The following is a 44,503-nucleotide window of genomic DNA, read 5'->3' as shown; positions in this document are numbered from 1 at the left end:
CCTTCATGCCGCTGGTGACGAATTCGACCGCGCGGGCGGCCGCCTGATGCTTCAGATGATCGATATCGCTGGTGCTCATGATGGCGGAATGAAACCGATCCGGAGCCGTTCGTCCAGAGCGATGATTCCTCACCCCTGCGGCAGTCTGCGCCGTTCAATTGTGTTGTTTTTGAATTATTCTAAACTATCGAATTGAGCTGTCAGAACGCTCCGAACGGGGGCATGTTGGCAGCGCCGCAGCACAGAAGGATTAAACGACTATGGCAAAGAAAGACGGGCCGGCTATCGACATCGGGATCGAGGAAAAGCAGCGCAAGGCGATCGCAGAGGGCCTGGCGGCCCTGCTCGCCGATTCCTACACGCTCTACCTCAAGACCCATAACTACCACTGGAACGTCACCGGCCCGATGTTCAACACCCTGCATCTGATGTTCGAGACGCAGTACAACGAGCTGGCGCTGGCCGTCGACCTGATCGCCGAACGCATTCGGGCCCTCGGCGTCTACGCGCCGGGCAGCTACAAGGCCTTCGCCAAGCTCTCCTCGATCGAGGAAAGCGAGAAGGTGCCGAGTGCCACCGCCATGATCGCCGACCTCGTCAAGGGCCAGGAGACCGTGGTGCGCACCGCCCGCAAAATCTTCCCGATGGCCGACAAGGCAAGCGACGAAGCCACCGCGGATCTGCTGACGCAGCGCATCCAGCTCCATGAAAAGACCGCATGGATGCTGCGCAGCATGCTCGAATAGCTTTTTTGCAGGGCGCTGCGTCGCGTAGAGCCCTGCATCCGTGACCATCAGGCCATCACGGGAACCAGCACGTCAAGGCCGCCGCCGGCGACATTGGGATCGAACGACCAGTCGTAGCGTTCGAGGAATTCCGGCACGCCGGGCGCGTCCGGCAAAGGCTTGAAGCCGGCCGCGCCCAGTTCGCGGCCGAACACAGAATGGATGAAGACCGGAAACGCGGTGATGCGGCCCCAGAACGGAAACACGGCGCAGGTCAGTTCGGGGATCACCAGACGCGTGAATCCGGGCGGGGTCTCCGGCGGCTCTGACGGCGCCGCACCGCAGAAATAGGTCAGCGTCATGTCGCCGTCGGACATCCGCTCGGTGACGCCGAACCGCCAGGCATGCGGGCTCCACGGCGGCGGCACGCGGCGCTGCATGTACTCGTCCCACTGCCGGCTGATCGACTGCACAATGCCATAATCATCAAGATTGCGGCTGTGCGCGCACGCCAACCCGATTAGCGCCAGCGGTCCGAACCGTTCCAGTCGCGGTAAGTCCGTCATCGGCTGGCCCCAAGAGGTAACATACGTGTTACCTACTCCCGATCCTTGCGATCCGCCACGCCTAAATCTTCACCGGTACCAGGACTTCGACGCCACCGCGCCCGACGGCGGGATCGAACTCCTCCGTGTACCGCTGAATAAACTCGATCGGCTCGTCGTAGTCGGGCTCGATCCCGGCCATCGGCAGAACGGTCGCGAAAATCAGCTCCATCGTGTAGCGCAACAACGACAGGTGCTCGCGATGCTCGAACACCGCCACCGTCAGGGGATCGATCGTCAGGGCCATGAAGGCGGGCGGGACCTGGTTGGCGCCGGCAACGACCAAACCGCAGTAATAATCGAGCGCGGTCTTGTTCTCTTCCATGCGGAAATTGATGCCATAGCCGCGTCGCGGCGGCAGCGCCGGAATCGATCCGGCCATGGCGACGAAATCGCGCCACTGCGCGGCGACATCGCGATAAACCTCCATCTGGTCGCGGCGCACGGAATGGCTCCGGCGCAGTCCGGCCAGATTGACCGGCCCGAACTTCTCGAGCCGGGGCGGCGCAAAACTCATGCTCACCCGCGAATCCCCCAATCCACCGGATACAATGGTGTGACCAACACGAACTGCGTCCAACGCGGCACGGGCCCGCGGCGCGAGCTATGCGAGTGATACGCACGCTCAGGGGCCGGATTACGCGGCGGCGCGGGTGATAAGGCGGCGTAAGCGGCGCAGCAGCGGTTTTTCGATCGCGTAGTAGAAGCCGAGCGCCACGAGCACGGTCGCCACCACCAGGATCGCGAAGATCTTGGCGCGGGCGTCGAACGGACCCGGCTTGAGGCCGAGCACGAAAAAGAACACCGGCGGGTGCAACAGGTAGATCGCATAGGAGGCGGCCCCGAGCGCCAGCACAAAGCGGTTCTTGATGCCCCAGCCGGCCTTGTCCATCACCACGAGGCCGAACACGACCAGCGTCGCCGGCAGGCCGAGCGCAAACACCCGCTGCCATTGTTGCGCCAGCCCATGGAGATCGCGCACCGTGTGATCGAAGGCATAGATCAGCGCGAGGCCAATCACGGCAAGGATCAGCCCGACCCAGCGCAACCGATGGCTCCGCATCGCGATCGGCTTGGTGACGAGGAAAATCGCGATGCCATAGGCGAACTCGAGCAACAGCGGCCACGGGCGCAGCACCGTTGCGGCGGAAAGCGGGATCAGCGGCAACGCCAGGCCGAGCAGCACAAGCAGCACGATCGCGGCCACCGGCGCCGCCTTGCGCGCCACCCCCAGTGCCAGCGCGAAGATGAGATAGAAGGCGAGTTCGTACACCAGCGTCCAGCCGACGAAGATGATCGGCGGGCGGCCTTGCGCATTGGTGAGGAAGGCTGCCGATTGCCCCCACCAGCCGAGCACGTCGAGCGCAGGCATCCCGAGCAGGCAGATGGCGGCGCCGAGGCTGGTGACGATCCAATAGGTCGGCAGTACGCGGATCAAACGATGGGCGAGGAAATGGCGGCTGTCGCGATCGGCGCTATAAGCGATGATGAAGCCCGACAGCACGAAAAACAGATCGACGCCGAAACTGCCGAAATGCCACGGCATCGCCGACGCCGGCACCAGCGAGAAATGAAACAACGCCACACTGATCGCCGCATAGGCGCGCAACGCCTGCAGATTGCCAATCATGCGCCGTTCTCCGCAAGACGGCTCATGTCACCCGGTAATTGTGGCGGAAGTCCGTCGCTTGGCCAGCGGGCCGCACGGCCTCACTGACCCAGACGAGGCCAGCGGCGCCAAGAGGATTCCGATCCCGAAAACGGCATGACGCCGTAGACCATGCCGGTGCCGCCGCCAGTATATTTGACGATCAAAGAACCGTCGGCCGCCGGCATCAGGGTATCGGCATTGTGCTCGCGACCGATCAAGGGATTGCCGGCGCCGTGGGCCCAGCCGCTGTAGCCAGCAATGACGGCGCCCTCACGCGTGCATGTCAGCGTTTTGGCTTTTTCCGAAAAGCGCGCGGTTGCCACCGGGGCCGCTCCATCCTGCACATCGACGGTCAAGACGCCGTCGTTGTAGGTCAGGACAACGCGATCGGCGCGCTCCAGCGCTCTGACACGATCGGCATCGCCCGGTTCGCCTGGGAAAAACCGCAGTGCCAGACGCGGGCGAAGGTCGGTACCCGGCGGCGCCACGACGTGCAGCTCGCCGAATTCTCCGAAATTGGAATAGGTCCCGGACAGGGCCGCGCAGCCGCCGGGCACGGGCGACGACCATTTTGCGGGGAAGTCTTCGTTGAATGCACAGCCGCCAGCAAACACAGCCGCGACCACGACGACGATCTGGTGCGCGCGCATTTCCCCCGCTCCCCGGCCATTCCGCGGGAGCGAGAGTAGCACGTTTTGGACTATTCCACCGTCACCGATTTGGCCAGATTGCGCGGCTGGTCGACGTCGGTGCCTTTGGCGACGGCGGCGTAATAGGCCAGCGTCTGCACCGGCACGGCGTAGAGCAGCGGGGCGATGAAGGGGTCGGTGGTCGGCACTTCCACCGTTTGCCACGCCTGGGCGCCCGCCGCGGCGATGCCAGCCTTGTCGGAGATAAGAAGCACCTTGCCGCCGCGCGCCATCACTTCCTGCATGTTGGAGACGGTCTTTTCGTAGAGGGCGTCGTGCGGAGCGATGACGATCACCGGCACCTTCTCGTCGATCAGCGCGATGGGGCCGTGCTTCATCTCGCCGGCGGCATAGCCCTCGGCATGGATGTAGGAGATTTCCTTGAGCTTCAGCGCACCTTCGAGCGCGAGCGGATAATTCACGCCGCGGCCGAGATAGAGCACGTCGCGCGCCTTGGCGACGACCTGACCGAGATGTTCGATGCGGGGTTCCTGCTTCAGGAACTCGACAATGGCGCGCGGGGCGCCGAGCAGCGCGGCGCACAGCTTGTTCTCGGTTTCGAGATCCATGTGGCCGCGGGCGCGTGCGGCGGCGATGGCGAGCGGCGCCAGCGCCGACAGCTGACAGGTGAAGGCTTTCGTCGACGCAACGCCGATCTCGGGACCGGCGAAGGTCGGCAGCACGATGTCGGCTTCGCGCGCGATGGTCGATTCCGGCACGTTGACGACGGCGATGGTGGTCTGGCCGTGCGCCTTGGCATCGCGCAGCGCCGCCAGCGTATCCGCCGTCTCGCCCGACTGGCTGATGTAAAGCGCGACGCCGTTCTCGGGATAGACCGGACCCCGATAGCGCAGTTCCGACGCGACATCGATTTCCACCGGCAGCCGCGCCAGCTGCTCGAACCAGTACTTGCCGACCAGGCCGGCGTAATAGGCGGTACCGCAGGCCGAGATGGTGAGCCGGCTCGCTTCCGCCAACGCTTTGGCCAGACGCGGTTCCTGCACCCGCACGATGCGGGCGTCGGGATCGAGGTAATGCGCCAGCGTATGGCCGATCACTTCCGGCTGCTCGTGAATCTCCTTCGCCATGTAATGACGATGGCCGCCCTTATCGACCAGACCGGCCGACGCGGTGGTGATCTTGATCTCGCGGGTTGCGGGACGATCCTGGACGTCGAAAATCTGCACTTCGGGACCGCGGATCACGACCACGTCGCCGTCGTCGAGATACGACACGCGATTGGTGAACGGCGCCAGCGCGAACGCATCAGAGCCGAGATAGGCTTCGCCGACGCCGTAACCGACCGCCAGCGGCGAGCCCATGCGGGCGCCCACGAGCAGACCCTCTTCGCCCTGGAAAATCACCGCCAAAGCATAGGCGCCGTGCAGGCGCTTGATCGCCTGCTTGGCCGCATCGACCGCCGCAAGTCCCTCGTCGAGGTTCTGGCTGATGAGATGGGCGCAGACTTCGCTGTCGGTCTCGGATTCGAACTTGTGACCCTTGGCGATCAGTTCGGCGCGCAGCTCGCGGAAATTCTCGATGATGCCGTTGTGGACGATCGCGACCTTGTCGGTGGCGTGGGGATGGGCGTTCAACTCCGACGGCTTGCCGTGGGTGGCCCAGCGGGTATGGCCGATGCCGGTGACGCCTGGCAACGGCCGCTCGTGCAGCACCGCATCCAGCGCCGACAGTTTGCCCAGCGCCCGACGACGGTCGATCTTGCCGCCGACCAGGGTGGCGATGCCGGCCGAGTCATAGCCGCGGTATTCGAGCCTTCGCAGCGCATCGACAATGGCGCCGGCGCAATCCTTCGTTCCCGCGATGCCAACGATGCCGCACATAGCTGTCTCCTTCGGCTCAAATCCGACTGTATGAATGCAAAACTCGCACCCTTAAGGCTTCTTCGCAGCCTTTTCCGCCTTCTTGCGTGTGCGGAACGCTTCGGCCCAGCCGGGTTTCTCCACCTGCGCGGCGCGCGTCACGACCAGCGCGTTGGCGGGCACGTCCTTGGTGATCACCGAACCGGCCCCGGTCATGGCGCCGTCGCCGATCTTGACCGGCGCCACCAGCGCCGTATCGGAACCGATCAGAACACCGGCGCCGATGTCGGTCTTGTGCTTGAAGAAGCCGTCGTAATTGCAGGTGATGGTGCCGCAGCCGATGTTCGAGCCGGCGCCGACCCGCGCATCGCCGAGGTAGGTGAGATGGTTCGCCTTGGCGCCCTTCTCGATACGGGTGTTCTTCAGCTCGACGAAATTGCCGATGTGGACGCCTTCTTCCACCACCGTGCCGGGCCTGAGCCGCGCATAGGGACCGATGATCGCGTCGGAGCCGACTACGACGCCTTCGAGGTGCGAAAAGGCACGGATGCGGGCGCCGGAACGCACCGTCACGCCGGGCGCAAACACGACATAGGGCTCGACCGTGCAATCGGGCTCGAGCACGGTGTCGTGGCTGAAATGGACGGTTTCCGGCGCCACCAGCCCGACGAAATTCATCAGCGCGTTGTCGCGCAAGCGGGCCTGCATGGCGGCCTCGGCCTTGGCGAGTTCGGCGCGGGAATTGACCCCCATCATTTCGACTTCGTCGGCTTCGAGAACGGCGCAGCGCACGCTGTCGACCCGAGCCAGTGTCGGAACGTCGGTGAGGTAATATTCTTTTTGGGCGTTGGCGTTGTCGAGCTTGCCGGCCCAGAAGAAAAATTCCTTGGTCGCCGCCGCCAGGATGCCGGCGTTGCACAGCGTGACGGCGCGCTCTTCGGCGTTGGCGTCCTTGAACTCGACGATGCGGTCGAGCAGCCGGGCGCGATCGAGGATCATGCGGCCGTAAGCGCCCGGGTCGGCGGGGCGGAAGCCGATCATCGCCATTCCGGTCTCGGCCTGCGCGGCAAACGAGGCTTCGAAGGTGGCGGCCGTCACCAGCGGCATGTCGCCGTAAGAGACGATCACCGTGCCGGGATAGTCCTTGAGCAGCGGCGCGGCGCAGGCTGCGGCATGGCCGGTGCCCAGTTGCGGGTCCTGGATGACGCTCTCGGCGCCCATTTTTGCGGCAAAAGCCCGGACGATATCGCCGGCCGAGTGGGTCACCACCACGATCCGCTCGACGCCGGCCCCTCGCATCGCTGCGATCACATGCCCCAACATCGGAAGGCCTGCGACCTCGTGCATCACCTTGGGCGTCGCGGACTTCAACCGCGTACCCATCCCTGCCGCCAAAATTACCCCAGCGCGTGCCATGCTTGCTGGATAGCCCACGGGCTCGTATGGGTAAAGTGACGAATTACATCATGATATTGCCGCTTGATCGCATGACCCAAACCCGTGTCCTCCTGTTCGATCTCGACGGTACGCTGGTCGATACCGCGCCCGATCTGCTGACCACCATGAACACCCTGCTGGCGCGCGACGGACGCAGCGCCCTGGCGCCCGAGCTGCTGCGCAAACTGGTCGGCCGCGGCGCCAAGAACCTGATCAGCGATGCCTTCCTGGCGACCGGCGCTCCTCTCGATCCGGCGCGGATGGAGGGGCTGTACCGGGATTTCCTCGACGATTACGGAAGCCATATCGCCGCCGCCAGCCGGCCGTTTCCCGGTGTGGTCGAGACCCTGGCCGGACTTAAGGCGGCAGGCGTGCGGATGGCGATCCTCACCAACAAGCCGCATCCGAGCGCCGTCCAACTGGTGGGCGAACTCGGGCTGGCCGGCTTCTTTGGCGCGGTGGTGGGCGGCAGCAAATACCCCTGGCTGAAGCCCGATCCGCGCCTGACCGGGCAGGTGCTGGCCGAGCTGGACGTCGAGGCGGGAAGCGGTCCGGCGCTGATGGTCGGCGACAGTGTGACCGACGTGGAAACCGCCCGCGGCGCCGGCCTCAAGGTGATCCTGATGAGCTATGGCTACACCACCGCGCCGGCCGCCAGCCTGGGCGCCGACCTCGTGCTCGACGATTTCCGCGAGGTCCCGGCCGCGGCAAAGCGGCTCCTGGGGATATAGCTTTTCCCAGGTGCAGTCCGGCTTGCACCGGGCGGCCGGGGCCTGTATAGCCCACCTCCCCGAGGCGGACGGCTCTGCCGTAGCCGCCTAAACCGGACCCGGGCGATTAGCTCAGCGGGAGAGCACACCCTTCACACGGGTGGGGTCGTAGGTTCAATCCCTACATCGCCCACCATTTTCTTCGGAAAATGGCTTACCCCCCAACAGTTTTGCGTTGGCGTGCGAACGGGACGGCGATCAGGACCACCACGGTCAGAACCGCGACCACCGCCCAGGCGTCGTTCACCGCTTCGACAAACGCGGCCCGGTTGACCATCGGTTCCAGCAGGCTGCGGGTGATCTCGTCGATCGGGCCCGGCGGGCGGTCCTGGAACAGCTTCATCGGAATGCCGACGAATTTCGCTGTCGCGATGTCGCCGTTCATCAGGCGCTGCACGATGGCCTCGGCGTGATGGGGCGCGCGGCCGTAAATGATGCTGTCGATCAGCGCGATCCCGACGGCGCCGCCGAGGTTGCGCATCAGGTTGAACAACCCGCTGGCGTCGGCAACAGCCGCACTGTCGAGGTGGCCAAGCGCCAATCGCGTCGGCGGCAACAGGCAGAACATGATCGCGACGCCGCGGATCACCTGCGGCCAGAACATGCCGTCGAAATCGGTTTGCGGGGTTTGAAACGCACTGAGGCCGAGGCCGGTGGCGAACAGCAGATATCCGGCCGTGGTCAGCAGCCGCGCTCCCGTGCGCCGCTCCAACGCCACCGCCAGCGGCGCCGTTGCCAACTGCGCGACTCCGGTCACCAGCATGATGGTGCCGATCTCGAGCGCCTCATGCCCGCGCACGAACGCCAGGAATACCGGCATCAAATAGACCGAGCCGAACAATCCGACGCCCAGCACGAAACTCAACAGGCAGCCGACGGCAAAGCGCGGGTCCTTCAGCGTGCGCAGCTCGACCACCGGCTTGCTGCGGCCGAGGGTGCGGCGCACGAAGGCGAAGGCGCTCGCCAGCGACACCGCCAGCAAGCTGCAAACCAGCGGCGACAGCCAGCCGCGCGTCGGCGACTCTTTCAAGGCGATTTCCAGCGTCGCCAACGCCAGCGCCATGGCGGCAACCGAGAGGACGTCGAACGCGCGTGCCTCTTTCAACGACGGCGACTCGACCGGCAGCAGCCATACCGTCGCCACCGCGCACACCACACCCGGCGCGACGTTGATGAGAAACAGCCAATGCCAGCTATAGGTTTCGGTGATCCAGCCGCCGACGACCGGCCCGACGGTGGGCGCCAGCACCGCGAGGACACCGCCGATGGTGGTGGCGACGCCCTGCAGCCGCGACGGAAACAGCAAAAACACCGCCGCGAACACGGCCGGAATCAGGGTGCCGCCCGAGAAGCCCTGCAGCATCCGCCAACCCAGCAGCGCCGCAAAACTGCTGCTGGAGGCGCAGCCGAGCGATGCGACGGTGAAGACCGCAATGGTGACGACGAACAACCAGCGCATGGTGAGGAGGCGCGTCAGGAAGCCGGTCAGCGGAATCGCGATCACCTCGGCAATGAGATACGCGGTCTGAATCCAGCTCATCTGGTCGCGGGCGATGCCGAGGGCACCTTGAATGGTCGGCAGCGACGTCGCCACCACCTGGATGTCGAGGATCGCCATGAACATGCCGATGCACATCATGGCGAATCCGGCCCAGGTCTTCAGCGGTACGCTATCGGTGTTGCTCAGCGTCGGCTCCTTTGAGGGCGGCGTTTTCGGCGCTGATGCGGACGAACAGGATCATGGCGTTGAGGATCGAGAACGCGGCCGCATACCAGACCAGCCCGAACGCCAGCGGCAGCACCGCGATCTCGCCGACCACGACGGCGTAATTGGGGTGGCTGAAGAAGCGATAGGGACCGGTTTTCACCAATGCCAGTCCGGGCACGACGATGATGCGGGTCGTCCAACGCTCGGCCAAAGTCGCCAGCACCCAGATCCGCAACACCTGCAGGACGGCGAACACCGCCAGCCAGGCCGGCACGACCGGACGGTTCCAGGCCAGCAGCCACAGCCCGCCGAGCCATGCCGCATGTAGCGCGACGATCACCGGATAATGGCCGGGCGCAAACTCGGTGCCGCCGCGCGCCAGCAACCGCGCCGTGTTACGCCGGCCGAGGGGAAGCTCGACCAGACGCTGCACGGTGACGGCGCCGAGCACGGTGATGGCGGCAATCACGCCGCTCTCGTCAGCGAAACGCAGCTCGCGCTGAAGCCGGGGCCCATCGCCGTCATCACCGCGCGCGACGGCAGGCCCGCCCGCAGCGTCCGATCGAGCACGAACAGCGCCGTCGGAGCCGACATGTTGCCGTAGTCGCGCAGCACCTCGCGTTCATGGTCGAGACCGCCCTGGGGGACGCCCAGTGCCCGCTCCAAGGCCGCGACGACCTTGGTGCCGCCGGGATGGCAAACGAAGCGATCGACATCGCCGATCTTGATGTTCGAGCGTTCCAGAATCCGCGCCACGGCCGGCCCCATGTTGGCTTCCGCAAACGACGGGATGGCTTGCGCGAAAATCACCTCGAAGCCCTGGCCATCGAGATCCCAGCCCATGATGTCGAGCGTGTTGGGCCAGGTATGCTCGCCGGCCGCCTCGACCTGCGCCAGACCGCCAGGCCCGGTGCGAAAAACGCAGGCGGCAGCGCCGTCGCCGAACAGGGCGCAGGCGACGATGTTCGCCTTGGTGAGTTGATCCATGCGAAACGCCAGACTGCACAGCTCGACGACGACCAAGAGCACATTGGCGCCCGGCTGCGCCTTGGCCAGCCGCGCCGCGATCGCGACGCCGGAGACGCCGCCGGCACAGCCGAGCCCGAACACCGGCACCCGCTGGATGTCGTCGCGAAAGCCCATCGCCCGGGCCGCGCGCGCCTCCAGGCTCGGAGTTGCGATGCCGGTCGATGAAACCGTCACCACGACGTCGATGTCGGAAGCCGCCAGCTTCGCCGACGCCAGCGCCTTGTTGGCGGCCTCGATGAACAGCGCTTCGGCCGCTTCGAGATAAACCGCGGTGCGCTCTTTCCAGCCGCGCGGCTCCGAATACCACGCCAGCGGCCGGGCAATGTGGCGCTTGTGAATTCCAGCAGTGAGAAATACCGACGCCATCCGGTCGAAGGCCGCATAGCGCGCACCGAACAGGTCGTGTGCAACTTGCGCGGCGTCGCTTTGAGAGACCATCGTTTCCGGCACAGCGGTCGCAAGCGAAATCAACTTTGTCAATTGGTCCAAGTGGCTAGCCTCTATGCGAAGGAAATCTATGCGCCCGTGGCGCTGCATTTCAGTATTACCAATGCGAAAATGCTTAAGTCACCCGAAACGACGATCGGCTTCACGATAACGCTGTAGTCTTAACCGGGTTTCCCAATATTCGGCAAAACCGCGATGATCCGTACGCGACGTTTGGGCAATTGCGACGTAACCGTCCCAGCGAGATATCCGATCACCGGACAGGCCGCAAGGGACGCGCAACGCCGTGGAATGGCCGCCCGCTCACGCAACGGTGATGGATTGGACGTGCAAAGGCGCCGTTTCGGGGCGATAATCGCGGAGCTGTGAAGACCTGTCCGGCCCAGCCGTGCGATGATTGCGGTGCTCGTCAGGGAGTGATCCATGCGAACGACAGCCAAATGCTTCGCGTCCGTCCTGATGCTCACCGGCGTCATGGCACCCGCCGCCGCCGGACACATGACGGATTTCGATCTCAACAAGCTCGACAACTGGTCCGATGCCATCGCGGTGTGCGATGTCACCCGCTTCCTGCTCACCAATCCCGACGTCAATGCCGACGCCATCCTGGTGGCGGGGCGCGACAACACCCGCGTTGCCCTTTTCAAGCCCCTCTACGCGCCGCCGACCAATTTCTTCTCCGATATCATGCGCCAGACCTTCGAGCGCGTGCAGAAGGCCGGCCTGGCGACGCAGGATTCCTACAGCCGCGCGCGCATCCATTATGCCAGCCAGATGATCGGGGCCTATTCCGGTGCGTCGCTGGCCGACAAGACCTACATGGCCGACCAGATGGAGATTTGCTATCACCTTGCCGCCCGCGCCGGCGTCAAGATCACGCCGGTGATGCGCGCCAAGCCCTGAACGAAGCCACGAAAACCGTTCAGTAATTCGCGACTCCCGTTTGTCGTCAACGGCTTCCGCAACGCTTTCGAATTCGCCGCAGCGAACACCCTTGTTAACCCCTCGGCCGTAACAATAATCGACATGTTTTCAGGCTGCGGGCCGTGGCGCCCGTCCGGCAAGGGGTTCGACATCATGCGTGCGCGAGTGGTTGGCGTTGCTCTGTTTGTCTTCAGCACCATGGCGGCGGTGGCGCAGCCAAATCCGCCGTGGATGAACACCGCGCTCCCGCCCGATGCCCGCGCCGAACTCGTCGTCGCCGAAATGAGCCGCGAGGAACAGCTGATCCTGGTCGACGGCTATCTCGGTGTCGCCTATCAGCCCGGCTTTCACGAACCGATTCCGGCGTGGCTGAAACCCTTGCTTCCCGGCAGCGCCGGCTACGTGCCTGGCATCGCCCGCCTCGGCATTCCGGCGCTGACCGAATCCGACGCCAGCCTCGGCGTCGCCAATGGCGGCAACATGCGGCCCGGCGATACCGCCGTGGCACTGCCCTCCTCGTTGCTGACCGCCGCCACCTTCAACCGCGCCCTTGCCTTCGACGGCGGCGCCATGGTCGGACGCGAAGCCCGCGCCAAGGGCTTCAATGTGATGCTGGCGGGCGGAGCCAATCTGGCGCGCGAACCGCGCGGCGGGCGCACCTTCGAATATTCCGGCGAAGACCCGCTGCTGGCCGGCCAGATGGTCGGCGAATCCATCAAGGGCATCCAGGCGCAGGGCATCATCTCCACTGCCAAGCATTTTGCCTTCAACGACCAGGAAACCGCGCGCACCGTGATGAGCGTGGCGATCGAGGAAGGCGAAGGGCGCGAAAGCGACCTGCTCGCCTTTGAGATTGCGCTCGAAACCGGCGATCCGGGCGCCATCATGTGCTCCTATAACCGCTACAACCGGGTCTATGCCTGCGAGAACCCGTATCTCCTCAACGACGTGCTGCGCAGCGACTGGCACTATCAGGGCTTCGTGCTGTCGGATTGGGGTGCGGTGCACTCGACGGTGGCCGCAGCGACCTCCGGTCTCGAGCAGGAATCCGCCAACGGCTCCGACGTGCGCGACTTTTTCGGCGATGACCTGCGCGCCGCCGTCGCCAAGGGCGACGTTTCGGAGGCGCGGCTCAAGCAGATGGTCCGCCGCATCCTGCGCACCATGTTCGCCAAGGGCCTGTTCGACCGGCCGCTGGTGAAGGGCCCGATCGATGTCTATGGCGATCTCGCCGTGGCCCAGCGCGACGCCGAAGAAGGCATCGTGCTCTTGAAGAATGAGCGGGCGCTGTTGCCGCTCGATCCCAAGAAACGCCAGAAGATCGCGGTGATCGGCGGCTTCGCCGACAAGGGCGTGCTGTCGGGTGGCGGCTCCTCACAGGTGCACGGCATTGGCCATTCCAACGATTTGGTCGTCAACGTCGGCGGCGGCACTAAGGTGATCGACCGCCAGAGCTGGCAGATGCCGCGCGAGACCGCCGTGCTGCACACGACCGCCCCGCTCGCCGAAATCAAGAAGCTGGCGCCCAAGGCGCGGGTGAATTTCGTCAGCGGCCAGGATATCGCGGCGGCGGTCGCGGCGGCGAAAAAGGCCGATGTCGCCATCGTGTTCGCCTATCAGTACATGCACGAGGGCAGCGATGTCATCGACCTCGCCCTGCCCGGCAACCAGAACGAGTTGATCGCGGCGGTCGCGGCGGCCAATCCCAACATCATCGTGATCCTCGAAACCGGCGGACCGGTTACGATGCCGTGGCTCGATGCCGTCGCCGGCGTGATGGAAGCCTGGTATCCCGGCAACGGCGGCGGCGCCGCGATCGCGCGCATCCTGTTCGGCGAGGTCAATCCGTCGGGCAAGCTGCCGCTCACCTTCCCGATCGCCGAAAGCCAGCTCGCGCATCCGATCATCACTGGGGCGCGCCCCGACAACCGGATCGTCGCCACCATCGGATCGCCGACGGCCTATGACGTGATCTATCAGGAAGGCGCGCGCGTCGGCTATCGCTGGTTCGAGGACCAGAAACTGACGCCGCTGTTTCCGTTCGGCTATGGGCTGTCGTACACGACGTTCGCCTATGAGAACCTGAAGCTCACCGGCGCAACCACGATCAAAGCCGAGTTCGATGTGCGCAACACCGGCACCCGCCCCGGCAAGACGGTCGCCGAGGTCTACGTCAAGCCGCCGTTCGACACCGTCCGGCTGATCGGCTTCGAGAAGATCGAACTGGCGCCCGGCGAAACCAAGCATGTCGTGGTCTACGCCGATCGCCGCCTGCTGGCGCTGTTCGATGCCGATGCCAACGAATGGCACGTTGCCGAAGGCGATTACGTGGTGCGGCTGGGTGCCTCGGCCACCGACAAAGCCGCCGTCGGCACGGTGCATGTCAGCGCGGGAACGGTGAAGCCGTAACGGTCGCGCGAGGGGCCGTTCGCTCGTCCACCCACGCCACCACATCCTTCCAATACTGCGGCCCGGCGATGTCGCGCAGCAGCATGTGGTAGCCTTTGGGATAGACGCGCTCGCTGAAGCCGGCGTTGCGCGCCAGCGCTTTGGCGGCAGCGGCAGCGGAGGCCGGCGGGATCACCTGATCTTTTTCGCCGCGCAGCATCAGCAGCGGCGGTGGCTTCTTCAATGCACCGGCGGCGTCGCGCGCATCGTCCATCAGATTGACGAGACCCCACACCGCATCGGGGCGCGTTTGTTTGATCACCAGCGGATCGCGCGAGAATTGGCGCAGCATGTCGATGTTGTCGGACGGCCAGATATTGACGACGCCGCGGCCCGTGACCGTCAGGCCCGGCATGACATGCGCGGTGAACCACAGCGCAACGCGATAGTAGAACGGCATGTCGGAGCGCGACCACACCGCCGGCGACACCAGGATGATGCCGTCGACCTCGGGCGGATGCTCAGTCGCGAAGGTCGTCAGCACCACAGCGCCGCCCATGCTCTCGCCGAGCACGAACAGCGGCACACCGGGATGGCGCAGACGTATCGCCGCGATACAATCGGCGAGATCGCGATCCAGCGCAGCCTCGCCGGCCCACAATCCAGGATGGGGCGCCCGCCCGAACCCGCGCTGGTCGTAAGCATAAGTGGTGATGCCGTGTTCCGCCCAATAGGGTGCCGGCATCGCGAACGCGTTGGAATAGTCATTCATTCCGTGCAGGGCAATGATCACGGCGCGGGGCGTTACGGCGTCCCAATGGCGTAGCGGCAAGGCCAGACCGTCGCGCGTCGTGAATGAATCATCCGTAACGCGCGGCGCGACATTTTCGAGTCCCTGCGGCGCCGTCACCGGCGCACAGGCAGCCAGTATGACGCAGACAAGAAGGACGGCCAATCTGGCCATCGGAAGGTCTCCGGTATTTAATCCGCCCGCCGCTTCAGGCGCATACAATAAGAAGAGGAAACGGGAATGCACAAGACCGCCGCCGTCACGGCTGCCGCATTCGTGCTCGGTGCCTGCTCCAGCCTGCCATACCTGACCCCGCCGCCGCCGGTTGTCGCCGTGGTTAAGGCCGAGCAGAAAAACCCGCCCAAGCCCCTCACGCTTCTCTATACCACGTTCCAAGACCATGCCGTGATCCAACGCGACCGCACCATTCCGGTGTGGGGCCGCACCATTGCGGGCGCCAGCGTGACCGTTTCATTCGCCGGCCAGACCGCCACCGCCACCGCCGATGCCAACGGCCAATGGAAAGCGGAGTTCGCGCCGATGAAAGCGGGCGGCCCCTATGTGCTCGCCGCGCAGTCCTCAAGCGGCGAAACCCAGGCGGTGAAGGACGTGCTGATCGGCGACGTCTATCTCTGCTCCGGCCAGTCGAACATGGAGCTGCCGCTGCGCCTCGCCACCAATTACGACAGCGAAGTCTACAGCGCGACCAATCCCAATATCCGGCTCTTTCACGTCCAGCGCTTCACCAGCCCCAACCCGCGTGACGTGTTCGGTTCCGATGCCAGTTGGGCGGTGCTGAACAAAGACACCGTCAAGGACTTCTCGGCCACCTGCTATTATTTCGGCCGCCATCTGCAGCCGGTCGCCGGCGTCCCGGTCGGCCTGATCGAAGACGCCTGGGGCGGATCGGCGATCCAGGCCTGGATCAGCAACGACAAGCTCGCCAGCCTCGGCGGTTATGGCGAGGCGCTCGATATCGTCAAAACCTATGCCGCCTCGCATACCGACGGCGACCTGAAATACCGCGCCGTGATGCGCTCCTGGTTCGATGCCCACGATCCCGGCATGGCGGCGCACTGGTTCGATCCGGCGTTCGATGATTCCGGTTGGGACGAACTCGTTGCCATCGGCGGCTGGCGGCCGTGGCCGAAGCTGGCGAATTTCAATGGCGTCGTCTGGGTACGCAAGACCATCGAACTGACCGCCGCCGAAGCGCAAGGCCCGGCGACGCTGACGCTCGGACAGGTCAGCGATTTCGATCTCGCTTTCGTCAACGGCCAGAATGTCGGCGCCGGCGAAGGCTATGATGTCGTGCGCGCCTATTCCGTTCCGGCCGGCGTGCTGCACGAAGGCAAGAACCTCATCGCCATCGCCATCAAGATGGGCAGCGCCTTTCTCGATACCGCCGACAAAATGAATCTGAAACCGGCCAATGGTCCGGCCAAGCCGATCGAGGGCGCCTGGAAATTCAAGACCTCGGCGCCCGACGGTCTGCCGCTCATCCCACATCAGCCCTGGCTCAACCAGTTCGGCGTTTCGACGCTGTACAACGGCATGATCCTGCCGCTGGGGCCGACAGCGGTGCGCGGCGTCGTGTGGTATCAGGGCGAAACCGATACTGCTCAGCCTACGGAATATCGCCGCCTTCTCACCGCGCTGATCGAGGACTGGCGGATGCATTTCGGTGCCGATACGCCGTTCTTCCTGGTGCAGCTGCCGGGCTATGGCGCCCAGCGCATCGCGCCCGGACAATCGGGCTGGGCCGAGACGCGTGAAAGCCAGCGCCTTGCGGCGGCGGCATTGCCCAACACCGGTGTGGCGGTGACGACCGATCTCGGCGTGCCCGACAACATCCACCCGCAGATGAAGCAGGAAGTCGGCCGCCGCCTCGCGCTGCTGGCCGAGAAGATGGTGTATGCATCGCCGGTGGAAGGCTTCAGCCCGTCGCCGCTCTCCGCCACGCGCCTGCGTAACTCGGTGACGGTGCACTTCGAGCATGTCGGCGCCGGGCTTGTCACGCGCGAATGGAGCAAGGCGATCGGCTTCAGCCTGTGCACGGCCGATCTGGCGTGCCAATGGGTCGACGGCATCGTCAGCTACGATACCGTAACGCTGGAGGTGCCGAAGTCGGCGGCGAAAGCGACGGCGGTGCGTTTCTGCTGGGCCGACAGCCCGCTCTGCAATCTCACCAGCGCCGAAGGCCTGCCGGCGGTGCCGTTCCAACTGCCGATCACGCCGGAGCCGCGGGCGGCAAAGAAGAAATAGCACTCAGCCATTCTTCACCGCCGCCTTCACGCGCCGGCGCAGGTACGGCAGCAGTTCGTCGGCGAACCACGGGTTCTTCTGGAGCCAGGCATTGTTGCGCCACGACGGATGCGGCAGCGGGATGAGCGCCGGGGTGTAGTCGCGCCACGCCTTCACCGTCTCCGACACCGTCTTCTTGGCGCGGCCTTTCAGGTGCCAGGAAAACGCATAGGTGCCTATCAGCAGCGTCAGATCGAACGGCGGCAAGGCGGCGAACAATTTATCCTGCCAGGTTTCGGCGCACACCTTGCGCGGCGGCAAATCTCCTCCGCGGGCGTCGTAACCGGGAAAGCAATGCGCCATGCCGATGATGGCAACCTTGTCGCCGTCGTAAAACACGTCACGGCCGATGCCCATCCACTCGCGCAAGCGATCGCCGGAAGGATCGTTGAACGAGATGCCGGTCTCGTGCACCCGGATGCCGGGCGCCTGGGCGACGATGCAAAGTCGCGCCTTGGGACCAGCATGGATCACCGGCCGGGCACCGTGAGCCAGCTCATGATCGCAGATCCGGCAGGCGCGGATCTCCGCCAGAAGCCGGGAAAGTCGCTGTTCGGAGAACGTTTTGGACTCGGGCATGAGAGACAGTGTCGCACGCTTTAAAATGGTATTGTTGATACCTCTTTTTAGACCCTACACTCCGCGCCAGACAACGCCCTGCAAAAATGTCCAGGAGGAGCCCCATGCCCGCGACCCAGACCCTCAGCCATCTCGCCACCACCATTCCCGGCGCCACGGGCGTGTTCCGCAAATACAAGCTCGATTTCTGCTGCGGCGGCGCCGTCAGCCTGTCGGAAGCGGCGGCCGCCAAGGGACTTGACGCCGCCACCATCGCCGCCGAACTCGCGGCCCTCGCCCCCACCCAGGCCGAAGCGCCGGATGAGCCGGTCGCGCTGATCGCCCACATCCTGGTGCGCTATCACGAAGTCCACCGCCGCGAACTGCCGGAGCTGATCCGCCTCGCCAAGCGCGTCGAAGCCGTCCACGGCGAACGCCCCGATGCGCCCAAGGGACTGGCGCAACTGCTGGTGCCGTTCGCGCGCGAACTCGACGATCACATGCGCAAGGAAGAGATGGTGCTGTTTCCGATGATGGAAGACTTCATTGGGAACAAGGGGGGCAACGATTTCATCCGCCACCCCATCGCCGCCATGCGCGCCGAGCACATCGAAGCGGGCGACACGCTGAAGCAGATCGAAACGTTTGCGGTCGAGCCTCCCGCCGATGCCTGCCCGACCTGGCGCGCGCTCAACGCCGGCCTCGCCAAGTTCTGCGACGATCTGATGAGCCACATCCATCTCGAGAACAACATCCTGTTCCCGGCGTTCGAAGCGGCCGGCCATCACGAAGGCTGCGGCTGCGGCCATTGATGCGCGGCTGGATTGTCCCGGATTGCACCCAGGTGACGGCGGGCGCGTCCGGGACGATGCCTGTTTACAGCGCTTACCTTAAATCGTGAACGAGCTCTGCGTGGCATGGTCGAGGCCGTCGCGGCGCAAATAGACCGCCACCGCCAGAATGTGGTCGACCTCAGCCCCTCCCAACGGCATATAAAGGTATTCGCTGAAAACGTGGCCGGTCGACGTGCCGCCGCGTTCGATCCAGCCGCGCAGTGCCAGCGGATCGCCTTCGCGTACGACGCGATCATAGATCGGCTTTATGTATTTCTGGAACCCGGGCGAGAGCGTGCCGATCTCGCTCCAGCGCATGCCCTGGAAGGAATGGCCGTGTGCCATCACGTAGGCATCGCCGACGATGCGGAATTCGTAATCGGTGCCGCCGTCGATCACCTTGATCAGGGTGGTATTGCGCAGGATCGGCTTCAGGATCCGCGGCGTGATCGCGCTGCGCGGCGGATAGCGGTGACCGTCCTTCAGGCTTTCCCACAACTGCAGCGCATTGAGCAACACCGCGTTGTCGACATCGCCGAGCGGGATGCAGCGACATACGCGCGGGTTTGCATCGAGCCCCGGGAGCGATCCGTCGATATCCATTTTGGACATAGCCATACGCCGACAGCGGTTGTGCCTTCATTTGGCCGTAATGACCGTTAAAGCGGCGTTTATTTCCACCGCCCCGATGGACAATCGCATAGGCAAAGTGCCGCAAACCGAGGCATTAAGACACCGGTAATAACCCGATGATCGAGGCGGTCAGCCCACTCGCCATGGTGCCGGCGAGGAGTGAGCGCATCACCAGCGGCACCACTTCGTCGCGGCGCGTAGGTTCCAACGCACTCATGCCGGCGATGACGATGCCGACCGAGGAAAAATTCGCGAAGCCGCACATCGCGTAAACGCAGATCAGCGTCGAACGCGGATCGAGCGTGCCGGCAGCCAGCCTGGTGAGGTCGATATAAGCGATCAGCTCGTTGAGGATCGTCTTGGTGCCGAGCAGACTGCCGGCGGTGGTGGCCTGATCCCACGGCACGCCATAGAGCCAAACGATCGGGGCAAACACCCAGCCGAGCACGCGCTGCAGCGTCAGCGGCGCGCCGGCGACCTGCGGCCCATGCGCGAGGATCATGTTGGCGAGCGCCACGAGGGCGGTCACCACGATCAGCATGGCGATGATCTGCCAATAGATCTTGAGCCCGACCTCGGTGCCGTGACTGACCGCATCCATGCTGGAGCGGTATTTCATCTCGTTTTCCGATGCCGTGTCGGTCGCCGCCTCGCCCGGAATCATGATGCGCGCGATGACGATGGCGCCGAACAGGCTCATCATCGAGGCGATCAGAATGTGGCCCAGCGCGCCCGGCAGCACCGGCTTCAGGATCGTGGCGTAGAGCACGAACACGGTGCCGGCGACGACGCTCATGCCGACCGTGAACATGATGAAGAGTTCGGACCGGTTGAGCTTGGCGAGATAGGGGCGGACCACCAACAGGCCTTCGACATTGCCGAGGAACACGGTGGCCGCTCCGCCGAGCCCGACTGCACCGCCGATGCCGAGCACGCGCTTCAGCACCACCGCGATCCCCTTCACGACGACCGCCAGAATCCGCCAGTGCCACAACAGCGCCGATAGCGCCGAGATCACGATCAAAAGCGGCAGCACGCCGAACGCGAAATTGATGAAGGCGGGCGGATTGGTGATCGAGAACGGCGCATCGCCCTGGCCGATATAGCCGAACACCAGCGAAGTGCCCGCCTTAGTCGCCTCGGTCAGCGCCGCTACGATGCCGTTGAGGGCGAACAATGCGTCGCGCGCCAGCGGGACTTTCAACAGCAGCACCGCCAGGGCGATTTCCACCGCCAGGCCGGCGACGACGGTGCGCACCGGAAAGGCGCGCCGGTTCTCCGACACCGCCCAAGCGAGGAAAATGATGAAGCCAATGCCGAGCAGGGATTGCGGATGCAGGCCGAGCGACATAGAGGAAAGGAGTTCTTGCACCTGCACACCCCGCTTTGGCGCCCCGGACGGGGCCGATCCGACCCGACACTAGCCGCAAACGGATGCCGATGTCCCCCACCGAAATCATTGCCGCCCTGCTCGGCCTGATCAACGTCTGGTTGGTGATGCGCCGCAACGTCTGGAACTACCCGTTCGGGCTCGCCATGGTGACGCTTTATGGCTTCGTCTTCTATGAGGCGCGGCTCTATTCCGACACCATCCTGCAGGTCTATTTCTTCCTCGTGCAGATTTTCGGCTGGTGGTACTGGCTGAAAGGCCGCGGCGACGACGGGCTGGTGCGCCCCGAAACGCTGACCGCGGCGGGCTGGATCGTGTCGGTGATCGCCGTGGCGGCCGGCACCGCGCTGGCGGGCTGGTTCTTCGCCACCTACACCGATGCCGCCGCGCCCTGGCTCGATGCCTTCATCGGCGCCGCCTCGGTCACCGCCCAGACGTTGCAATCGGCGCGCAAGATCGAAAGCTGGCTGTTCTGGATCGCGGTCGATATCGTTGCCGTCGGCGTCTATTGCTGGAAGGGGCTGTACCCGACCACCGCCCTCTATGCGATTTTCCTGGTGTTGTCGGTGGCGGGTCTTGTTTCCTGGCGGCGACAATTGAAGCCCCATCCGGTCGAGGTATTTTCGTGAGCCGCGGTTTTCTCCTGGGCAAATTCATGCCGCCCCAACGCGGCCATCAGATGCTGTGCGATTTCGCCCGCGCCTATTGCGACGAACTGACGGTGCTGGTCTGCACCCGCGCCGGCGAGCCGATCGACGGGACCTTGCGCGCAAACTGGATGCGCGAACTGGTGCCGGGCGCCCGCGTGGTCCATTTCGACAAGGACGTTCCGCAACAACCCTCCGAGCATCCCGACTTCTGGCGCATCTGGCGCGAGATCGCGACCGCGGTTCATCCCGAGCCGATCGATTTCGTCTTTACCAGCGAATCCTATGGCGGCCGGCTGGCGGAGGAACTCAGCGCGCGCCATGTGCCGTTCGATCCCGACCGCCTCGCCGCCCCGATTTCCGGCACCAAGGTGCGCGCCAATCCCTATCAGCATTGGGACTTCCTGCCGGCACCGGTGCGCGCCCATTATGTCAAGACGGTGTGCCTGTTCGGGCCGGAATCGACCGGCAAATCGACACTGGCCAAGCGCCTAGCGGCGCGTCTCAACACCATCGCGGCACCGGAATACGGCCGCACCTATTGCGAAGTCTTCGGCACCTATTGCACCGCCGACGATCTGCGCAATATCGTCAAGGGTCAGGCGGCGCTCGAGGTCGCGGCGAAGCGCCAAGCCAATCGCCTCCTCATCCTCGACACCGACCGGCTGATGACGGCGCTGTGGGCCGACATGCTCATCGGCGTGCGCCCGCCCGACCTCGATGCGGTGGCCGAGACCGCCGATCTTTATCTTCTCGCCGACATCGATATTCCGTGGGCGGACGATGGCACGCGCTATTTCCCCGGCGATGCCGCCCGCCAGCGCTTCTATCGCATCTGCCGCGAAGAGCTGGAAAAGCGCGGTCTTGCCTATGAGACCATATCCGGCGACCGCGACGGCCGGCTGAACGGCGCCATCGACGCCATCAACCGCCATTTCCCGGAGCTGGGCGGGGTTTAGGTTTTCGCTTTACGCATATCGCCGAGGCGCGCCAGAGCCCAAAAAATCATCATCAGCACCGTGCCCATGACGAAACCGCTGATGGCGAGTGTGACGGCAAAGAATATGGCAAAACCCTCGGCCAAGCCGACAACCGGCTGCAGCAGTCCATAGAGCACAAAGAAACCGGCGAACGTCAGGCCGAAGCGGGCCATCGAAATCGCCAGCGCACCACCAAATCCGACCTGGCTCCACAACAGCGGCTTCTTCTTCAGGATGCGTTCAGCCACCATCGTTTCAAGTGCAATGCCGGCAAGCCAACCCGCCCCGAGCGTGAGACCGATATATGGCTCGGAAACGAAATGGGCCGCAACAAATCCGGCCGCGAAACCGGCGCCGACGCAAACGATCTGCAGCGGGAGACGCTCCTTCAGCCATTCCCCCACTGTGCGATAACGCTCGGCCGCCTGGGCGGGGTCATAGCGGCTATGCCAGCGCCGGAGTTGATAGGTCACCAGCACGGCACAGCCGAACGTTATCGCCAGCAGCACCGGCACCAGGACGAATATCCGAGGCAGGAATTCCGCCGAACAACCGGAAAACAGCGCCGACAGGAACAGGCTCGAATAAGTGATCCAGCTCCATCCGGCGACGACGATGAACGGCATCTCGGCCATGCGCTCAAGCGTGCGCCGCATCCACTCGTCCGGGGTGATGCGCTCGCCTGATCCGAACGAGGCGATCAACCCGCCGAGCGGCGAAACGAGAAAAAACGCCGCCAGCACGGCCAGCAGGTTGAGCGGCTCAGCGCCATGGCGCCACCACAGCGTGAAGCCGACGAGCGGCGGCAATACCGCCAGCATCACCCCTTCGATGCGCCGTTGTGGGCGCGATTTCTCGGCAACCAGTCTTTCGGCCATGGATACCCCCGCTCTCGTGCATTGCCAGTCTAGCATACCCCTGGCATGAATAGGACTTGTGAGACTCCACCAAGGGGGACGGCGTGACGGGGCGGCCGGTCGAGATCAAGGCACTTGCCGGGGCGCGGGCATTTCCGCCGCTGATCCTGGTGCTGTTCCATTATTGCGAGGGCACCAAGTACCGCAGCATCGACACCGCCGTGTGCTCGACCAGCTGGTGGAACTGGTTCTTTACCTGCGCCAAATGGTTCGATCTGCCGGTGGCGCACGGCTATATCTGGGTGGAATTCTTCTTTGCGCTCTCCGGTTTCATCCTGATCCACGTCTACGGCGCGCGCACCGCCGAGTTCTGGCGGTTGAAGGGCGGGAGCTATTTCACCTTCCTGAAAGCGCGGCTGTCGCGGCTGTACCCCGTGCATTTCGCGACGCTGATCTTGATGCTGCTGTTGATGTGGACGCTGAACCAGCTGTCCTATTGGGGCGGCTATCTGTCGATCTATCACCAGCCGTGGGCGCCGATTAACACCTGGCCGAGCTTCGTCGCCAACCTCTTCTTGGTGCAGGGCTGGAACATCTATCCGGTGCTGACCTGGAACGGCGCGTCGTGGTTCGTGTCGGTCGAATTCCTGCTCTGCCTGATGTTCCCGCTCTATTTGCGGGTGTCGCGCGGGCGCTGGTGGATCGGTGCGGCGCTGGTCGGCTTCGGCGTGTCGTGGCTCCTGTTCTTGGCGGCGGCGGGCGGCCATGGGCTCGACGTGACCTTTCACGACGGCATTTTCCGCGGCATGGCCGGCTTCGCGGTCGGCGTGGGACTGGCCGTGCTGTATCGCCACGCCAACAAATCGGGCGCCGATGCGCTCCCCGACTGGGTGTTCCACGCGGCGCAAGCCGTGGCGCTCGCCTATCTCTACTGGGCGACCTATTGCACCGGCTGGAACCACACCGTCAACGATCTATGGACGGCGACCGCGCTGTTCGTGCTGATCTTCGTGCTCGCGTTCGACCGCGGCTTTCTCGCCAAGGCGCTGTCGCAGCCGCTGCCGCTGAAGCTCGGCGAATGGTCGTATGCCATCTACATGGGCCAGACCTTCTGGCTGCAGGCGATCCGCTATTTCCAACAGCGCTGGTATCCACCCGCCGATACCCTGATCTTCGGCACCCGCTTCGCCGCCATCATGTGGTGGTTCGAGCCGATGCTGCTGGTTGGCATCTGCGTCGCCTGGGGCGCGCTGTTGACCATGCTGGTGGAGCGGCCGGCGCATCGGTTCTTGCGCAAGCTGTAGCTGCGCGTTTCGTCCGATGGACTCACGCGGGCATTGGTGCAAAACCGCCTCCAGGGCAATTCCGGGGGACGCCACGCACAACATGAACACAACGCTCAAAAAAGCTTTGATCGGCTTCGCCACAATGGCCATCGCCTATGCGGCCGCAGTGCTGCTGGTGCACGGTCCCGCTGACACCGACACGACCATTCTGCGCGTGGTGATTGGTGTGGTAATGGGCCTCTTCTACGTGGTCTATTTCATCCCGCCCGTCACCAACCTGGTCGAACGCCACGCCCAGGCGGTGAAATGGACGGGCATTGCCGTCACCGTCGCCGGAATTGCCGCGCCGATCATGATGGGCGTGCTGGGCGACGGCGGACCTCCGTCCGACAGTGTGACGGCCACCGGCACCGGCGTCGCGATGATCGGTTTCCTGCTCGCCTTCATTCCCGGGCGGCTGCCGGAGCTGCGCCGGGCCCAGGCGGCCCAACGCGACAAGAAATTGAAGAAAGAGCAATCCGCCGGCTTCGACCCGATTTCTTCCGGCTGGTCGGCGACCGGCTTCGTGTACTCAAATTTTGCCGTGTTCCTGCGGCTGTGCGGCAGTTGGGTGGTGCTGATCATCGCCGGAACGGCCGTCAGTCTCTATGTCGCGGTCTGGATCGCGGCCGGCGAACTGGTGCCGCTCGATCAAGTGCGCGCCAAGATCGACGCCGTCGTGCTGGTGCTCGGGCTGCTGCTGCCGTTTCAAGTGCTGCTGGCGATCGGCGTTCCAGCCGCACTCGTGGCATGGCATCGCTTCGTCGCCGGCGAGGCGCACCGCGGCATTGCGTTGCCCGGTCGGGCGGCACTGCGCTATCTCTGGCGGCTGTGGATGGTCTCGTTCGCCTTCGGCGCCATCAGCCGATTGCCCATGACCAATGCCGCCAATCTCGCCGCATTTCTCGGCACCAGCCACGTTGCGGCGGTCGGCTATGCCCTGTTCGCGCTGTTGCTGCTGTTGGCGATCGTCACCGGCAGCATGTTCGCGCTGGTGCTGCCGGCGATCGCGCTTGGCCGTCGCGATTTCAAGGGTGGGGATTCGATCCGCCTGGTGCTGCGCTTCCGCTTCCGTTTCGCATTCGGATTCATCATCGCGCTGTTGCCGTTCACGGCGCTGGCGGTGGGGTGCATTTGGCTGCTGCTCAATGCCGCCACGACGACGGCGATTTTTGGTGCCGCGTTCGGCGCCGCCGTCCTGGGAATGATGGCACTGGCGAGCGGCGCCACCTATCTCAGCCGCGCCTACGCGATGCTCACGCCGGCCAGCGAAACAGCGCCGTAATCGTTCGGTCCTCGACCGCGTAGCGCACGGTGCAAGCCCGATCGTTGCCGAGCGCGTAGCGGATGAGCTGGGTGCCGAGGCCTTCGTCGCGCGCCGGCGGCGTCGGTGCCGTTTCGCGCCATTCCAGCACCACGGCACCGTCGTCCGCGCGCCAGCCGAGCGACACCGGCCCCAACCCCTCCGCCAGCGCGCCGTATTTCATCGAGTTGGTGCAGAGCTCGTAGAGCGCCATCGACAGGCCGCCGACGTGGCGCGCCGGCACCTTCACCTCGGGACCGTAGTGCACCAGGAGCCCTGGATTGGGCAGGAACGGCGCCAGCGCCGCTTTGACGACATCGGCAAGCGCCACATCCGACCAGTTGCTCTGCACCAGGACGTCCTGGGCGAGACCAAGCGCGATCAGCCGCGCCGACAACACGTCGCGATAAGCGGTGACGCTGTCGACCTCGCGCGCAAGCTTGGAGGCGATCGCGTGAATCACGGCGATGAGGTTCTTGATGCGATGCACGGATTCGCGCGCGGCCCGATCGCGGCGCAACTCGCTTTCGACCAGCGACTCCTGCGCCAGCCGTGCCTTGCCGACGATCCACGCCAGGAACGACGACAGCGCCGCATAGATCGCCAGCGTCGCCAGCGTGCGCGGCGAAAACAGGCCGCCCGTCGGCATGAAAAAGCCCCACGTCAGCACCAGCGTCACGCCGGTGACCGCGAGACCGATGCGCGGACCGCCGAGCAGCGCCGAAATCGTCACCGAGGCATAGAAGGTGATGAACGGCGGCAGCGGCGCGCCGACCGCGGCGTCGAGCATCGGCTTCGCCACTAATCCCGCCAGCACCAGCGCCGCCGCGATCAGCCACGCGGTCGTCGAATCCGGACGCGGCCACGACCGCCCACTCCAAACGGCAAGCGATCCGACCCGGCGGAAAAGCGTCTTCATCATCGCAGCCCCAAACTAGTGCGAATACTTCGCAAATGCGCAGGCGATGGTAAACGACGAAAAGTGGTCGAACCGCAATGACGTTGCGGAATATCAGTTTTGCTCGCGTACAATCCCCCTGCGGCGTCGGTGCGCCGCACGAGCGCGGAAAAGTCGCCTATTCTGGCGCCCTAGGCGGGGGATCACGATGAAAGCGTGGCTGGGACTGGCGTTGGGATTGGCGGTTGTCGCCCCGGGGGAGGCCGACTTGGTCCTCAAGCTGCCGACCAATGAGCGCGTCGTCGCCCTGACACTCGACGCCTGCGAACAGCAGCGGCCGATGAAGCTCGACACCAGCATCACCAATTATCTGGTGGCACATAAAATCCCGTTCACGGTTTTCCTCTCGGGCATGTTCGTGCGCGACAATGCCGAGGCGGTGAAGAAGCTGTCGACGCTGCCGTTCGTCGAACTGGAAAACCATTCCTGGGATCATCCGTTGCGCATGCAGGTGCTGTCGGATGAGGATTTCCGCAGCCAGCTGTTGCAGACCGACGCCGAAGTCCGCCGCGTTACCGGCAAGGGCACGGCCTTCTTCCGCTTTCCCGCCATCAGCTACAACGCCCGCACGCTGAAGCTGGCCGAAGACCTCGGCTTCACCGTGGTGCACTACCGCTGGGAGACCGGCGATCCCGACAGAAGCGAGACCGCCGGCAAGATCATCGCCGAAACGCTGGCGCGGACGCGGCCCGGCGACATCCTGATCCACCACGTCAACGGCCGCGGCTGGCATTCCGGCGAAGCGATGCCCGGCGTCGTGGATGGCCTCCTCCAAAAGGGCTTCCGCTTCGTGCTGCTGCGCGATTACCTCATGGACCGGCGGGCGCGTTAGCCGAGCTTGCGGCGGAATTCTCCGGTCAACCAATCGAGGAAGACGCGCACACGCGGCGACATCAGGCGGTCGCGCGGGAACAGCAGCGATACCGGCGTCGGCGATGGCGGCGTGTCGCGCAAGACTTCCACCAGCCGCCCGGCGGCGAAATCATCCAGACGCCCATAGGCCGGGGCCTGCACCAGTCCCAGCCCCAGCAGCGACGCCGCGCGATAGCTTTCCGCCGCATCGACGGCGAGCACCATCGGCAGCATCACCGTCTTCAACTCACCTGCGACCATGAATTCGAGCGGCAGCACGCCGCCGGTCGCCGACGAGCGGAAGCCGACCATGCGATGGCCGTCGAGCCGATCCCAGCGCTCGGGCATACCATGGCGCGCGATGTAGTCCGGCGAGGCGCAGGTCACCTCCGGCAGCAACGCCACTTGGCGCGCCACCAGATCGGTGTCACGCACCGTCCCCACCCGCACGACGCAATCGACGCCTTCAGCCACCGGATCGATGAAGCGGTCGGTCTCGCTCAACTGCACCTGCAGACCGGGATGGGCGGCGAGGAAACCGGGCAATCCGGGCAGGATAACGCGGCGCGCCAACGAGCCCTGGGCATCGACCCGGAGCTGCCCCTTCGGCTCGGCGCCGCGGAAGGCGGTTTCGGATTCCTCGAAATCGGCCAGCAGCGCCAGACAGCGGCGATGATAGGCCTCACCATCGGGCGTAAGACGGACCTGACGGGTGGTGCGCTCCAGCAGGCGGACGCCGAGGCGCTCCTCCAGCCGCCGCACCGCCTCGCTGACCGTCGATGCCGGCAGGCCCAGATCGCGCGCGGCGGCGGCAAAACTCGCGCGCTCGGCCACCCGGACGAACACCTGCATCGTCTCCAACCGATCCATTGTGCGGAAATTCCGAATAGTGTCGGCAAAAATTGCCAGATTACGCGGATAATTGGAATAGCTATGGTGGCGCTCAACCAAGGAGGCTTCCATGACCCCAATCGCCCTCATCACCGGCGCCAGCCGCGGCCTCGGCCGGGCCGGAGCGTTGGCCCTCGCCGCCCGAGGCGTCGCCATCATCGGCACCTATCATTCCAACAAGGCCGAGGCCGACAAGACCGCCGCCGATGTCGCCGCTGCCGGCAGCCGCGCCGTGATGCTGCCGCTCGACACCGGCGTCGTCGCCGAATTTGCCCCCTTCGCCGAAGCGGTGCGCGCCGCGCTACAGACGTTCGACCGCGAGCGCTTCGATTTCCTCGTCAACAATGCCGGCGTCGGCCTGCACAAGCCGTTCGCCGAAACCACCGAGGCCGATTTCGACCGGCTGATGAACATCCATTTCAAGGGCGTCTATTTCCTTACCCAGACGCTGCTACCGCTGATCGAAGACGGTGGGCGCATCCTCAACATCTCGAGCGGACTGGCGCGCTTCGCCCTGCCCGGCGCGTCGGCCTATGCCGCTATGAAGGGCGGCGTGGAGGTACTGACGCGCTATCTCGCCAAGGAACTGGGACCGCGCCGCATCGCCGTCAATACGCTGGCCCCCGGCGCCATCGAAACCGATTTCAACGGCGGCACCGTGCGCGACAACAAGCAGGTCAACGCCTTCGTCGCCTCGGTCACCGCGCTCGGCCGCGCCGGCAAGCCCGACGACATCGGCGGCGCCATCGCCGCGCTGCTCGATCCCGGCAGCGGCTGGATCACCGGCCAGCGGGTGGAAGCCTCGGGCGGCATGTTCGTGTAAGGCGCTAACCATGTTTGGGGGCGGGTGATGGTCCGCCCCCGGACATCGTGACCGGCTTGTCAGCCGAGAGCACACGGGCGACAGTGCCGGCGCGTCAGAACCCGAGGCCGCCCGTGACCATCGCCAAAGCCAAACCGACCTTCCTCGGCCATCCCATCGGCCTGTTGTGGCTGTCGGCGTCCGAGTTCTGGGAACGCTTCTGCTATTACGGCATGCAGGCGTTGCTGACGCTCTATCTCTTCAATTACCTGTTGAAGCCGGAGCACATTGGCCAAGTGTGGGGCTTCGAGAGCTTCCGCCACGCGCTCGACTGGCTGATCGTCCATTTCCCGTTGATCTTCAAGAAAACGGACATGGCCTATGCCTCGTACACGTCGCAGCTTTATGCGGGGCTGGTCTATGTCACGCCGCTGATCGGCGGGCCGATCGCCGACCGCGTTCTGGGCCGTACCGTGACGGTGACGATCGGCGCGTCCTTGATGGTTGCCGGCACCTTCCTGCTCGCCTTCAACCCCACCTTCCTGTGGGGGCTTGCATGCCTGCTCGGCGGCGTCGGCTGCTTCAAGGGCAATATCGCAGCCCAGGTCGGCGATCTCTATCCCCGCACCGACAACCGCCGCGCCGATGCCTTCCAGATCTATTTCATGGGCATCCAGTTTGCAGTGGTGTTTTCGCCGCTGGTGTGCTCGACGCTGGGCGAGAAGTACAACTGGCATTGGGGCTTCATTGCCGCCGGTATCGGCATGGCGATCGGGCTCATCATCTATCTCCTCGGCCGCAAGACCTTCCCGCCCGAACCGGTGCGCCAAGCCGCCAAAGCGGAGCCGAGCGAACCGCTGACCAAGCGCGAGTGGGGCGCGCTCATTCTTCTGGTGCTGCTGCTCCCGGTGCTGGCATTCTCGATCGTCGGCAATCAGCAGATCTTCAACGCCTATCTCGTCTGGTCCGGCTACAGCTATCAGATGACCTATGGCGGCTTCACGGTGCCGTCGGGCTGGATGATGTCGTTCGACGCCATCTTCAGCTTCGTCACCATGACCGGCGTGATCGCCTTCTGGCGCTGGTACGCCAAGTACCGCGCGGAGCCCGACGAAATCACCAAGATCACCATCGGCGTGATCATCTCGATGTTCGCCCCGCTGATGCTGGCCGGAGCCTCGACCGTGTTCGCCGCCACCCATCATCCGGTGAGCCTGATGTGGGCGGTCGGCTTCCACCTGATCAACGACCTTGGCTTCGCGATGGTACTCCCGGTCGGCCTCGCGCTGTACTCACGCGCCGCGCCCAAAGGCCTCGGCGGCACCATGCTGGCGATCTATTACCTGCACCTGTTCTTCTCCAACACCCTGATCGTCGGCCCGCTCGGCGGCCTGCTCCACACGATGCCGGACAGCCAGTTCTGGATGCTGCACGTCTACATCATGGCCGGTGCGGCCGCGGTGCTGATCGTCGTGAAGCTCCTCTTCGGCCACCTGCTGGCCCCGACCAAGCCGGTGGAGGCGACCTGACAGGGCTGTCACACTACTGTTAAGTTCTGACTAGGTGCGCGCGGCGGGATGTCAAGGTTCGCAACCATGCCGCGCGCGCATAGCCGCCCTTGTGTGCAGTGCAGCATAAAAAACATTGTACCCGCGCATCTCCCACCTATCTGAAGGACGTGTCCAGGACGAACGGTCCAAAGCGGACCGGCACCTGGGACCCTACACTGAAGGAGTGGGTAAAAATGACTAGCAATGTCAAAAGTGTAATTGGGGCCAGCTTGCTGACCTTGGCTGTCCTGGGTGGCGCCGCCACCTATTTGACGAGCACCCTGCGGACCCCCGCCAACGCCACCGTCGCGCTTGACAGCGTCATCACCGAGCATAGCCAAGCCGGCGACCGCCACGCGGAAGTGATCGTCACCGAGGGGCAGGCATCTTAATCGTCCCGCGGTGCCGAGCCGCCCGGAAGGGCCGGAGAGCCGCTGGATTGCCAAGCCATGCCGAAATCGCATGACCCTTAATTTGGCAAGTTTCCGGAATACCATTGTGGCGCAAATGTGGCAGGCGTATTGTCTCTCCTGAGGCTGGTTAATGGTGGCGCGAACAAGCCGCCAACTAGCCCAGGATGGAGACAGCCATGGATGAATCCTACTCGTCGACTTTGAAGTCGATCGGCGCCATCGTTCTCACCCTCGTCCTGTTCCTCGGGGTCGGCTACTACGTCTACGAATCCTTGTTCGTGGGCCCGGCGCCGCAGCAGAACGAAGATGTCGTCGCCACCGCCCCGGCCGCTCAGCCGGCAACGACCGATCAGAAGAACCCGTCGTAATCGCTGGCGCGACCGGTCGGACACACGTCAGGTCGCGCTAGTCCGCGAGTTCTTCGAGTACGACATCGTGGCCCCACAGCCGCTCGATATGGGCCACCACAGAGTCTTTGGTGGCCTGATGCAGCGGTACGCCGCGATGCATCTTGTGCTCGAGAAATAGCGTCCGGTCGCCCTTGAGATCGGCGTCGACCACCTGGATGTTGGGATCGGCGATCCCGCTGTCGTATTGGCGCGCGAGCAAGCTGCGCACCCCCCGATATCCCCGCTCATTGTGGATCGCATTGACCCGGTAGGCGCCGTCGTCGGCCTTGTCGTAGAGCGCGAACAGGCGGAAATCGCGGATCAGCTTCGGCGACAGGAACTGCTCGATGAAACTCTCGTCGCGATAATTGGCCCATGCGTCCTTGAGCGCACCGACCCAATCGCCCGAGCCGGCGAGAGCGGGAAACCAGTCGCGGTCCTCGGGCGTCGGATTCTCGGCAATGCGGCGGATGTCGGTCATCATCGCGAAGCCGAGCGCGTAGGGATTGAGACCGTTATAGCGCCGGTCGTCGAATTCGGGCTGCAACACCACCGAGGTGTGGCTGTGAAGGAATTCGAGCAGCGATCCCTCGCTGATCAGGCCGCGGTCGAACATCAGATTCATGATGGCGTGGTGGATGAAGGTGGCGCAGCCCTCGTTCATCACCTTGGTCTGGCGCTGGGGATAGAAATACTGCGCCATGTTGCGCACGATGCGCAGGATTTCGCGCTGCCATGCCCTGAGGCTGGGCGAATTCTTCTCGATGAAATAGAGAAGGTTCTCCTCCGGCAATTTCATGTCGCCGTCGAATTCGTCGTCTTCCTCCGGCGTCGGCGGCGCGGCAGGCGGCTCGATCCCGGCCGGCAGGGTGCGCCACAGGTCGTTGTACGCCTCCTCTTCATAGGCGGCCCGCAGGCGGCGCTTTTCCAGTACCCGCTCACGCGACGGCTTGGGCGGACGACGATAGCGGAAGACGCCCTGGTCCATCAGCGCATGCGCCGCATCGAGCACGAATTCGACGTCATCGCGGCCGTAACGCTCCTCGCAGCTGGCGATGTAGCGCTTGGCGAAGGCGAGATAATCGAGAATGCCCTCGGCGTTGGTCCACTGCCGGAACAGATAATTGTTCTTGAAGAAATGATTGTGGCCGAAGGCGGCGTGGGCCATGACGAGGGCCTGCATCGTCATGGTGTTCTCTTCCAGCAGATACGAGATGCACGGGCTCGAATTGATCACGATCTCGTAGGCGAGCGCGGAATAACCGGCGCGGTACATGGTGTCCTCGCGCGCGAACAGCTTGCCGAAGCTCCAGTGATGATACATCAGCGGCATGCCGAGCGAGGAATAGGCGTCGAGCATCTGCTCGGACGAAATGATTTCGACCTGGTTGGGATAGACGTCGAGCTTCAGATCGTTGAGCGCGATCTCCTCGATCGCCTTGTAGGTGCGATCGAGACTGGCAAAATCCCATTCGGCTTCGGAGAAGAGAAGACCGGCCATCACGCCTCGGCTTTCTTGAACAGTTCGCGGAACACCGGGAAAATGTCGGCGGGCTTGGAGATGCGCTTGGTGGCGAAGTTCGCCCACTCGGCGGCGACGGTGCGATAAGCGCGCCACAGTTCGGCGCCGGAATCCTCGGACGCAAACACTTCCATTTCGCGCTCGTCGAGGATTTCGATGTAGGCGTAATACTGGCACAGCGGCATCACGTCTTCGTTGAGCATTTCCACGCAGCGCCGTGCATCGCCCGACTGGGTATAGCCGTCGCTGGCCTGCGCCGCGTAGATGTTCCAGTCCGAGGTGGTGTAGCGCTCACGCTGGATCTCCAGCATCTTGTCGAGCGCCGTCGATACGATGGTGCCGCCCGACTGGCGCGAATAGAAGAACTCCTGCTCGTCGACCTCCTGCGCGTCGTGGGTATGGCGGATGAAGACGATGTCGACCTTCTCGTAGCGGCGCCGGAGGAACAAGTGCAGCAGCATGTAGAAGCGCTTGGCGAGGTCTTTTTCGCGCTCGCCCATCGATCCCGACACGTCCATCAGGCAGAACATCACCGCCTGCGACGTCGGCACCGGCTGCTCGGTGTAGGAATTGTAACGCACGTCGACCGGATCGATGAACCCGACCCATTTGCGCCGCGCGGTGGCGTAGGCAAGCCTCTCTTTCAGCGCGATGATCTTCGCCCGCGCCTCTTCGGTCTCGTTCTCGCGTTCGAGCGCCTCCAGCTCGGCCTGCATCGCCTCCACATCGCGTAGCGACGGCCGCCGCAACGCCAGTCGCCGGCCGTGCGCATTGCGCATCGTGCGCACCAGATTGATCTGCGACGGCGATCCCGCGGTGCTGATGCCGGCGCGCTTCCATTGCTTGCTTTGCGTCTCCTTCAGCGTCGTGCGCACGAGGTTCGGCAGTTCGAGGTCCTCGAAGAAGATGTCGAGCACCTCGTCTTCATTCATGACGAATTCGAAATCGTCCTCGCCCTCGCCGGAATCGGCCGCCTGCTTGCCGCTGCCGCCGCCCTGGCCTTGCGGCTTCTTGATCTCGTCGCCGGGCATGAATTCCTTGTTGCCCGGCAGCACAAAATCGCGTTCGCCCGCACTTTTCGGATCAAGCCGGAAGCGCGGCTCCTTGGTGCCCTGTGTCGACACCTTGATCTTGCGTTCCTTGCCGATGTCGGCGACCGCCGCATCCTTGAGCGACTTCTGCACCGCGTCGCGAATCTGCTGGCGCGCGCGGCGCAGGAAGCGCTGGCGGTTGGCGAGCGACTTGCCTTTCGGATTCAGCCGCCGGTCAATGAAATAGGTCATTACCCCGCCTTGTTCACTCGCATGTACCATTCCACCAGCCGCCGCACCTGACGGCCGGTGTAGCCGCGGGCCAGCATGCGCTTGACGAACTCGTTGTGCTTGGTCTGGGTGTCGCTGTCCTTTTTCGACTCGAAGCTGATCACCGGTAACAGGTCTTCCACTTGGGTGAACATTCGCTTCTCGATCACCGAGCGGATTTTCTCGTACGCCGTCCAGGCCGGATTCATGCCGTCGTGGGTGGCGCGGTAGCGCAGCGAGAACTTCACCACCTCGTTGCGGAAATCCTTCGGATTGGCGATGCCGGCCGGCTTTTCGATCTTCGACAGCTCGTTGTCGAGCGCGCCGCGATCGAGCAACTGACCGGTGTCGGCGTCCTTGAAATCCTGATCCTCGATCCAGGCATCGGCGTAGGAGATGTAGCGGTCGAACAGGTTCTGGCCGTATTCGCCGTAGCTTTCGAGATACGCCTTCTGGATTTCCTTGCCGATGAACTCGGCATAACGCGGCGCCAGATCGGCCTTGATGAATTCGAGATATTTTTTCTCGGTGTCGTCGGCATATTGCTCGCGGCGGATCGACTGCTCGAGCACGAACATCAGGTGCACCGGATCGGCCGCCACTTCGGTGACATCGTAGTTGAAGGTCTCCGACAGCGACTTGTAGGCGAAGCGGGTGGAAATCCCCGTCATCCCTTCATCGATGCCGGCCTGGTCCTTGTACTCCTGCAAGGTCTTGGCCTTGGGATCGGTATCCTTCAGCTTCTCGCCGTCGTAGACGCGCATCTTGGAGATGAGGTTCGAATTCTCATGCTCCTTGAGCCGGGTCATGACGCAGAACTTGGCGAGCATTTCCAGCGTCTCGGGCGCGCACGGCGAATTCGACAGCTCCGAGCCCTTGAGCAGCTTCTTGTAGATCTCGGTTTCCTCGCGCACGCGCAGGCAATAGGGCACGGTGATGACGCAGATGCGATCGAGGAAGGCTTCGTTGTTGCGATTGGCCTTGAACACCGTCCATTCGGCTTCGTTGGAATGGGCGAGGATCACGCCGGAGAACGGAATCGGCCCCAGCGTTTCGGTGCCGACGTAGTTGCCTTCCTGCGTCGCGGTGAGCAGCGGGTGCAGCACCTTGATCGGCGCCTTGAACATCTCGACGAATTCGAGCAGGCCCTGATTGGCGCGGCACAGCCCACCCGAAAACGAATAGGCGTCGGGGTCGTTCTGGCTGTAGTGCTCGAGCTTGCGGATATCGACCTTGCCGGTGAGCGAGGAGATATCCTGGTTGTTCTCATCGCCCGGCTCGGTCTTCGCCACCGCGATCTGCCGGAGCTTGGACGGATACATGCGCACGACTTCAAAGCGCGAGATATCGCCGCCGAATTCGTCGAGGCGCTTGACCGCCCACGGGCTCATGATGCCGCCGAGCCGGTGCTTTTCGATGCCGTACTTTTCTTCGAGCAGCGTCTGCAGTTCGGCGGAGCGGAACAGGCCGAGCGGCGATTCAAACACCGGACTGATCTCCTCGCCGGCCTTGAGAACGTAGATCGGATTTTTCTCCATCAAGTCCTTGAGACGCTCGGCAAGCGAGGATTTGCCGCCGCCGACCGGACCGAGGAGATAGAGAATCTGCCGCTTCTCTTCGAGGCCCTGCGCGGCGTGCTTGAAGTAGCCGACGATGCGCTCGACGGTATCTTCCATCCCGAAGAAACCATCGAAGGCCTTGTACATCTTGATAGTTCGGTTGAAGAACAGCCGTCCAAGGCGCGTATCCTGCGCGGTGTCGACCAGTTCCGGTTCGCCGATCGCGTCCACCATGCGCTCGGCAGGGCTCGCGTACAGCATCTTGTCGTCGCGCGCGGCCAACAACCAGTCGCGCAGCGACATCGTCTCAAAGCGCTCGCGCGCGTAATCACGCGTAAAGATGTCAAAGACATCGAGAGTACCCATCGAAACTCCGTTCCTTCCGCAGCCGCCCTCATGACCGGAAACGGTATGAGCCCAGAGGCGTCACGGATTTGTATGTAAGTGCGATTATTCCCCCGTTTCGGAATTGTTCCAAGGGTCAAACCGCTGCGATTGCATGCCTTTCATGTTGCTGCTGATGCCCATAACTCTCCATCCCGCGATGCACCTGCGCGCATCACAGCGTTAAAACGCCCGGTCTCTCCCCTCATTGCGCCGTTCACATAAACGCTTTCACGCTGTGCTTGGTCCCATCGGGACGACGGCGATTAGAAAGAAGTGTATCGTGATTTGGTCCCGTTCCAAAGACTGCTGCGAAGATTGTCGAACACGCGTCACTCATTCGACACGCGCCTTCCGTTTGGGCAAGCCCGCCAGACTTCGCACAACGCTTCGGCATATTAAGGGTTAAACGCGCTCGCATTCCGCGCGGCCAGCGGCGATCGCATTGCGTACAAAGCGTTCAGGCGTTTGCGGCCATTGACGTGCGTCCTGCAACACATTCAAAAAAATATTGTGAAGCGCTTGCGAGCCTGATGTGATCGCGCAAAGCTTCTGACCATGAGTAACCTAGCGCATCATATCCGTCAGGCTCGGCCCGAAGATGCCGCCGACGTGGCGCAGGTCTATATCGACTCCTGGCACGACACCTATCCCGGCGTGCTGCCGAGCGCCCTGCTCCGCGCGATGACGCCGCGCGGTCAGACCGCCCGCTGGGAAGCGGCGATCCGGTCACAATCGCGCGAATTCGTTCTGGTGGCCGACAGCAGCCAGGGCATCGTCGGCATGGCAAGTGCCGGCCCGGCGCGCGATCGCGACCTCGGCTTCGAGGGCGAGGTCTATACGCTTTATGTCGATCCGGCCTATTTCGGCTTGGGCGTCGGCCGCGCGCTGCTGAAGAGCGCCTTCGCATCGTTGCGCAAGAGTGGCATGGCGAACTGCGTGATCTGGGCCCACGCCAAGAACCACGCGCGCTTCTTCTATGAAGCGATGGGCGGACGGCTGATCGCCGAGCGCACCGCAAAGCTGATGGGCGAACCCTGCCCCGAGGTCGCTTTCGGCTGGAAGGTCTTGGCGCTGGCCGAGCGCACGGCGGCGCGTCCGACATCGTAACCCCCAAAAAGGAAAGCGGCGCCCCGCCGTTCGGGAACGCCGCCTTGTCCTTGTCGCGCGTGCGCTTTTTACTGCGGCGCGAACTTCACCGGGACCTTGATGGCGCCGGTGCGGCTGCCGATCGGCAACACTTCGGCGACGCACATCGCGGCCTTATCGAAGCCATTGGCCGGCGCCGGCGCTTCCAGCACCTTGCAATCGCTCAGCTTGCCGTCGGCCGCGTTGCACTCGAGCATCACGGTCGCGCTCAGTTTCGGATTGGCAAATTTCGTGGCACAGGCCGTGAACTGTTCCGCCAGACCCGCCGCCGACGCGCCTGCCGTGAACGCCATTGCCGCAACCGCCGCGGTCAACACCGCTGTCATCGTCTTCACTGGATACCCCTTTGTTTTCAACCGTTCTGGTACCGGTATCGTTGTCCGGCACATGGGGGATTAGACCTGCCCTTATTAACGGCAACTTGCCCAAAGGAGGTTCAAGTATGGCAGCTCGATGAATGGTTACCTGAACGGTAACGCGATCGGCAAAATGCGCGAGAGTTGGCGGCCGGGTCAGTCCGGTCCGCGCAGATCGCGCGGGCGCACGTAGGTGAGCAGCTCGCCTTCACCGCGCTCGGCCGCACTCCACAGGTCGACATCGAATTCCAGAATCGCCACGGCGGCCGTCGGATAATCGAGCTCCAACAGCTGATGCAGCTTGCGCGTCTTGGTATCGCCCGGCGGACGCGCCAGCTTGCGGGCGCTCTCTTCCAGCCCCGGATTGTGACCCACCACCAGCAGCGTGTCGGCATTGTCGCGGACCTGGCGTACCAGATTCACGATGGTCAACCAGCGCGCGAGATACAGCTCCGGCAGATGGCGCATGACCGGCGCCGCGACCAACTGCGCCGCGACGAGAGTAAGCGTTTCACGGGTGCGCAACGCCGTCGAGCACAGCACCAGCTCGGGCGCATAGCCCTCTTCGTTGAGGAACTGGCCCATGCGGATGGCATCGGAGCGGCCGCGGTCGGCCAATCGCCGGTCACGATCCTCCAGCTCCGGCGACGCCGGAACGGCCTTGGCATGTCGCAGTAATACGAGCCGCTTCACGATACCTGATACCGGGCGCGCGCACCGCGTTCGAGCGCAGCGGCCACCAGTTTGTCCAATCCCAACGCGCGACGCAGGTTATCGATCAGACGAATCTCTTCCAACGCGACGCGGCGGTCGCTGAGCGCAGTCTCCAGCGCGAGCCAGTAGGCGGTTTCGCGCAAAGGTTCAGACAACGCTTCAGTGACCAATCCGAGAATGGCCGAAAGCCCTTCCGGCTCCTGCAGGATGGCCGAACAATCCGCCACGGTGGCGCCGAGCCGGTCGGGATCGAAGCCTTCGAAGACCGGCAAGCGGCGCGTGAGGTCGGCCATCGCTTCCACCTCGCGTTCGTGGATCGAACCGTCGGCGGCGGACACAACCACCATGACATAAACCAGTGCGGCTTGAGGGCTGATCGTGTTCATCTCGGGAATCGCAGTGAATTTCCAGTCCGTGTTTACGGGAACTTGACCCACCCCGGCAAGGCTCGCATGGTTCCGCCGCCTCGCCCCTCCCTGGGGAGCGAGCCCCATGCATGACGATTTTGGAAGAATGACGACACAAAAGAACCCGGAAAACTGGCGCCCTCGGACCCTTGCCGTGCGCGGTGGACAGATTCGCACCTCTTTCCAGGAAACCGCCGAAGCGCTGTTCCTGACCTCGGGCTTTGCCTACGACGCCCCCGAGGAGCCGGAAGCCCGCTTCAAGGGCGAAGCCGACGGCTACACCTACAGCCGCTACGGCAATCCCACCGTCACGATGTTCGAGGCCCGCATGGCGGCCTTGGAAGGCGCCCCGGTCGCCCGCGCCACCGCCAGCGGCATGGCGGCGGTATCAGCCGTGTTCCTGTCGAGCCTGAAGTCCGGTGACCATGTGGTGGCCGCGCGCGCCATGTTCGGCGCCTGCCGCTTCGTGGTGGAAGACATCCTGAAGCGCTTCGGCATCACCTCCACTATTGTCGATGGCACCGATCTCGATGCCTGGGCCCAGGCGATCACGCCGGCGACCCGGATGCTGTTCCTGGAGACGCCCGCCAACCCGACCCTGGCCATCGCCGACATCCGCGCCATCGCCGCAATCGCGACCGATGCCGGCGCCCGCCTGATGGTCGACAACGCTTTCGCCAGTCCGGCCCTGCAACGCCCGATGCAGTTCGGCGCCCATATCGTGGTACATTCCTCGACCAAGTACATCGACGGTCAGGGCCGCGCCATGGGCGGCATGATCCTGTGCCACGAGGATTTCCTCTCCGAGCACCTGCAGACGTACTTGCGCAACACCGGTCCGACGATCGCCCCGTTCAATGCCTGGCTGCATCTGAAAAGCCTGGAAACGCTGGATTTGCGCATGCGCGCGCACTGCGCCAACGCCGCTGCAGTGGCCGATTTCCTCGGTGAACAGAAGGGCGTCAAGCGGGTGCTCTACCCGTTCCGCGACGACCATCCGCAAGCGGCGCTGGCCAAGGCGCAGATGGATGACGGTGGCGGTATCGTGACGTTCGAGATCGACGGCGGCAAGGATGAGGCCTTCGCACTCGAGCGGGCGCTGAAGCTGATCGACATCTCCAACAATCTCGGCGACGCCAAGAGCCTGATCACCCATCCCGCCACCACCACGCACTCCAAGCTGACGGCGGACGCGCGCGCCGAGCTCGGCGTCAGTGATGGCATGCTGCGGATGGCGGTCGGTCTCGAAGACGCGGCGGACCTCTGCGACGACCTGGCAGAAGCCCTGTGGTCGATGCGGAAATAGCGTTAGCGCGTTAACCTCGGTGATCAGAACGCTTGCCCTTTGCCACGGCAGCGGGCTAACTCGGGCTATGTACGAGCGCGTGACACGGGGGATCCGGGTGGCGGTCGAGCCAGCGTACCTGGATGACCAATCAGACCCCGAAGAGGGACAATTCCTCTGGTCCTATACGGTAACGATCGAGAACAACGGGCCGGAGCCGGTTCAGTTGATGTCGCGCTATTGGCACATCACCGATGCCGTCGGGCACATCCAGGAAGTGCGCGGCCCAGGCGTGGTCGGCGCCCAACCGGTGATCGATCCGGGCAAGACCTTCCAGTACACCTCGGGATGTCCGCTGCCGACCGCCTCGGGCCACATGGTCGGGCGCTATCAGATGAAATCGGCCTCCGGCGAGGCGTTTGAGGCGGAAATCCCGCCCTTCATCCTTGAAAGTCCGCACGAGCGCCGCCAAGTACATTAATATTGGCAGTGTTCAGATCGATTTGCGGCCGCGCCCATCGTCGGCAGCAGAAAGGCGCCCGATGTCCGAAATCCGCAAGCTCAACGCCAACCGTCCGACGCGCGAACAAGCCGAGGAGGCCGTTCGTACCCTGCTGCGCTGGTCCGGCGACGATCCCGCCCGCGAGGGCCTGCTCGACACCCCGTCGCGCGTGGTGCGCGCCTACGAGGACTGGTTCTCGGGCTACCAGGAAGACCCCGAGGAATATCTCAAGCGCACCTTCGAGCAAGTGGAAGGCTACGACGACATGGTGGTGCTGAAGGATATCCGCTTCGAAAGCCACTGCGAGCACCACATGGCGCCGATCATCGGCCGCGTCCACATCGGCTACATGCCCAACAATCGCGTCGTCGGGATTTCCAAACTCGCCCGCGTGGTGGACACCTTTGCGCGCCGCTTCCAGGTGCAGGAAACCATGAACGCCCAGATCGCCGAATGCATCCAGCGCGTGCTTGAGCCGAAGGGCGTTGCGGTGGTGATCGAAGCCACCCACCAATGCATGACCACCCGCGGCGTCCACAAGCCGGGCGTGACGATGGTGACCTCCACCGTGCACGGCGCCTTCCGCACCAACCCCTCCACCCGCCGCGAATTTCTCCATGTGATCGGCAATCCGACCAGCAGGAATGAGGGATGAGGCGTTCTACAGTCGCGCAGCCGCGAAGCTACAAGAATGACGGTGTTGAAGCTCTTCGGGCAATCCCCAAAGGCAACCTGACTTTTCGGTCAATCTCATCGAGGATTTCACTGTTACAGGTGCTCAATAACGCAACAAACTGAATTTCAGAGCAGAGGTTGTAAAACCGCTTCGTGGGGACGTGGTATACAACGACTTTCTTCCCGTCTTTCAAAAGCTCCGACATATTTGCTACAGACCCTGAGCTTGCCCCGTCCCATACGACGAAACCGAAATCTGCGACCTTGGCCATCGCCTTGTCTTTCTGTTCATAAGCTAGGCGCCCTGAAAGACCGTGGGGAAGTGGGATCGCTGTTACGGACCATCTGCCTACATTGTTTCGGCAGTGATCCCCGGCACAAAATACTGTTACATTCGCGTACGAAATCGACGCCAGATAAGACTGCATCGCCTTATCCGCACCGTTCGCATCTCCGATCACAATTCCGAGATTGGTCGAAGCCATATTACCGATGCGACCGCGAACCTCATCGGCCAAGCGGCAGATTTTTCTTGAGCCAGACAAAAATACGGTAGTCACCGGTTGCTCCGTGTCTTTGTCATTGTGAGAACCGATACTGATGATGCCTTACCCTGTGAATAAAGCAAATCCGTAGCCACCGAAAGCGTCGAACCCGACCGATACAAATCGTCGATTAGAAGGATCTTCAGGCCTGATACATCAGGTATACCGGAGAGCGAAAGAGCGCTTCGGAGCCGGTCGTTGCGTTCAATCGGGTCTGATGTACCTTTCAGCTCTTCGTCTCCGCCATTTAGCAGCAATTCTGAGAATACCTTCACTCTTCGGCGCTTACCCAGAGCTTCGGCTATCAGTTCCACAGCTTTAACCGGCCGGTTTTTCTTAGTTGTGGGAATAGGCACAAGACAATCAAAGCCCTCGATCCCTCCGATCCCGTCGAGCATCTCGACGATGCGCGGAATCGCCTCCCGGCTGAAATGATATTTCAGTTCGTAGACAAGCTGGCCCATCTCGCTCCTGGTGTTGTCGAAGCGATCATGGCCGTATTGATCCATCCCAAGGTGGCTGCTTGATACTGTGTGAAGATCAAATGCCTTGCCCGATTTCCAGTTCCCCAGCAAAGTGATAGCCATGGTGCGCCCCCCTTATTCGCGAGAGCAGTCTACCATTAATTGGAGCCACCGGAGTCTACTGTGCCACTGCCATGATCTGCAGCTAAATCAGTCGGATAGTTAATTAACCCCCGCCTTGCCGATTTCGTGCACGGCGCCGCAGAATTCGCATTTGGCGCGGATGACGCCGTCGTCGTCGGCGAGACCGGCGCGGTCTTCGGCGGTATAGGAGTGGAGCACGGCGGCGATGCGTTCGCCGTTGCAGTCGCAGCGGAAAGCGATTTCCTCGGCCGGCAGCACCCGCACTTCTTCCTGGTTGAACAGGCGCCACAGCAGCGTTTCGGCGCTGAGCGTGGTGTCGAGGAGTTCGATGTCTTCCACCGTGGCGGCCAGCGCCATGAGGCGGTCCCAATCATCGGGGCCGCGCGCGGCACCCGGGGTCGTCTGCAGCATCAAGCCGCCGGCGCGCCACTGTGGCTCCTTTGAACCGGGCGTGAACACCGGCGCGGCGGCGAGGCGGATCAGCGTCGGCAACTGCTCGGACTGCTCGAAATAGATTTCAGCCGACGCGGCGATGCCCTTGGGCGACAGATCGACGATGCCCTGATAGGTCTTGCCGCCGCGCAACGGCTCGATGGTGATCGCGAGCGCGCCCTTGCCCGTCAGTGCCGCAAACAAAGGCTTGTCGCCGAGATCGGCCGCGGCATCGAGGCGCGCGAACCCGCGCACGCCCTTGGGCTTGCCGTCGGAGGCGCCGTAGTAATCGGCCGCCACCAGATCGAGCGGTCCGTTCGACTTGGTCTGCACCGTGAGCCGCCCGTCGAGCTTCAACGCAGTACCGAGCAGGACCGACAGCGCCAGCACCTCACCGGCCACGCGCGCGGCGGGCTCGGGCAAGGCATGCACGCTGAGGGCGCGCGCCGAGGTGGCGTCGAGCCGCACGAAACGGCCGCGAATCCCGGCCGGGGCAACATCGAACGGCAGGACGAAATCGCCCGCCGGGGCGTTCTGATAGGTTTCCATGGTCGCAGGGATATAGGGCTTCGGCGACGAAATTCAATCGCTGCCCGTATCACCCAGAATTTGTGCCGCCGTGAAGATGCCCGCGAAGCGGTCGCCGAGCGCGGCAAGTTCCGCCTCGTGCACGGTGCGGGCGGGAACGATGCCGCCGAGCCCGGGCAAATCGCGCGAGGCGCAGGCGTCGGCGACCACCGTCGAGACATAGGCGTAATCGAGCGCCTGGCGGACCGTGGTCGAGACGCACATATGGGTCATGAAGCCCATGAAGATGACGGAGCGGCCGCCGGCGCCGAGCCGCACGTCGAGATCGGTCTGGAAGAAGCTGGACGGGCGCGGCTTTTCCACCACCTCCTCGAAAGCGGCCGGTTGCAACTGCGCGATCGGCTGGCCGCCCCAGCCGGCGTGGTCGAAGGTGCCGCCCTTGGAGCCCTTCTGCAGGACATGAATGATGCGGCTGCCGGCAACGCGGGCGGCATTCAACATGCGCTCGGCGACGGCAATGGCGGCCGCGGCATCGGGTAATTCCAACGGACCTTTGAGGTATTCGTTCTGATAGTCGATCAGCACCAGCGCGGAGTCGGCCAGCTTGGGCAAGACCGGCTCGCGCCCGGCGAGGGAAAGAAGGGTTTGCGGCATGACTATCCCCTCATGCACTTGTTCTCGCCGCACGACTGGACGATGAGGAATTTCTCATCGCGCTTGCCGATGACAAGAACCTACAGCTTGCCCAAACACCACTGCATGATCGCCTTCTGGGCGTGGAGGCGGTTTTCGGCCTCTTCCCAGACGGCGGTCTGCGGGCCGTCGATGACATCGTCGGTCACTTCCTCGCCGCGATGCGCCGGCAGGC

46 protein-coding genes, 1 tRNA gene and 1 pseudogene are annotated in these 44,503 nt (G+C 63.7%); 21 read left to right on the top strand and 27 right to left on the bottom strand.

Annotated features, from left to right (window positions below; all coding sequences use genetic code 11):
- On the top strand, positions 1-196 hold a 196-nt coding region (locus tag AC1P6P_RS07285), incomplete at its 5' end, for a hypothetical protein (RefSeq protein ID WP_481401770.1).
- A gap of 64 nt (positions 197-260) precedes the next feature.
- Positions 261-746, top strand: coding sequence for a Dps family protein (locus tag AC1P6P_RS07280; protein ID WP_481401769.1), 486 nt, complete (start codon positions 261-263; stop codon positions 744-746).
- Positions 747-793: 47 nt separating this feature from the next.
- Here the strand turns inward: AC1P6P_RS07280 and AC1P6P_RS07275 are convergent, their stop codons facing one another.
- The 6 genes from AC1P6P_RS07275 to glmU all read right to left on the bottom strand — a co-directional run bounded on the left by AC1P6P_RS07275 (position 794) and on the right by glmU (position 6,906).
- On the bottom strand, positions 794-1,291 hold the full coding sequence (locus AC1P6P_RS07275; RefSeq protein WP_481401768.1) for a GyrI-like domain-containing protein: 498 nt from the start codon (positions 1,289-1,291) through the stop codon (positions 794-796).
- 61 nt (positions 1,292-1,352) lie between these two features.
- Positions 1,353-1,847 carry a GyrI-like domain-containing protein gene (locus AC1P6P_RS07270; protein ID WP_481401767.1) on the bottom strand — a complete coding sequence of 165 codons (495 nt, stop codon included), beginning with the start codon at positions 1,845-1,847 and terminating at the stop codon, positions 1,353-1,355.
- A 120-nt stretch (positions 1,848-1,967) separates the two neighbouring features.
- Positions 1,968-2,960, bottom strand: a complete 993-nt coding sequence (locus AC1P6P_RS07265) for an acyltransferase family protein (RefSeq protein WP_481401766.1) — start codon at positions 2,958-2,960, stop codon at positions 1,968-1,970.
- An 80-nt stretch (positions 2,961-3,040) separates the two neighbouring features.
- Entirely contained in the window at positions 3,041-3,631 is a 591-nt protein-coding gene (locus AC1P6P_RS07260; RefSeq protein ID WP_481401765.1) for a hypothetical protein, read from the bottom strand.
- Positions 3,632-3,681: 50 nt separating this feature from the next.
- On the bottom strand, positions 3,682-5,511 hold the full coding sequence (glmS, locus tag AC1P6P_RS07255) for a glutamine--fructose-6-phosphate transaminase (isomerizing) (RefSeq protein ID WP_481401764.1): 1,830 nt from the start codon (positions 5,509-5,511) through the stop codon (positions 3,682-3,684).
- Positions 5,512-5,562: 51 nt separating this feature from the next.
- On the bottom strand, positions 5,563-6,906 hold the full coding sequence (gene glmU / locus AC1P6P_RS07250; RefSeq protein ID WP_481401763.1) for a bifunctional UDP-N-acetylglucosamine diphosphorylase/glucosamine-1-phosphate N-acetyltransferase GlmU: 1,344 nt from the start codon (positions 6,904-6,906) through the stop codon (positions 5,563-5,565).
- Between the two features lie 26 nt (positions 6,907-6,932).
- Here glmU and AC1P6P_RS07245 point away from each other — a divergent pair, with 26 nt between their 5' ends.
- Both AC1P6P_RS07245 and AC1P6P_RS07240 read left to right on the top strand, forming a co-directional pair.
- On the top strand, positions 6,933-7,658 hold the full coding sequence (locus AC1P6P_RS07245; RefSeq protein WP_481401762.1) for an HAD-IA family hydrolase: 726 nt from the start codon (positions 6,933-6,935) through the stop codon (positions 7,656-7,658).
- A gap of 100 nt (positions 7,659-7,758) precedes the next feature.
- A tRNA-Val gene (locus AC1P6P_RS07240) sits at positions 7,759-7,833 on the top strand.
- Between the two features lie 18 nt (positions 7,834-7,851).
- On the opposite strand, the gene AC1P6P_RS07235 is transcribed toward AC1P6P_RS07240, so the two are convergent.
- The 3 genes from AC1P6P_RS07235 to AC1P6P_RS07225 are packed head-to-tail and all read right to left on the bottom strand — an operon-like array spanning position 7,852 to position 10,923.
- Complete coding sequence (locus AC1P6P_RS07235; protein WP_481401761.1) at positions 7,852-9,336, bottom strand: DHA2 family efflux MFS transporter permease subunit; 1,485 nt, start codon at positions 9,334-9,336, stop codon at positions 7,852-7,854.
- 31 nt (positions 9,337-9,367) lie between these two features.
- Complete coding sequence (locus tag AC1P6P_RS07230) at positions 9,368-9,874, bottom strand: isoprenylcysteine carboxyl methyltransferase family protein (protein WP_481401760.1); 507 nt, start codon at positions 9,872-9,874, stop codon at positions 9,368-9,370.
- The gene (locus AC1P6P_RS07225; RefSeq protein ID WP_481401759.1) at positions 9,871-10,923 is read right to left on the bottom strand and encodes a type III polyketide synthase; all 1,053 of its coding nucleotides are present in this window, start codon (positions 10,921-10,923) and stop codon (positions 9,871-9,873) included. Before AC1P6P_RS07225 ends, AC1P6P_RS07230 begins: the two co-directional genes overlap by 4 nt.
- A 381-nt stretch (positions 10,924-11,304) precedes the next feature.
- Here AC1P6P_RS07225 and AC1P6P_RS07220 point away from each other — a divergent pair, with 381 nt between their 5' ends.
- Together AC1P6P_RS07220 and AC1P6P_RS07215 are read left to right on the top strand one after the other, a co-directional pair.
- Positions 11,305-11,784, top strand: coding sequence for a hypothetical protein (locus AC1P6P_RS07220; RefSeq protein ID WP_481401758.1), 480 nt, complete (start codon positions 11,305-11,307; stop codon positions 11,782-11,784).
- 174 nt (positions 11,785-11,958) lie between these two features.
- The gene (locus AC1P6P_RS07215; protein ID WP_481401757.1) at positions 11,959-14,214 is read left to right on the top strand and encodes a beta-glucosidase; all 2,256 of its coding nucleotides are present in this window, start codon (positions 11,959-11,961) and stop codon (positions 14,212-14,214) included.
- Here the strand turns inward: AC1P6P_RS07215 and AC1P6P_RS07210 are convergent.
- Positions 14,189-15,157 carry an alpha/beta hydrolase gene (locus AC1P6P_RS07210; protein WP_481401756.1) on the bottom strand — a complete coding sequence of 323 codons (969 nt, stop codon included), beginning with the start codon at positions 15,155-15,157 and terminating at the stop codon, positions 14,189-14,191. The genes AC1P6P_RS07215 and AC1P6P_RS07210 overlap by 26 nt on opposite strands.
- 66 nt (positions 15,158-15,223) lie before the next feature.
- Between AC1P6P_RS07210 and AC1P6P_RS07205 the strand changes: the two genes are divergently transcribed.
- Entirely contained in the window at positions 15,224-17,248 is a 2,025-nt protein-coding gene (locus AC1P6P_RS07205; protein WP_481401755.1) for a sialate O-acetylesterase, read from the top strand.
- Positions 17,249-17,251: 3 nt separating this feature from the next.
- Here AC1P6P_RS07205 and AC1P6P_RS07200 read toward each other — a convergent pair whose 3' ends face one another.
- On the bottom strand, positions 17,252-17,866 hold the full coding sequence (locus AC1P6P_RS07200) for a uracil-DNA glycosylase family protein (protein WP_481401754.1): 615 nt from the start codon (positions 17,864-17,866) through the stop codon (positions 17,252-17,254).
- A 104-nt stretch (positions 17,867-17,970) separates the two neighbouring features.
- Between AC1P6P_RS07200 and ric the strand changes: the two genes are divergently transcribed.
- On the top strand, positions 17,971-18,657 hold the full coding sequence (ric, locus tag AC1P6P_RS07195) for an iron-sulfur cluster repair di-iron protein (RefSeq protein WP_481401753.1): 687 nt from the start codon (positions 17,971-17,973) through the stop codon (positions 18,655-18,657).
- Between the two features lie 78 nt (positions 18,658-18,735).
- On the opposite strand, the gene AC1P6P_RS07190 is transcribed toward ric, so the two are convergent.
- Positions 18,736-19,290, bottom strand: coding sequence for a PAS domain-containing protein (locus tag AC1P6P_RS07190; protein WP_481401752.1), 555 nt, complete (start codon positions 19,288-19,290; stop codon positions 18,736-18,738).
- 115 nt (positions 19,291-19,405) lie between these two features.
- Positions 19,406-20,662 carry a NupC/NupG family nucleoside CNT transporter gene (locus tag AC1P6P_RS07185; RefSeq protein WP_481401772.1) on the bottom strand — a complete coding sequence of 419 codons (1,257 nt, stop codon included), beginning with the start codon at positions 20,660-20,662 and terminating at the stop codon, positions 19,406-19,408.
- Positions 20,663-20,751: 89 nt separating this feature from the next.
- Here AC1P6P_RS07185 and pnuC point away from each other — a divergent pair, with 89 nt between their 5' ends.
- Entirely contained in the window at positions 20,752-21,330 is a 579-nt protein-coding gene (pnuC, locus tag AC1P6P_RS07180; RefSeq protein ID WP_481401751.1) for a nicotinamide riboside transporter PnuC, read from the top strand.
- Between the two features lie 26 nt (positions 21,331-21,356).
- Entirely contained in the window at positions 21,357-22,307 is a 951-nt protein-coding gene (locus AC1P6P_RS07175; RefSeq protein WP_481401750.1) for an AAA family ATPase, read from the top strand.
- Here AC1P6P_RS07175 and AC1P6P_RS07170 read toward each other — a convergent pair.
- Positions 22,304-23,206, bottom strand: coding sequence for a hypothetical protein (locus AC1P6P_RS07170; protein WP_481401749.1), 903 nt, complete (start codon positions 23,204-23,206; stop codon positions 22,304-22,306). The genes AC1P6P_RS07175 and AC1P6P_RS07170 overlap by 4 nt on opposite strands.
- A gap of 83 nt (positions 23,207-23,289) precedes the next feature.
- On the opposite strand from AC1P6P_RS07170, the gene AC1P6P_RS07165 reads away from it, so the two are divergent.
- Positions 23,290-24,489 carry an acyltransferase family protein gene (locus AC1P6P_RS07165; RefSeq protein WP_481401748.1) on the top strand — a complete coding sequence of 400 codons (1,200 nt, stop codon included), beginning with the start codon at positions 23,290-23,292 and terminating at the stop codon, positions 24,487-24,489.
- Between the two features lie 82 nt (positions 24,490-24,571).
- Positions 24,572-25,795: a hypothetical protein gene (locus AC1P6P_RS07160; protein WP_481401747.1), complete on the top strand. Its 1,224-nt coding sequence runs from the start codon at positions 24,572-24,574 to the stop codon at positions 25,793-25,795.
- Here AC1P6P_RS07160 and AC1P6P_RS07155 read toward each other — a convergent pair.
- Entirely contained in the window at positions 25,767-26,735 is a 969-nt protein-coding gene (locus tag AC1P6P_RS07155; protein WP_481401746.1) for a sensor histidine kinase, read from the bottom strand. The genes AC1P6P_RS07160 and AC1P6P_RS07155 overlap by 29 nt on opposite strands.
- A gap of 184 nt (positions 26,736-26,919) precedes the next feature.
- Here AC1P6P_RS07155 and AC1P6P_RS07150 point away from each other — a divergent pair, with 184 nt between their 5' ends.
- On the top strand, positions 26,920-27,603 hold the full coding sequence (locus AC1P6P_RS07150; RefSeq protein ID WP_481401745.1) for a polysaccharide deacetylase family protein: 684 nt from the start codon (positions 26,920-26,922) through the stop codon (positions 27,601-27,603).
- On the opposite strand, the gene AC1P6P_RS07145 is transcribed toward AC1P6P_RS07150, so the two are convergent.
- Entirely contained in the window at positions 27,600-28,493 is an 894-nt protein-coding gene (locus tag AC1P6P_RS07145) for a LysR family transcriptional regulator (protein WP_481401744.1), read from the bottom strand. The two genes, AC1P6P_RS07150 and AC1P6P_RS07145, sit on opposite strands and share 4 nt — an antisense overlap.
- 91 nt (positions 28,494-28,584) lie before the next feature.
- On the opposite strand from AC1P6P_RS07145, the gene AC1P6P_RS07140 reads away from it, so the two are divergent.
- The 4 genes from AC1P6P_RS07140 to AC1P6P_RS07125 all read left to right on the top strand — a co-directional run bounded on the left by AC1P6P_RS07140 (position 28,585) and on the right by AC1P6P_RS07125 (position 31,647).
- The gene (locus AC1P6P_RS07140) at positions 28,585-29,337 is read left to right on the top strand and encodes an SDR family NAD(P)-dependent oxidoreductase (RefSeq protein WP_481401743.1); all 753 of its coding nucleotides are present in this window, start codon (positions 28,585-28,587) and stop codon (positions 29,335-29,337) included.
- Between the two features lie 113 nt (positions 29,338-29,450).
- Positions 29,451-30,845 (top strand): peptide MFS transporter, encoded by a 1,395-nt coding sequence (locus tag AC1P6P_RS07135; RefSeq protein ID WP_481401742.1) that lies wholly within the window; start codon positions 29,451-29,453, stop codon positions 30,843-30,845.
- Between the two features lie 251 nt (positions 30,846-31,096).
- On the top strand, positions 31,097-31,258 hold the full coding sequence (locus AC1P6P_RS07130; RefSeq protein WP_481401741.1) for a hypothetical protein: 162 nt from the start codon (positions 31,097-31,099) through the stop codon (positions 31,256-31,258).
- A gap of 197 nt (positions 31,259-31,455) precedes the next feature.
- Complete coding sequence (locus AC1P6P_RS07125; protein ID WP_481401740.1) at positions 31,456-31,647, top strand: hypothetical protein; 192 nt, start codon at positions 31,456-31,458, stop codon at positions 31,645-31,647.
- A 37-nt stretch (positions 31,648-31,684) separates the two neighbouring features.
- On the opposite strand, the gene AC1P6P_RS07120 is transcribed toward AC1P6P_RS07125, so the two are convergent.
- Genes AC1P6P_RS07120 through AC1P6P_RS07110 form a run of 3 tightly spaced genes read right to left on the bottom strand, consistent with a single transcriptional unit; the run spans position 31,685 to position 36,416 of the window.
- Entirely contained in the window at positions 31,685-33,169 is a 1,485-nt protein-coding gene (locus AC1P6P_RS07120) for a SpoVR family protein (RefSeq protein ID WP_481401739.1), read from the bottom strand.
- Positions 33,169-34,473: a YeaH/YhbH family protein gene (locus tag AC1P6P_RS07115; RefSeq protein WP_481401738.1), complete on the bottom strand. Its 1,305-nt coding sequence runs from the start codon at positions 34,471-34,473 to the stop codon at positions 33,169-33,171. Before AC1P6P_RS07115 ends, AC1P6P_RS07120 begins: the two co-directional genes overlap by 1 nt.
- On the bottom strand, positions 34,473-36,416 hold the full coding sequence (locus tag AC1P6P_RS07110) for a PrkA family serine protein kinase (RefSeq protein ID WP_481401737.1): 1,944 nt from the start codon (positions 36,414-36,416) through the stop codon (positions 34,473-34,475). Before AC1P6P_RS07110 ends, AC1P6P_RS07115 begins: the two co-directional genes overlap by 1 nt.
- A 576-nt stretch (positions 36,417-36,992) precedes the next feature.
- Between AC1P6P_RS07110 and AC1P6P_RS07105 the strand changes: the two genes are divergently transcribed.
- Positions 36,993-37,544, top strand: a complete 552-nt coding sequence (locus AC1P6P_RS07105) for an N-acetyltransferase family protein (RefSeq protein WP_481401736.1) — start codon at positions 36,993-36,995, stop codon at positions 37,542-37,544.
- A 68-nt stretch (positions 37,545-37,612) separates the two neighbouring features.
- Here AC1P6P_RS07105 and AC1P6P_RS07100 read toward each other — a convergent pair whose 3' ends face one another.
- From AC1P6P_RS07100 to AC1P6P_RS07090, 3 genes are all read right to left on the bottom strand, one after another.
- Positions 37,613-37,909, bottom strand: coding sequence for a hypothetical protein (locus AC1P6P_RS07100; RefSeq protein ID WP_481401771.1), 297 nt, complete (start codon positions 37,907-37,909; stop codon positions 37,613-37,615).
- Between the two features lie 186 nt (positions 37,910-38,095).
- Positions 38,096-38,632, bottom strand: coding sequence for a SixA phosphatase family protein (locus tag AC1P6P_RS07095; RefSeq protein WP_481401735.1), 537 nt, complete (start codon positions 38,630-38,632; stop codon positions 38,096-38,098).
- Positions 38,629-39,039 carry a tellurite resistance TerB family protein gene (locus AC1P6P_RS07090; protein ID WP_481401734.1) on the bottom strand — a complete coding sequence of 137 codons (411 nt, stop codon included), beginning with the start codon at positions 39,037-39,039 and terminating at the stop codon, positions 38,629-38,631. The genes AC1P6P_RS07095 and AC1P6P_RS07090 overlap by 4 nt, the downstream gene beginning before the upstream one ends.
- Before the next feature lie 127 nt (positions 39,040-39,166).
- On the opposite strand from AC1P6P_RS07090, the gene metZ reads away from it, so the two are divergent.
- The 3 genes from metZ to folE all read left to right on the top strand — a co-directional run bounded on the left by metZ (position 39,167) and on the right by folE (position 41,502).
- Positions 39,167-40,366 carry an O-succinylhomoserine sulfhydrylase gene (gene metZ, locus AC1P6P_RS07085; RefSeq protein WP_481401733.1) on the top strand — a complete coding sequence of 400 codons (1,200 nt, stop codon included), beginning with the start codon at positions 39,167-39,169 and terminating at the stop codon, positions 40,364-40,366.
- A gap of 67 nt (positions 40,367-40,433) precedes the next feature.
- Entirely contained in the window at positions 40,434-40,826 is a 393-nt protein-coding gene (gene apaG, locus AC1P6P_RS07080) for a Co2+/Mg2+ efflux protein ApaG (RefSeq protein ID WP_481401732.1), read from the top strand.
- 61 nt (positions 40,827-40,887) lie between these two features.
- Positions 40,888-41,502: a GTP cyclohydrolase I FolE gene (gene folE, locus AC1P6P_RS07075; protein ID WP_481401731.1), complete on the top strand. Its 615-nt coding sequence runs from the start codon at positions 40,888-40,890 to the stop codon at positions 41,500-41,502.
- 28 nt (positions 41,503-41,530) lie between these two features.
- Here the strand turns inward: folE and AC1P6P_RS07070 are convergent, their stop codons facing one another.
- The 5 genes and pseudogenes from AC1P6P_RS07070 to AC1P6P_RS07050 all read right to left on the bottom strand — a co-directional run.
- Entirely contained in the window at positions 41,531-42,082 is a 552-nt protein-coding gene (locus tag AC1P6P_RS07070; RefSeq protein ID WP_481401730.1) for a hypothetical protein, read from the bottom strand.
- A complete protein-coding gene (locus tag AC1P6P_RS07065) occupies positions 42,079-42,654 on the bottom strand; it encodes a ComF family protein (protein WP_481401729.1) in 576 nt (191 codons plus the stop codon). The genes AC1P6P_RS07070 and AC1P6P_RS07065 overlap by 4 nt, the downstream gene beginning before the upstream one ends.
- A 99-nt stretch (positions 42,655-42,753) precedes the next feature.
- Positions 42,754-43,656 carry an Hsp33 family molecular chaperone HslO gene (gene hslO, locus AC1P6P_RS07060; protein WP_481401728.1) on the bottom strand — a complete coding sequence of 301 codons (903 nt, stop codon included), beginning with the start codon at positions 43,654-43,656 and terminating at the stop codon, positions 42,754-42,756.
- Positions 43,657-43,689: 33 nt separating this feature from the next.
- Positions 43,690-44,289 (bottom strand): cysteine hydrolase family protein, encoded by a 600-nt coding sequence (locus AC1P6P_RS07055; protein ID WP_481401727.1) that lies wholly within the window; start codon positions 44,287-44,289, stop codon positions 43,690-43,692.
- 80 nt (positions 44,290-44,369) lie between these two features.
- Positions 44,370-44,503: pseudogene (locus tag AC1P6P_RS07050) on the bottom strand (ornithine carbamoyltransferase); the annotation flags it as partial.

Source organism: Rhizomicrobium sp., from assembly GCF_056722145.1.
The sequence above is the reverse complement of the archived record's forward strand: the minus strand, read 5'-3'. Positions and strand labels throughout refer to the sequence as shown.

Excerpts from the sequence above, each read along its gene's own strand:
- AC1P6P_RS07280 (WP_481401769.1), top strand. The coding sequence starts at position 261 with ATGGCAAAGAAAGACGGGCCGGCTATCGACATCGGGATCGAGGAAAAG.
- AC1P6P_RS07275 (WP_481401768.1), bottom strand. The coding sequence starts at position 1,291 with ATGACGGACTTACCGCGACTGGAACGGTTCGGACCGCTGGCGCTAATC.
- AC1P6P_RS07270 (WP_481401767.1), bottom strand. The coding sequence starts at position 1,847 with ATGAGTTTTGCGCCGCCCCGGCTCGAGAAGTTCGGGCCGGTCAATCTG.
- AC1P6P_RS07265 (WP_481401766.1), bottom strand. The coding sequence starts at position 2,960 with ATGATTGGCAATCTGCAGGCGTTGCGCGCCTATGCGGCGATCAGTGTG.
- AC1P6P_RS07260 (WP_481401765.1), bottom strand. The coding sequence starts at position 3,631 with ATGCGCGCGCACCAGATCGTCGTCGTGGTCGCGGCTGTGTTTGCTGGC.
- glmS (WP_481401764.1), bottom strand. The coding sequence starts at position 5,511 with ATGTGCGGCATCGTTGGCATCGCGGGAACGAAGGATTGCGCCGGCGCC.
- glmU (WP_481401763.1), bottom strand. The coding sequence starts at position 6,906 with ATGGCACGCGCTGGGGTAATTTTGGCGGCAGGGATGGGTACGCGGTTG.
- AC1P6P_RS07245 (WP_481401762.1), top strand. The coding sequence starts at position 6,933 with ATGGGTAAAGTGACGAATTACATCATGATATTGCCGCTTGATCGCATG.
- AC1P6P_RS07235 (WP_481401761.1), bottom strand. The coding sequence starts at position 9,336 with ATGATGTGCATCGGCATGTTCATGGCGATCCTCGACATCCAGGTGGTG.
- AC1P6P_RS07220 (WP_481401758.1), top strand. The coding sequence starts at position 11,305 with ATGCGAACGACAGCCAAATGCTTCGCGTCCGTCCTGATGCTCACCGGC.
- AC1P6P_RS07215 (WP_481401757.1), top strand. The coding sequence starts at position 11,959 with ATGCGTGCGCGAGTGGTTGGCGTTGCTCTGTTTGTCTTCAGCACCATG.
- AC1P6P_RS07210 (WP_481401756.1), bottom strand. The coding sequence starts at position 15,157 with ATGGCCAGATTGGCCGTCCTTCTTGTCTGCGTCATACTGGCTGCCTGT.
- AC1P6P_RS07205 (WP_481401755.1), top strand. The coding sequence starts at position 15,224 with ATGCACAAGACCGCCGCCGTCACGGCTGCCGCATTCGTGCTCGGTGCC.
- AC1P6P_RS07200 (WP_481401754.1), bottom strand. The coding sequence starts at position 17,866 with ATGCCCGAGTCCAAAACGTTCTCCGAACAGCGACTTTCCCGGCTTCTG.
- ric (WP_481401753.1), top strand. The coding sequence starts at position 17,971 with ATGCCCGCGACCCAGACCCTCAGCCATCTCGCCACCACCATTCCCGGC.
- AC1P6P_RS07190 (WP_481401752.1), bottom strand. The coding sequence starts at position 19,290 with ATGTCCAAAATGGATATCGACGGATCGCTCCCGGGGCTCGATGCAAAC.
- AC1P6P_RS07185 (WP_481401772.1), bottom strand. The coding sequence starts at position 20,662 with ATGTCGCTCGGCCTGCATCCGCAATCCCTGCTCGGCATTGGCTTCATC.
- pnuC (WP_481401751.1), top strand. The coding sequence starts at position 20,752 with ATGTCCCCCACCGAAATCATTGCCGCCCTGCTCGGCCTGATCAACGTC.
- AC1P6P_RS07175 (WP_481401750.1), top strand. The coding sequence starts at position 21,357 with ATGCCGCCCCAACGCGGCCATCAGATGCTGTGCGATTTCGCCCGCGCC.
- AC1P6P_RS07170 (WP_481401749.1), bottom strand. The coding sequence starts at position 23,206 with ATGGCCGAAAGACTGGTTGCCGAGAAATCGCGCCCACAACGGCGCATC.
- AC1P6P_RS07160 (WP_481401747.1), top strand. The coding sequence starts at position 24,572 with ATGAACACAACGCTCAAAAAAGCTTTGATCGGCTTCGCCACAATGGCC.
- AC1P6P_RS07155 (WP_481401746.1), bottom strand. The coding sequence starts at position 26,735 with ATGATGAAGACGCTTTTCCGCCGGGTCGGATCGCTTGCCGTTTGGAGT.
- AC1P6P_RS07150 (WP_481401745.1), top strand. The coding sequence starts at position 26,920 with ATGAAAGCGTGGCTGGGACTGGCGTTGGGATTGGCGGTTGTCGCCCCG.
- AC1P6P_RS07145 (WP_481401744.1), bottom strand. The coding sequence starts at position 28,493 with ATGGATCGGTTGGAGACGATGCAGGTGTTCGTCCGGGTGGCCGAGCGC.
- AC1P6P_RS07140 (WP_481401743.1), top strand. The coding sequence starts at position 28,585 with ATGACCCCAATCGCCCTCATCACCGGCGCCAGCCGCGGCCTCGGCCGG.
- AC1P6P_RS07125 (WP_481401740.1), top strand. The coding sequence starts at position 31,456 with ATGGATGAATCCTACTCGTCGACTTTGAAGTCGATCGGCGCCATCGTT.
- AC1P6P_RS07120 (WP_481401739.1), bottom strand. The coding sequence starts at position 33,169 with ATGGCCGGTCTTCTCTTCTCCGAAGCCGAATGGGATTTTGCCAGTCTC.
- AC1P6P_RS07115 (WP_481401738.1), bottom strand. The coding sequence starts at position 34,473 with ATGACCTATTTCATTGACCGGCGGCTGAATCCGAAAGGCAAGTCGCTC.
- AC1P6P_RS07110 (WP_481401737.1), bottom strand. The coding sequence starts at position 36,416 with ATGGGTACTCTCGATGTCTTTGACATCTTTACGCGTGATTACGCGCGC.
- AC1P6P_RS07105 (WP_481401736.1), top strand. The coding sequence starts at position 36,993 with ATGAGTAACCTAGCGCATCATATCCGTCAGGCTCGGCCCGAAGATGCC.
- AC1P6P_RS07100 (WP_481401771.1), bottom strand. The coding sequence starts at position 37,909 with ATGACAGCGGTGTTGACCGCGGCGGTTGCGGCAATGGCGTTCACGGCA.
- AC1P6P_RS07090 (WP_481401734.1), bottom strand. The coding sequence starts at position 39,039 with ATGAACACGATCAGCCCTCAAGCCGCACTGGTTTATGTCATGGTGGTT.
- metZ (WP_481401733.1), top strand. The coding sequence starts at position 39,167 with ATGACGACACAAAAGAACCCGGAAAACTGGCGCCCTCGGACCCTTGCC.
- apaG (WP_481401732.1), top strand. The coding sequence starts at position 40,434 with ATGTACGAGCGCGTGACACGGGGGATCCGGGTGGCGGTCGAGCCAGCG.
- folE (WP_481401731.1), top strand. The coding sequence starts at position 40,888 with ATGTCCGAAATCCGCAAGCTCAACGCCAACCGTCCGACGCGCGAACAA.
- AC1P6P_RS07065 (WP_481401729.1), bottom strand. The coding sequence starts at position 42,654 with ATGGCTATCACTTTGCTGGGGAACTGGAAATCGGGCAAGGCATTTGAT.
- hslO (WP_481401728.1), bottom strand. The coding sequence starts at position 43,656 with ATGGAAACCTATCAGAACGCCCCGGCGGGCGATTTCGTCCTGCCGTTC.
- AC1P6P_RS07055 (WP_481401727.1), bottom strand. The coding sequence starts at position 44,289 with ATGCCGCAAACCCTTCTTTCCCTCGCCGGGCGCGAGCCGGTCTTGCCC.